The organism is Saccharopolyspora terrae, from assembly GCF_004348435.1.
Taxonomy (GTDB): Bacteria; Actinomycetota; Actinomycetes; order Mycobacteriales; family Pseudonocardiaceae; genus Saccharopolyspora; species Saccharopolyspora endophytica.
Genome location: NZ_SMKS01000005.1, coordinates 113,691 through 168,554, shown reverse-complemented (window position 1 = coordinate 168,554; position 54,864 = coordinate 113,691). Strand labels below are relative to the sequence as shown.

The 54,864-nt window shown below is 70.9% G+C and carries 62 protein-coding genes (1 of these 62 cut by a window edge); 33 read left to right on the top strand and 29 right to left on the bottom strand.

Going from position 1 to position 54,864, the window contains the following annotated elements; all coding sequences use genetic code 11:
- Nucleotides 1–1,125 carry the 5' portion of an amino acid permease gene (locus E1181_RS05825; protein WP_132672898.1) on the bottom strand. Its footprint begins 246 nt before the window's first position, so 1,125 of the gene's 1,371 nt are visible here — the first part of the coding sequence; its start codon is at nt 1,123–1,125; the stop codon falls past the left edge of the window.
- Between the two features lie 311 nt (nt 1,126–1,436).
- On the opposite strand from E1181_RS05825, the gene E1181_RS05820 reads away from it, so the two are divergent.
- Together E1181_RS05820 and argS are read left to right on the top strand one after the other, a co-directional pair.
- The gene (locus tag E1181_RS05820; protein WP_132672853.1) at nt 1,437–2,144 is read left to right on the top strand and encodes a polyamine aminopropyltransferase; all 708 of its coding nucleotides are present in this window, start codon (nt 1,437–1,439) and stop codon (nt 2,142–2,144) included.
- 191 nt (nt 2,145–2,335) lie between these two features.
- Nucleotides 2,336–4,111, top strand: coding sequence for an arginine--tRNA ligase (argS, locus tag E1181_RS05815; RefSeq protein WP_328590849.1), 1,776 nt, complete (start codon nt 2,336–2,338; stop codon nt 4,109–4,111).
- Nucleotides 4,112–4,307: 196 nt separating this feature from the next.
- Here the strand turns inward: argS and E1181_RS05810 are convergent, their stop codons facing one another.
- The 8 genes from E1181_RS05810 to E1181_RS05775 form a co-directional block, all read right to left on the bottom strand.
- The gene (locus E1181_RS05810) at nt 4,308–4,772 is read right to left on the bottom strand and encodes an SRPBCC family protein (RefSeq protein ID WP_132672852.1); all 465 of its coding nucleotides are present in this window, start codon (nt 4,770–4,772) and stop codon (nt 4,308–4,310) included.
- A 66-nt stretch (nt 4,773–4,838) separates the two neighbouring features.
- Nucleotides 4,839–5,420: a class F sortase gene (locus tag E1181_RS05805; RefSeq protein ID WP_132672851.1), complete on the bottom strand. Its 582-nt coding sequence runs from the start codon at nt 5,418–5,420 to the stop codon at nt 4,839–4,841.
- The gene (locus tag E1181_RS05800) at nt 5,417–5,992 is read right to left on the bottom strand and encodes a hypothetical protein (protein WP_132672850.1); all 576 of its coding nucleotides are present in this window, start codon (nt 5,990–5,992) and stop codon (nt 5,417–5,419) included. The genes E1181_RS05805 and E1181_RS05800 overlap by 4 nt, the downstream gene beginning before the upstream one ends.
- Nucleotides 5,993–6,107: 115 nt before the next feature.
- The gene (locus tag E1181_RS05795) at nt 6,108–6,842 is read right to left on the bottom strand and encodes an SDR family NAD(P)-dependent oxidoreductase (protein WP_132672849.1); all 735 of its coding nucleotides are present in this window, start codon (nt 6,840–6,842) and stop codon (nt 6,108–6,110) included.
- Nucleotides 6,839–7,348, bottom strand: coding sequence for an aromatic-ring-hydroxylating dioxygenase subunit beta (locus E1181_RS05790; protein WP_132672848.1), 510 nt, complete (start codon nt 7,346–7,348; stop codon nt 6,839–6,841). Before E1181_RS05790 ends, E1181_RS05795 begins: the two co-directional genes overlap by 4 nt.
- Nucleotides 7,341–8,639, bottom strand: a complete 1,299-nt coding sequence (locus tag E1181_RS05785) for an aromatic ring-hydroxylating oxygenase subunit alpha (RefSeq protein WP_132672847.1) — start codon at nt 8,637–8,639, stop codon at nt 7,341–7,343. The genes E1181_RS05790 and E1181_RS05785 overlap by 8 nt, the downstream gene beginning before the upstream one ends.
- A gap of 9 nt (nt 8,640–8,648) precedes the next feature.
- Nucleotides 8,649–9,014 carry a hypothetical protein gene (locus tag E1181_RS05780; protein WP_132672846.1) on the bottom strand — a complete coding sequence of 122 codons (366 nt, stop codon included), beginning with the start codon at nt 9,012–9,014 and terminating at the stop codon, nt 8,649–8,651.
- A gap of 24 nt (nt 9,015–9,038) precedes the next feature.
- On the bottom strand, nt 9,039–10,172 hold the full coding sequence (locus tag E1181_RS05775; RefSeq protein WP_132672845.1) for an acyl-CoA dehydrogenase family protein: 1,134 nt from the start codon (nt 10,170–10,172) through the stop codon (nt 9,039–9,041).
- Nucleotides 10,173–10,483: 311 nt separating this feature from the next.
- Between E1181_RS05775 and E1181_RS05770 the strand changes: the two genes are divergently transcribed.
- From E1181_RS05770 to E1181_RS05755, 4 genes are read left to right on the top strand one after another with little or no spacing between them, the layout of a single operon-like run.
- The gene (locus E1181_RS05770; protein WP_132672844.1) at nt 10,484–12,061 is read left to right on the top strand and encodes a PAS domain-containing sensor histidine kinase; all 1,578 of its coding nucleotides are present in this window, start codon (nt 10,484–10,486) and stop codon (nt 12,059–12,061) included.
- A gap of 31 nt (nt 12,062–12,092) precedes the next feature.
- The gene (locus E1181_RS05765; RefSeq protein WP_132672843.1) at nt 12,093–12,596 is read left to right on the top strand and encodes a flavin reductase; all 504 of its coding nucleotides are present in this window, start codon (nt 12,093–12,095) and stop codon (nt 12,594–12,596) included.
- The gene (locus E1181_RS05760) at nt 12,589–12,852 is read left to right on the top strand and encodes a hypothetical protein (protein ID WP_235876427.1); all 264 of its coding nucleotides are present in this window, start codon (nt 12,589–12,591) and stop codon (nt 12,850–12,852) included. Before E1181_RS05765 ends, E1181_RS05760 begins: the two co-directional genes overlap by 8 nt.
- Nucleotides 12,849–14,078 carry an amidase gene (locus tag E1181_RS05755; RefSeq protein WP_207922027.1) on the top strand — a complete coding sequence of 410 codons (1,230 nt, stop codon included), beginning with the start codon at nt 12,849–12,851 and terminating at the stop codon, nt 14,076–14,078. Before E1181_RS05760 ends, E1181_RS05755 begins: the two co-directional genes overlap by 4 nt.
- On the opposite strand, the gene E1181_RS05750 is transcribed toward E1181_RS05755, so the two are convergent.
- The 5 genes from E1181_RS05750 to E1181_RS05730 form a co-directional block, all read right to left on the bottom strand.
- Entirely contained in the window at nt 14,075–14,596 is a 522-nt protein-coding gene (locus E1181_RS05750) for a response regulator transcription factor (protein WP_268952433.1), read from the bottom strand. The two genes, E1181_RS05755 and E1181_RS05750, sit on opposite strands and share 4 nt — an antisense overlap.
- Before the next feature lie 366 nt (nt 14,597–14,962).
- Entirely contained in the window at nt 14,963–15,517 is a 555-nt protein-coding gene (locus E1181_RS05745; RefSeq protein WP_132672841.1) for a nuclear transport factor 2 family protein, read from the bottom strand.
- Entirely contained in the window at nt 15,514–16,695 is a 1,182-nt protein-coding gene (locus E1181_RS05740; protein WP_235876424.1) for an MFS transporter, read from the bottom strand. The genes E1181_RS05745 and E1181_RS05740 overlap by 4 nt, the downstream gene beginning before the upstream one ends.
- 1,237 nt (nt 16,696–17,932) lie before the next feature.
- Complete coding sequence (locus E1181_RS31725) at nt 17,933–18,106, bottom strand: hypothetical protein (RefSeq protein WP_207922026.1); 174 nt, start codon at nt 18,104–18,106, stop codon at nt 17,933–17,935.
- A gap of 217 nt (nt 18,107–18,323) precedes the next feature.
- A complete protein-coding gene (locus tag E1181_RS05730) occupies nt 18,324–19,166 on the bottom strand; it encodes a sulfite exporter TauE/SafE family protein (protein ID WP_207922025.1) in 843 nt (280 codons plus the stop codon).
- 209 nt (nt 19,167–19,375) lie between these two features.
- Here E1181_RS05730 and E1181_RS05725 point away from each other — a divergent pair, with 209 nt between their 5' ends.
- Genes E1181_RS05725 through E1181_RS05710 form a run of 4 tightly spaced genes read left to right on the top strand, consistent with a single transcriptional unit; the run spans nt 19,376 to nt 22,448 of the window.
- On the top strand, nt 19,376–20,173 hold the full coding sequence (locus tag E1181_RS05725) for a helix-turn-helix domain-containing protein (protein WP_132672839.1): 798 nt from the start codon (nt 19,376–19,378) through the stop codon (nt 20,171–20,173).
- A gap of 37 nt (nt 20,174–20,210) precedes the next feature.
- The gene (locus tag E1181_RS05720) at nt 20,211–21,326 is read left to right on the top strand and encodes a WD40/YVTN/BNR-like repeat-containing protein (protein WP_132672838.1); all 1,116 of its coding nucleotides are present in this window, start codon (nt 20,211–20,213) and stop codon (nt 21,324–21,326) included.
- Nucleotides 21,323–21,622: a MoaD/ThiS family protein gene (locus E1181_RS05715; protein WP_132672837.1), complete on the top strand. Its 300-nt coding sequence runs from the start codon at nt 21,323–21,325 to the stop codon at nt 21,620–21,622. Before E1181_RS05720 ends, E1181_RS05715 begins: the two co-directional genes overlap by 4 nt.
- Before the next feature lie 16 nt (nt 21,623–21,638).
- Nucleotides 21,639–22,448, top strand: a complete 810-nt coding sequence (locus tag E1181_RS05710; protein ID WP_132672836.1) for an MBL fold metallo-hydrolase — start codon at nt 21,639–21,641, stop codon at nt 22,446–22,448.
- A gap of 32 nt (nt 22,449–22,480) precedes the next feature.
- Here the strand turns inward: E1181_RS05710 and E1181_RS05705 are convergent, their stop codons facing one another.
- Nucleotides 22,481–23,635: an epoxide hydrolase family protein gene (locus E1181_RS05705; RefSeq protein ID WP_132672835.1), complete on the bottom strand. Its 1,155-nt coding sequence runs from the start codon at nt 23,633–23,635 to the stop codon at nt 22,481–22,483.
- Between the two features lie 130 nt (nt 23,636–23,765).
- On the opposite strand from E1181_RS05705, the gene E1181_RS05700 reads away from it, so the two are divergent.
- Complete coding sequence (locus tag E1181_RS05700) at nt 23,766–24,353, top strand: CGNR zinc finger domain-containing protein (RefSeq protein WP_132672834.1); 588 nt, start codon at nt 23,766–23,768, stop codon at nt 24,351–24,353.
- Nucleotides 24,354–24,467: 114 nt separating this feature from the next.
- Nucleotides 24,468–25,661 (top strand): MFS transporter, encoded by a 1,194-nt coding sequence (locus E1181_RS05695; RefSeq protein ID WP_235876423.1) that lies wholly within the window; start codon nt 24,468–24,470, stop codon nt 25,659–25,661.
- Nucleotides 25,662–25,904: 243 nt separating this feature from the next.
- Here E1181_RS05695 and gndA read toward each other — a convergent pair whose 3' ends face one another.
- From gndA to E1181_RS05680, 3 genes are read right to left on the bottom strand one after another with little or no spacing between them, the layout of a single operon-like run.
- The gene (gene gndA, locus E1181_RS05690; protein WP_132672833.1) at nt 25,905–27,344 is read right to left on the bottom strand and encodes an NADP-dependent phosphogluconate dehydrogenase; all 1,440 of its coding nucleotides are present in this window, start codon (nt 27,342–27,344) and stop codon (nt 25,905–25,907) included.
- 39 nt (nt 27,345–27,383) lie between these two features.
- The gene (locus tag E1181_RS05685; protein ID WP_132672832.1) at nt 27,384–28,388 is read right to left on the bottom strand and encodes an iron-containing redox enzyme family protein; all 1,005 of its coding nucleotides are present in this window, start codon (nt 28,386–28,388) and stop codon (nt 27,384–27,386) included.
- A complete protein-coding gene (locus tag E1181_RS05680; protein WP_132672831.1) occupies nt 28,385–29,527 on the bottom strand; it encodes a carboxylate-amine ligase in 1,143 nt (380 codons plus the stop codon). Before E1181_RS05680 ends, E1181_RS05685 begins: the two co-directional genes overlap by 4 nt.
- Nucleotides 29,528–29,647: 120 nt before the next feature.
- Between E1181_RS05680 and E1181_RS05675 the strand changes: the two genes are divergently transcribed.
- The 5 genes from E1181_RS05675 (at nt 29,648) to E1181_RS31720 (ending at nt 31,475) form a co-directional block, all read left to right on the top strand.
- Entirely contained in the window at nt 29,648–30,301 is a 654-nt protein-coding gene (locus E1181_RS05675) for a HemK2/MTQ2 family protein methyltransferase (protein WP_132672830.1), read from the top strand.
- Nucleotides 30,282–30,491, top strand: a complete 210-nt coding sequence (locus E1181_RS05670) for a CDGSH iron-sulfur domain-containing protein (RefSeq protein ID WP_132672829.1) — start codon at nt 30,282–30,284, stop codon at nt 30,489–30,491. The genes E1181_RS05675 and E1181_RS05670 overlap by 20 nt, the downstream gene beginning before the upstream one ends.
- Nucleotides 30,492–30,573: 82 nt before the next feature.
- A complete protein-coding gene (locus E1181_RS05665; RefSeq protein ID WP_132672828.1) occupies nt 30,574–30,753 on the top strand; it encodes a CsbD family protein in 180 nt (59 codons plus the stop codon).
- Nucleotides 30,754–30,862: 109 nt separating this feature from the next.
- Complete coding sequence (locus tag E1181_RS05660) at nt 30,863–31,189, top strand: hypothetical protein (RefSeq protein WP_132672827.1); 327 nt, start codon at nt 30,863–30,865, stop codon at nt 31,187–31,189.
- 64 nt (nt 31,190–31,253) lie between these two features.
- Nucleotides 31,254–31,475, top strand: a complete 222-nt coding sequence (locus E1181_RS31720) for a hypothetical protein (RefSeq protein ID WP_207922024.1) — start codon at nt 31,254–31,256, stop codon at nt 31,473–31,475.
- A gap of 105 nt (nt 31,476–31,580) precedes the next feature.
- Here E1181_RS31720 and E1181_RS05650 read toward each other — a convergent pair whose 3' ends face one another.
- Complete coding sequence (locus E1181_RS05650; protein WP_132672826.1) at nt 31,581–32,021, bottom strand: Lrp/AsnC family transcriptional regulator; 441 nt, start codon at nt 32,019–32,021, stop codon at nt 31,581–31,583.
- 81 nt (nt 32,022–32,102) lie between these two features.
- On the opposite strand from E1181_RS05650, the gene E1181_RS05645 reads away from it, so the two are divergent.
- Together E1181_RS05645 and E1181_RS05640 are read left to right on the top strand one after the other, a co-directional pair.
- Entirely contained in the window at nt 32,103–32,822 is a 720-nt protein-coding gene (locus tag E1181_RS05645) for an AzlC family ABC transporter permease (protein WP_132672825.1), read from the top strand.
- On the top strand, nt 32,815–33,144 hold the full coding sequence (locus tag E1181_RS05640) for a branched-chain amino acid transporter permease (RefSeq protein ID WP_132672824.1): 330 nt from the start codon (nt 32,815–32,817) through the stop codon (nt 33,142–33,144). The genes E1181_RS05645 and E1181_RS05640 overlap by 8 nt, the downstream gene beginning before the upstream one ends.
- On the opposite strand, the gene E1181_RS05635 is transcribed toward E1181_RS05640, so the two are convergent.
- Nucleotides 33,132–33,824, bottom strand: a complete 693-nt coding sequence (locus E1181_RS05635; RefSeq protein WP_132672823.1) for a GntR family transcriptional regulator — start codon at nt 33,822–33,824, stop codon at nt 33,132–33,134. The two genes, E1181_RS05640 and E1181_RS05635, sit on opposite strands and share 13 nt — an antisense overlap.
- A 129-nt stretch (nt 33,825–33,953) precedes the next feature.
- Between E1181_RS05635 and E1181_RS05630 the strand changes: the two genes are divergently transcribed.
- The 6 genes from E1181_RS05630 to E1181_RS05605 all read left to right on the top strand — a co-directional run bounded on the left by E1181_RS05630 (nt 33,954) and on the right by E1181_RS05605 (nt 38,694).
- Nucleotides 33,954–35,174: an NRAMP family divalent metal transporter gene (locus E1181_RS05630; protein ID WP_132672822.1), complete on the top strand. Its 1,221-nt coding sequence runs from the start codon at nt 33,954–33,956 to the stop codon at nt 35,172–35,174.
- A gap of 8 nt (nt 35,175–35,182) precedes the next feature.
- A complete protein-coding gene (locus E1181_RS05625) occupies nt 35,183–35,944 on the top strand; it encodes a LamB/YcsF family protein (protein WP_132672821.1) in 762 nt (253 codons plus the stop codon).
- On the top strand, nt 35,944–36,555 hold the full coding sequence (pxpB, locus tag E1181_RS05620; protein ID WP_132672820.1) for a 5-oxoprolinase subunit PxpB: 612 nt from the start codon (nt 35,944–35,946) through the stop codon (nt 36,553–36,555). The genes E1181_RS05625 and pxpB overlap by 1 nt, the downstream gene beginning before the upstream one ends.
- On the top strand, nt 36,552–37,403 hold the full coding sequence (locus E1181_RS05615; protein ID WP_132672819.1) for a 5-oxoprolinase subunit C family protein: 852 nt from the start codon (nt 36,552–36,554) through the stop codon (nt 37,401–37,403). The genes pxpB and E1181_RS05615 overlap by 4 nt, the downstream gene beginning before the upstream one ends.
- Nucleotides 37,404–37,413: 10 nt before the next feature.
- The gene (locus E1181_RS05610) at nt 37,414–38,190 is read left to right on the top strand and encodes a putative hydro-lyase (protein WP_132672818.1); all 777 of its coding nucleotides are present in this window, start codon (nt 37,414–37,416) and stop codon (nt 38,188–38,190) included.
- 81 nt (nt 38,191–38,271) lie between these two features.
- Entirely contained in the window at nt 38,272–38,694 is a 423-nt protein-coding gene (locus E1181_RS05605; RefSeq protein ID WP_132672817.1) for an acyl-CoA thioesterase, read from the top strand.
- A gap of 5 nt (nt 38,695–38,699) precedes the next feature.
- Here E1181_RS05605 and E1181_RS31295 read toward each other — a convergent pair whose 3' ends face one another.
- Complete coding sequence (locus E1181_RS31295; RefSeq protein ID WP_165944521.1) at nt 38,700–38,873, bottom strand: hypothetical protein; 174 nt, start codon at nt 38,871–38,873, stop codon at nt 38,700–38,702.
- A gap of 96 nt (nt 38,874–38,969) precedes the next feature.
- Nucleotides 38,970–40,394, bottom strand: a complete 1,425-nt coding sequence (locus tag E1181_RS05600) for a cytochrome P450 (protein WP_132672816.1) — start codon at nt 40,392–40,394, stop codon at nt 38,970–38,972.
- Between the two features lie 122 nt (nt 40,395–40,516).
- Between E1181_RS05600 and E1181_RS05595 the strand changes: the two genes are divergently transcribed.
- Both E1181_RS05595 and E1181_RS05590 read left to right on the top strand, forming a co-directional pair.
- Nucleotides 40,517–41,704: a sensor histidine kinase gene (locus tag E1181_RS05595; RefSeq protein WP_132672815.1), complete on the top strand. Its 1,188-nt coding sequence runs from the start codon at nt 40,517–40,519 to the stop codon at nt 41,702–41,704.
- Entirely contained in the window at nt 41,701–42,345 is a 645-nt protein-coding gene (locus E1181_RS05590; RefSeq protein ID WP_132672814.1) for a response regulator, read from the top strand. The genes E1181_RS05595 and E1181_RS05590 overlap by 4 nt, the downstream gene beginning before the upstream one ends.
- 209 nt (nt 42,346–42,554) lie before the next feature.
- Here E1181_RS05590 and bioD read toward each other — a convergent pair whose 3' ends face one another.
- Genes bioD through bioB form a run of 4 tightly spaced genes read right to left on the bottom strand, consistent with a single transcriptional unit; the run spans nt 42,555 to nt 46,652 of the window.
- Nucleotides 42,555–43,211 carry a dethiobiotin synthase gene (gene bioD / locus E1181_RS05585; RefSeq protein WP_132672813.1) on the bottom strand — a complete coding sequence of 219 codons (657 nt, stop codon included), beginning with the start codon at nt 43,209–43,211 and terminating at the stop codon, nt 42,555–42,557.
- Nucleotides 43,208–44,338, bottom strand: a complete 1,131-nt coding sequence (locus E1181_RS05580) for an 8-amino-7-oxononanoate synthase (RefSeq protein WP_132672812.1) — start codon at nt 44,336–44,338, stop codon at nt 43,208–43,210. Before E1181_RS05580 ends, bioD begins: the two co-directional genes overlap by 4 nt.
- Entirely contained in the window at nt 44,335–45,594 is a 1,260-nt protein-coding gene (locus E1181_RS05575; protein WP_132672811.1) for an adenosylmethionine--8-amino-7-oxononanoate transaminase, read from the bottom strand. The genes E1181_RS05580 and E1181_RS05575 overlap by 4 nt, the downstream gene beginning before the upstream one ends.
- Nucleotides 45,594–46,652: a biotin synthase BioB gene (bioB, locus tag E1181_RS05570; protein WP_132672810.1), complete on the bottom strand. Its 1,059-nt coding sequence runs from the start codon at nt 46,650–46,652 to the stop codon at nt 45,594–45,596. Before bioB ends, E1181_RS05575 begins: the two co-directional genes overlap by 1 nt.
- Before the next feature lie 92 nt (nt 46,653–46,744).
- Between bioB and E1181_RS05565 the strand changes: the two genes are divergently transcribed.
- A complete protein-coding gene (locus tag E1181_RS05565; RefSeq protein ID WP_132672809.1) occupies nt 46,745–47,302 on the top strand; it encodes a TetR family transcriptional regulator in 558 nt (185 codons plus the stop codon).
- Between the two features lie 27 nt (nt 47,303–47,329).
- Nucleotides 47,330–47,986, top strand: coding sequence for a maleylpyruvate isomerase N-terminal domain-containing protein (locus E1181_RS05560; RefSeq protein ID WP_132672808.1), 657 nt, complete (start codon nt 47,330–47,332; stop codon nt 47,984–47,986).
- Here the strand turns inward: E1181_RS05560 and E1181_RS05555 are convergent.
- Together E1181_RS05555 and E1181_RS05550 are read right to left on the bottom strand one after the other, a co-directional pair.
- Nucleotides 47,983–48,594, bottom strand: coding sequence for a dihydrofolate reductase family protein (locus tag E1181_RS05555; RefSeq protein ID WP_132672807.1), 612 nt, complete (start codon nt 48,592–48,594; stop codon nt 47,983–47,985). The two genes, E1181_RS05560 and E1181_RS05555, sit on opposite strands and share 4 nt — an antisense overlap.
- Before the next feature lie 66 nt (nt 48,595–48,660).
- Entirely contained in the window at nt 48,661–49,536 is an 876-nt protein-coding gene (locus E1181_RS05550) for a MurR/RpiR family transcriptional regulator (RefSeq protein WP_132672806.1), read from the bottom strand.
- A gap of 142 nt (nt 49,537–49,678) precedes the next feature.
- Between E1181_RS05550 and E1181_RS05545 the strand changes: the two genes are divergently transcribed.
- From E1181_RS05545 to E1181_RS05530, 4 genes are read left to right on the top strand one after another with little or no spacing between them, the layout of a single operon-like run.
- Nucleotides 49,679–51,058: an MFS transporter gene (locus E1181_RS05545; RefSeq protein ID WP_132672805.1), complete on the top strand. Its 1,380-nt coding sequence runs from the start codon at nt 49,679–49,681 to the stop codon at nt 51,056–51,058.
- On the top strand, nt 51,055–51,513 hold the full coding sequence (locus E1181_RS05540; protein ID WP_235876422.1) for a GAF domain-containing protein: 459 nt from the start codon (nt 51,055–51,057) through the stop codon (nt 51,511–51,513). The genes E1181_RS05545 and E1181_RS05540 overlap by 4 nt, the downstream gene beginning before the upstream one ends.
- Nucleotides 51,507–52,718 (top strand): metal-dependent hydrolase family protein, encoded by a 1,212-nt coding sequence (locus tag E1181_RS05535; protein WP_132672892.1) that lies wholly within the window; start codon nt 51,507–51,509, stop codon nt 52,716–52,718. The genes E1181_RS05540 and E1181_RS05535 overlap by 7 nt, the downstream gene beginning before the upstream one ends.
- Before the next feature lie 46 nt (nt 52,719–52,764).
- Complete coding sequence (locus E1181_RS05530) at nt 52,765–53,535, top strand: aminoglycoside 3'-phosphotransferase (protein WP_235876421.1); 771 nt, start codon at nt 52,765–52,767, stop codon at nt 53,533–53,535.
- A 6-nt stretch (nt 53,536–53,541) separates the two neighbouring features.
- Here E1181_RS05530 and E1181_RS05525 read toward each other — a convergent pair whose 3' ends face one another.
- Nucleotides 53,542–54,828, bottom strand: coding sequence for an SLC13 family permease (locus E1181_RS05525; protein ID WP_132672803.1), 1,287 nt, complete (start codon nt 54,826–54,828; stop codon nt 53,542–53,544).
- Nucleotides 54,829–54,864 lie beyond the last annotated feature (36 nt).

The window sequence follows — 54,864 nt, the reverse complement described above, 5'->3', positions numbered from 1 at the left end:
GATGCTGGTGGCGTCGGCGAGCGCACCGAGCGGCACCACCGCCGAGAGCACCGCGATGAAGCCCGACACCAGCAGGGTGTTCGCCCGCGGAACTCCGGTCCGCTCGTCGACCCGGGAGAACAGGGGAGGGACCAGCCCGTCCCGCGACATCGAGAACAGGATCCGGGTCTGCCCGTACAGGACCGTGAGCACCACGCTGGCCACCGCCACGATCGCACCCGCCGACAGCAGGATCGACCCCGTCGTTCCGCCGAGCACCTTGCTCAGCGCCGCCTCGGTGCCCTCGAACAGCGTCCAGTGCATCGCGCCGACCGCGGCCAGCGCGACCAGGCAGTACAGCACCGTGACCAGCACCAGCGACAGCATGATCGCCCGCGGCAGGTCGCGCTGCGGATGGCGGGCCTCCGATCCGGCGGTGGAGGCGGCGTCGAAGCCGATGTAGGAGAAGAACAGCTTCCCGGCCGCCGCGCTCACCCCTCCCATGCCCAGCGGCAGCAGCGGCGAGTAGTTGCCGTCCTGCACGGCGGTGAACGCCAGCGCGCAGAACAGCACCAGCGTTGCCGTCTTGATCAGCACCATCGCGGTGTTGATCCGCGCGCTCTCCCGCGCGCCGCCCAGCAGCGCCACCATCGCCAGGACCACGACGACGGCGGCGGGCACGTTGAGGATTCCGCCGTCGCCCGGTGGGGAGCTCAGCGATTCGGGCAGCGACACGCCCGCCACCAGTTGCAGGAGCTCGTTGACGTACTGCCCCCAGCCGACCGCGACGGCGGCCACCGACACGCCGTACTCCAGCATCAGGCACCAGCCGCACACCCAGGCGGCCAGCTCGCCCATGGTCGCGTAGGCGTAGGAGTAGGACGATCCGGCGACCGGGATCATGCCCGCGAGCTCGGCGTAGGACAGCGCCGAGAGCAGCGCGGTGACACCGGCGATGACGAACGCCAGCGCCACCCCCGGTCCGGCCAGCGGCACCGCTTCGCCGAGCACCACGAAGATCCCGGTGCCCAGCGTGGCACCGACGCTGAGCATGGTCAGCTGCCACAGCCCCAGCGAACGCCGCAGCGAGCCGCCCTGACCCTGCCCGCTGTCGGCGACGAGGTCCGCGATGGGTTTGCGCCGCATGAGCTGCGCCCCAACGCCGTTCCTCGGTCCGCGCGACGGCGCGAGAGCGTCCTCCACCACGAATTCCTCCACTGTGGACGCCACGATGCGCCCGCCTCGATGTGAACTGCCACACCACGCTGGCGGGCAACGTTAGCGAGGCAACCGTGTACAGAGAAGCCGCAATCGTTGCGGAGAGAGCCGCCTGGCGTTCGAACGTTGCGGCATCCGGAAATACCGGTGAAAACGGCGGCTCGGGTCCCGGCGGGACGGGTTGCGGGGCGTTGGGCCAGGTGGCGGGTAGGGTCGTCGTTTTCGGGAGAGGTGGCGCTGTGGGAGTGCGGTTCGAGGAGCTCGATTGGCGGGAGACGCCGATCGGTGCCATCAGCCTGCGGAGGCGCCGGGACCCGGTGCTCGACGTGGACGTCTTCGAGGTCAAGCTCGACGACGAGTACCTGATGTCGAGCCTGTTCACCGTCGCCGAGGTCGAGCTCGCGCGGCTGGGCCTGGCCAAGTCGTCCGGTTCGGAGCTCGACGTCGTGGTCGGCGGACTCGGACTGGGCTACACCGCGCGGGCCGCGCTGGAGGACCGGCGCGTGCGGTCGCTGCTGGTCGTGGAAGGGCTCGGCGAGGTCATCGAGTGGCACGAGCGCGGACTGCTCCCGCTCGCGCCCGAGCTGACCGGCGATCCGCGAAACCGGTTCGTGCACGGGGACTTCTTCGCGCTCGCCGAATCACCCGAGGGCTTCGACGGCGGTCGGCGGTTCGACGCGATCCTGCTCGACATCGACCACTCCCCGCAGAATGTGCTCGACAGCGGGCACGCCGGTTTCTACGCCCCCGACGGCCTGCGCAAGATGGCCGCGCACCTGCGCCCGGGCGGCGTCTTCGCGCTGTGGTCCGACGATCCGCCGGAGGACGGCTTCACCCGCGACCTCGCCGAGGTCTTCGACGACGTCACCGCCCACGTGGTCAGCTTCGACAACCACTACACCGGAGGCACGTCGGCCAACACCGTCTACGTCGGGGTGTCCACTTAGACTCATCGCTTCGTGCGGCGGTGCGAGTGGTGGAACTCGAGCGGATTCGCGGACTCCGTGCGCCATCAGCACCGAGGGCGTCCGCGGATTCGTCAGGTGGGTTGCCGGAGGCCCTGAACTGCCGGCGTACGAGGTCCGGCACACTATGAGCAGGGCTGACGAACGTCCTCAAGTGCGCGAACGGTTGCGACGTGGGAGAGCAAGTGCGCTCATTGGCATCTGAGGTGGAGCAGGCGGTGTCTGAGGCCATGGCCGCAGCGTTGCCGACAGAACTCGCCGATCAGGACCCCTTGGTGCGCCGATCGGGCCATGCCGACTTTCAGTCGAACATCGCGCTTTCCATCGCCAGAAGAGCAGGCCGGAAGCCGCATGATCTCGCTGGGCAGTTGCGGTCAAAGCTGGCCGAAGTGCCCTGGATGAAGAGCGTGGAGCTGTCGGGTCCTGGCTTTCTCAACATCACCTTGGCCGATGCGGCGATCGTGAATCAGCTCGTGCAGCGCTCTGAGCAAGCGAAGCTGGGCGTCGAAGAAGGTCAACGCGACCAGGTCGTCACGGTCGATTACTCGGCGCCCAACATCGCCAAGGAGATGCACGTCGGGCACCTCCGGTCGACCCTGATCGGGGATGCTCTCGTTCGTGTCCTCGGCTTTCTCGGGGCAGAGGTCATCCGGCAGAACCATGTCGGGGACTGGGGCACGCAGTTCGGAATGCTGATCCAGTACATCTTCGAGCACCCCGAGGAGAGCTGGCGCAACAGCGAGGTCGACCAGGACGGTCATGAAGACGCGACGTCGGCGCTGGATGCGCTCTACCGAGCCGCGCGGGCGGAGTTCGATGCTGACGAGGCGTTCAAGGAGCGCGCGCAGCGTCGGGTGGTAGCGCTGCAGAGCGGTGATGAGGAGACCGTCACTGCGTGGCACGACATCGTCGAGGAGTCGGCGGCTGCGTTCCAGAAGATCTACGACCGACTCGGAGTGCTCCTCAACGAGAACGATCTGGCGGGAGAATCCCGGTACAACCCGCTGCTCGATGATGTCGTTGAGGAGTTGCAGAGGAAGAGCATCGTCGAGGAGAGCGATGGTGCTCTGGTGGTCTTCTTCGACGACATCCTCGGGCCGAGCGGCGACCGGGTTCCGCTGCTGGTCCGCAAGCGAGACGGTGGCTACGGCTACGGCGCGACGGACTTGGCGACGATCCGGTACCGCCTGCAGGACTTGAAGGCGACCCGAGCGTTGTACGTCGTGGATGCCCGCCAGGCGCAGCACTTCGACATGATCTTCCGAGTCGCGCGGCGAGCCGGTTGGCTGACCGGCCAGGACGTGGAGCACGTGCAGTTCGGCACGGTGCTGGGCAGCGACGGCAAGCCGTTCAAGACCCGTTCAGGTGGCACGGTCAAGCTCTCCGACCTCCTCGACGATGCCCTGCGCAGGGCATGGGAGATCGTCACGGAGAAAGAGCCTGACATCAGCGCTGCGGATCTCGAAGACATCGCCGAGACGGCGAGCGTGGGTGCGGTGAAGTACGCGGAGCTGTCGACCGTGCGGACCAAGGACTACGCCTTCGATGTCGACCGCATGGTCTCGTTCAACGGAGCGACCGGCGTCTACCTCCAGTACATGCACACCCGCATCAAGTCGATCCAGCGCAAGGCCGCCGACACCGGTGCTGGTGAAGCCAGGTTCGACGCGGGCCTTGCCTTGGAACCGCAGGAGCGGGCGCTGTCACTGCTGATCGATGAGTTCGCCGACACCCTCGAGGTCGTCGCGAAGACGCTCGAACCACACCGACTCGCGGGGTACCTGTACGGGCTGGCCCGGGCGTTCTCCGAGTTCTACGAAGCATGCCCGGTCCTGAAGGCCGACAGCGACGAGGTTCGCGCAAGTCGGCTCGCGTTGTGCGAACTGACCGCGCGAACGCTCGCGCAGGGGCTCGACCTGCTGGGGATCACAGCACCAGAGCGGATGTGAACGACGCTCCGCTACCTGTCGTCTCGCAGATCAGGAGAAACTCGCCCAGCGCAGTTTTCGTGATCTTCACCGAGCGCTGTGCCTGATCCGGGCTCAACTCCCGCACGAACACCCCAAGTTGGCGTGCCGCACCACCTCCAGCAGCGAACCCGCGCAGCCACCATCAGCCGACACGCTCACAACCTTGGCGAGGCGCCTAGGACTCGGCCGCCGCCTTGATGCGGCGGAGCGTCTCCAGCATTCCGGCTTCGAGCTCGTCGGCGTGCTCGGATTCGCCGCCGAGCGCGAGGGTGGCGAACGCGGTGCTGATCTTCGGCAGCGTCCGGGTGAGGACCCGGTGCTGGACCAGCCGGGTTCCGGAGTCGGTCGGTTCGAGCTCGAAGGTCCAGCGGGCGCCGCTGGTCGTGGTGTCCCACGCCAGCCGCCGCTGCGGTTCGAAGACCGTCACGACGTTGCGGGTCGGCCACACCGCAGCCTTGCGCCGGTTCAGGCCGAGGTACCACTGCCCGCGGCGGAACCCGCCGGGCTTGAGCGGCAGCATCGCCACGAGCTCCGGGCTGGCGTCCGCGTGGGTGCTGGTCCGCGTCAGCAGCTGCCAGACGTGCTCCGGGCGTGCGTCGATGAGCACTTCCGCCCGCATGTCCCGATCCGCTGCACCCACGTCGCTCCTCCCTCGCGCCCGGTGGAACGCTAAGCGACGCCGGGCGCGGGGGACAAGAGCCTGCGGTCACGCACTCGCGGTCAGCGTGGCGAAGGCGATGACGTTGTCGCGGTAGCTGTCGCGCTCCGCGTCGAACGATCCGCCGCAGGTGATCAACCGCAGCTCCGCGGCATCGCTGTTGCCGTAGACCTCCTGGGCCGGGAACTCGGTCTTGGGCACCTGCGCGACGCGGGTGATGGTGAACGTCGCGGTGCGGCCGTCTCGGCGGGTCACGATCACCTCGTCTTCGGGCTGGATCTCGTGGAGCCGGGCGAAGATCCCGTCGTGGCCGCCGCCGTCGACGTGCCCGAGGATCACCGCCGGGCCGAGCTGCCCCGGTGTCGGCCCGAATCGGAACCACCCCGCCTGCATCGGCGTCTCCACCGGCGGCACCTCGACGGTGTCGTCGGCGTTCAGCCCCAACGGGATCAGCGTCGAGGTGGCGTCGATGGCGGGGATGCGCAGTTCCACCGGGTCGGAGGCGGGAAGCGCGATGCCCGCCCGCGTGATCGGTGCCGGAGGTGCGGTGGGGCCCTCCACGGCGGCCCCACCGCAGCCGGCGAGCGACCCGATCAGCGCTGCGAGCAGCACCGCGCGGAGTCGGCTCACCGGCTCACCGCAGCGTGGAACCAGGCCGGATCGACGCTCTCCGGGCCACCACCGGTCTCGGGAGCGCCCTTCGGGATCCGGGTCACCTGCCGCGGCTCCGCGCCGCTGCTCCCGGACGGCGCGGTCGCCTCGTCGCTGTCGTCCTCGGCGTCGGGCGGAAAGACGGTGAACGTCCACTTCAGGTGCTGTCCTCGACCGCACCACGCGGTGACCGGGTAGCGGCCGGGCACGGTCTTGGGGTGGATGGTCGCGGGTGCCACGTAGGTGTTGATGCCCGAAGGCGTCTCCACCTGCTCGTAGGCGCCGATGTCGAGCACGGGCGAATGGGCCTCGCGCGGCTCGAACGGGCACCCGACCACGACCCCGATGTCGTCACCGGGCTGCGGCCGGCCGTCACCGGTGATGTGGATGAACGGCGACGGCGGCGGGTAGCCCGGCTCGGAGGGCTCCGTCGTGGTCGGTTCCGTCGTCGTCGGTTCGGTCGCGGACGTTTCGGCCAGCGCCACCGGCGCAGCCGCCAGGGCCGCGGTCAGGCCCAGCAGCGCGAGCGTGCTGAAAGTGGGCGTGCGCATGATGTTTCTCCTTCACCAAGCCCCGATCAGGCGGATCGCCTCGGGGTGATGTGGGAGAAACGCCGGTGGCCGGGAAAGGTTGGCCGCGTTACCCAACCGAGATGTCCGGCCCCGCTCACCGCATGAACAGGCCTCCGTTGACGTCCCAGCACGCACCGGTGACCGAGTGGGCTCCCGGCGAGGCGAGCAGGGCGACCACGTCGGCGACGAACGCCGGGTCGCCGAGGCGTCCCACCGGGATGGTGCGCTGGAACGCCTCCAGGTTCTGCTCGCCGACGATGTCGCGGACCATCGGGGAGTCCTGCGGGCCGGGGGAGACGGCGTTGACCGTCACGCCCCGGGCGGCGAGCTCGCGGGCGAAGACCTTCGTGGCCGACATGACCGCGCCCTTCGACGACGCGTAGTGGCCGCCCGTGGCCGTGCCGCCGTTCTGCCCGGCCAGCGAGGCCATGTTCACGATCCGCCCGTAGCCCTGCTCGGCCATGTGGGCGCCGAAGATCTGGCAGGCGTTGAAGGTCCCGGTGAAGTTGACGGCCATCACCGATTCCAGCTCCACCGGGGTGATCTCGAACAGCGGTGTCGCCCGGGTGCGGGCCGCGTTGTTCACCAGCACCCGCACCGGCCCGAAGTCGGCGAGCACCGAGTCCAGGAGGCCGGTGAGCGCGGCGCGGTCGGCCACGTCGGCGGAGTACCCGCGCGCGGTCTCGCCGCTGGGGTCCAGCGCGGTGGCCAGCTCCACCGCCGCGGTGCCGTCGACGTCGGCGACCGCCACGGCCTGCCCCTCCGCGTGCAGGCGCCGGGCGATGGCCCGGCCCAACCCGTTGGCGCCTCCGGTGACCACGGCGGTCATAGCAGGAATCCTGCCGCCGGCACCGCGTCCTCGCTGTTGACCAGCCGGATCACCTTGCGCGCGATGGTGTCCTCGGCAGGCTCGGTGCCCAGCCGGACGGTGTAGTCGACGTCGGCGGCCCACAGGTCGTGGGTGCCGCGCTTGTAGGCGACCAGCACCTGCGCGGCGCGCAACGACACCTGGGAGTCGGAGACCTCGGTGGTCACGAAGCGGGAGACCGTGCGCACCGTGATCGCCGAGTCGACGGCGGCGATCGCGTAGCCCTCGGTCATCCGGTTCACCCGCAGCCGCCGCATCCGGCGGTCGTCGTAGACCATGTTGAGGACGTCGTCGAACTCCTCGGCGTCGCGGTCGATCGGGATGACGTAGACGCCGTCGTCGGCGTAGAGCTCCTGCCAGGTGACGTAGTCCTTGCGGTCGAGCAGGTCCGCCTCCCGCCACACCAGCTCGATCGCGCGCGACACGCGCACGTCGCCGAGCGCCGTCGGGGTCCGCAGATCAGTCATCGCCCATCACCTGCTTCCACTTCTCGTAGGCGGCGCGCATGCCGGTCTCGTCGGTGACGTGTGAGGTCGGCCAGCCCTCCGGCGAGGGCTTCTCGCGCCCCAGCCCGCGGTTGACCATGATCGGCATCTCCGGGGCGCCGGCGGTGCCGCGCTGCACGCGGTCCCAGCCCTCGGCGTCGTCGGGCGTGCCGAAGCCGAACGGGCCCTGGAAGTGCTCGTGAGCGCGCAGCCGCTCCCGGTTGACCGGGCCGGTGATCTCCGGCGGCCCGTCCGGGCCGATCGCGATGTGCTCGATCTCGGTCTCGCCCACGCTGATCGGGCGCAGCACCCGGAAGAACGAGATCGACATCGACACGTTCGGGAACAGGTTGAGGTTGAACCCGGTTCCGTGCATCGCCCGTACGAGCCGCCGGATCTCGGCCTGCTCGACGCCCGCCGACTCCAGCTGGGAGATGAGGCCGGCGAAGCGGTCCTGGAGCTTCTCGGTGCCGTCGTCGGCGTCGAGGTCGGAGTGCTCGGGCACCATCTGCATGACCGAGTGCCCGTTGCCGAGGTCGTGCGTGATGGCCGCGGGATCGGTCATGAAGCTCATCATGGTGGCCGTCTCGGCGTCCACCGAGGCCATCCAGGACCGGTGCACGATCGGGAAGTGGTAGCCGTCGGTGGTGTTCTCCAGCTGGATCTTCCAGTTGCCGCTGAACCGGAACCGGTGCGTGCCCAGCACTTTCACCGGATATCCGCCGCCCTGCTTCATGAACCGGTCGATCCACGTCCGCGCATCGCCCAGGAACTCGGCGAGCGGTTCGGCGTCGTCGGCGAAGGTCGCGAAGACCATCCCGCCGTAGGACTCGGTGCGCAGCCGCTTGAGGCCCATGCCGCTGCGGTCCATCACCCCGTTGTAGCCGTCGGGGTAGGGCAGTCCGCGCAGCGAGCCGTCCAGGCCGTACGACCACGCGTGGTACGGGCAGGTGAAACCGTTGGCGCGACCGGTCTTGCGCTCGCACACGCTCGCGCCCCGGTGGCGGCAGCGGTTGAGCATCGTGCGGAGGACGCCGTGCCGGTCCCGGGTGACGATGACCGGCTGCCTGCCGACGTGGGTCGACTTGAAGGTGCCCGGCTCGGGCAGTTCGCTGTCGTGGGCGACCCACACCCAGGTCCGCTCGAAGATCCGGGTCATCTCCAGCTCGAAGATCTCCGGGTCGGTGTAGATCCGGCCCGCGACCCGGTCGGGTGCGACGAGGTCGGCGGGCGCGAGGTCGTGGACGTTGCTCGCGGTGATCTCGGAGTGCATCGGGTCACCTCAGTACTCGCGCGGCGTGAGCGCCCGGCCGATCCGGGCCTCGATCTTGGCGTACTTCCACAGCTTCCAGTCCGACCGTCCGACCTGGACTGTCCGGAAGAGGTTGCAGGCGGCCTTGACGGTCTCCTGGGTGTCGACGTCGGCCAGCAGGTAGCAGGTCCACGGCCACGAATCGGACGGCCCGACCAGGTGGCTGTCGTCGTCGATGTCGCCGATGAAGTCGACCCCGGGCAGCGCCTTGATGCCGTCCATCATCTCGACGAAGGCCGTCCACACGTCGCCGGCGGTGACCCCGTCGCGCGGGAGGTCGAAGAAGTTCTGGTTGATGCCGATGCAGAACAGCACGCGCAGTGGCGGATTGGCCATGGCAACTCCTGTGTCGTGGCGGGATCAGCGGAATCCGGGGACGGTCGGCGGCCTGCCCAGCAGCACGGCGCCCGCGGCGTCGTACATCGAGGGCATCAGGAACGCATGCAGCGCGGGCACCTGCGAGTCCTGGCGCATGCGCTGCAGCGGGTGGGAGTTGTCGATGGTGGAGGTCCCGGAGAAACCGCACACCTCGTGCACGACCTGCGCCGCCGTCGCGGCCAGGTGGGTCGCCGAGAGCCGGACCAGCGCGTTGTGCTCGTCGCTGACCTCGCCGCCGGAGGCCACCGCGTCCCAGACCTCCTCGGCGACCTCGTAGTAGAACGCCCTCGCCGAGCGCATCGAGGCCACGGCCTGGGCGTACCCGGTGCGGTAGTAGGCGCGGTCGGCCAGCGGGGGAGCTCCGGTGACACCGGTGCGGGAACCGGCCCGGGAGGCGAAGTCCAGCGCGGCCCGCGCCACCCCGAGCCCCACCGCGGCGTGCACCTGCGCCTGGTAGCCGATGGTGGGGTAGCGGTAGAGCGGTTCGTCCACGCACGCCCCGCCACCTCGGATGAACGTCCACTCGCGCGGCACCTCGACGTCGTCGACGACCACGTCGAAGGAGCCCGACGCGCGCATCCCCGAGACGTCCCAGTCCTGCACGATCTCGACCTGCTCGGGCCGCAGCATCGCCGCCCGCGGCCGGTTGTCGCCGTCGGCGTCCCCGGGGATGCCGACGCTGAGGACATCGGCGGCCATGCAGCCGCTGGCGAACCGCCACCGCCCCTTGACCAGGTAACCGCGCTCGGTCGGGGTGACCGGGTTGACCGGGAACATCGCGCCCCCGTACACCACGTCGGGCCCGTCGGCGTAGAGCTCGGCCTGGGTGTCCAGCGGCAGGCACGCCAGATACGTCCCGGCCGAGCCGAAACCGGCCACCCACCCGGTCGACCCGTCCACCGACGCGATGCGCTCGACAGCGCGCAGGAACTCCGGCGGCGGCATCGGCTCACCGCCGAACCTCGCCGGGGTGGACGCGCGGAACAGGCCGAGCTCCTTGAGACGCGCGACGAAGTCGGGAGGCACGTAGGACTGCGCGTGGAACTCCTCGCGGCGCTCGGTGAGCTCGGCCAGCACGGCCTCCCACGCCGCGTCGCCGGCGAATCCCTGGGGCATGGCACGCTCCTGTCGTCCGGTTGCGATCCGACGCTAAGCAGCGGCCACGAAGTGCGACATCGGGATTGCCCAGGTACCGGGTAGGGGAATCCTTCAGTTCTTACATCGAAGTCCACCTGCGTGGCGGTGCGGGTGGGGGAACCTGAGCGGCTCCGTGGACTCCGCGCGCCACTCCTGAAGTATGTCCAATACACGGCGTCGCGGCGTGCTCGCCACGAAGCCGCTCAGAACCCCCGGCGGTGCGAGCGTCGAGAGTGGTCACCAGAAGGAGAAAGTGGCTCCGCCACTTCGACAGAACCTAGTCTGGCCCAATGGTGGTCGACTCGCAGGCGCCCGAACTGGTGGATTCCGACTTCGTCGCGATGATGCGCGCCTCCCATCTGTGCGTGCTGATCCACGACGCGGCGACCAAGAACATCCTGTGGGCCAACCCGGCGGCCTGCGAGTTGCTGGAGTGGAGCGTCACCGAGCTGCGCCCGCTCAAGGCCAACCACATGAGCAGCTCGGCCCAGCAGTACGACCGGGTGATCGGCCGGGCGTGGCTGCACGAGGCGGTCGAGAAGGGCATGAGCCGCATCGAGTGGCACTACCGGTCCCGGTCGGGCCGGATCATCCCCACCGAAGCGATCGCAGTGCGCGTCGAACTGGCCCAGGGGCCTGCGGTGATGGTGCAGTTCCGGGACGTCGAGCGGGAGCAGCGCGTAGAGCGCGAGCTGCGCCAGACCACCTCCTACGTCGACGCCCTGGCACGGCACACCTCGACGGTCGCGTTCATGCTCGACTCGGCCGGCGCGATCCGCTTCGCCACCGACACCGCGCTGGCGCATCTCGGCCTGTCGGGTGACGCGGATCCACCCGTCGGGCTGCTGCTGGAGTCCCACGCCCGGCTGCGCCGCGACGGCACCGAGGTCAGCTGGCAGCAGGCCGCCGCGGCGGCCGACCCCGTCGAGCCGGTGCGGCTGGAGATCCCGGGAGCCGAACCGGTGACGCTGGAAGGCAGCCTGGAGCGGCTGCGCGACGTCGACGCGTTCCTGATGATCCTGCACGACGTCTCCACCCGGGTCCGCGGCGAGGAGCGGCGCGAGCTGGAGCTGCGCCACGAGAACTACCTGGCCCGCTACAACGCGATGGGCGACATGGCGATGGCCATCGCCCACGAGCTAGGCCAGCCGCTGGCCGCAGCCGCGAACTTCATCGCCGGGGTGCACGCCCGCGCGCAGGTGCTGGAGACCTCCGGGCAGGTCCCGGAGGGCACGACCGGGCAGCTCGCCTACGGGCTGGACAGCGCGAACCGGCAGATCGACCGGGTCTCGGCGATCGTCAGCGCGCTGCGGTCGTTCGTCGGCCACCTCGAACACGTCGAGCAGGTCGCCGACCTCAACGCGGTGATCGACGAATGCCTGTACTTCGTGCGGCTGCGCGCCGCGGCCGTCGGCGTGGAGGTCGAGGTGCGGTTGAGCGAGCAGCCGGTGCTGGTGCGCTGCGAGCGGGTGCTGACCGGGCAGGTGGTGCTCAACCTGTGCTTCAACGCCATCGACGAGATCGTCGAGGGCGACGCCGAGCAGCGGCGGATCGAGTTGGTCACCGAAACCCGGGACGAAGGCGGCACCGTCACCGTCGCCGACCGGGGTCGGGGCGTGCGCAAGGACGTGTTCGCCGAGTCGTTCACCAGCAAGGAGCACGGCAGCGGCATCGGGCTCGCGCTCAGCTACCGCATCATCAACCGCCAGCACGGCTCCATCTGGTGCCGGCCGCGAGACGGCGGCGGTTCGGTGTTCGGGTTCTCCCTGCCCTCGGCGCGGGAGTCCCCCGCCGGTGCGGGTTCTAGGGGAAAGCTTCAGGACGCGCCGAGGAATCCTCGATATCCGAAAGACCGCCGGCGGACGTAGTTTCGAGGGGAATCAGCGGGGAGGAGGCACCGTGGCGGATCTGACGCCCGCCCAGCGGGAGTTCCGCGCGGCGATGGCGAACCTCTCGGCCGGGGTCAACATCGTCACCACCGACGGCCCGCGCGGACGCGCAGGCATCACGGTCAGCGCGGCCTGCTCGGTCACCGACGAACCGCCGACGATGCTGGTGTGCGTGCACCGGGCGAGCCGCGCCCACGACGTGCTGGCGGGCAACGAGCGGGTCTGCGTCAACGTCCTCGGCTCCGGCCAGCAGGACCTGGCGCTGCGGTTCGCGGGCGCGACCGGGCTGCCGATGCACGAGCGGTTCGCCGGGGTCGTCTGCGACTTCGCGGAGGTGCCCGTGCTGCGCGACGCCGCCGCCTCGGTCATCGGGCACCTCGGCCAGGTGCGCGCGCAGGGGTCGCACTCGGTGATGTTCGTCGAGGTCGAGCGGGTGATCACGCGCTCCGGCAGCGGCGCTCTGGTGTACTTCCAGCGGGAGTTCCACAGCCTCGCGGGAGCACATCGTGGATGACCGAAACATGACGCTGACCTGCTACAACGACACCCACGGCTACGGCTGGCGGCACGTCGACCTGTTCGTGCACGACGCCTCCGGCCGGGAGGTCGAGTGGGTGCACTGGCTGGTCCACGCCGACGGCCCGGAGGCCGCCGACGCCGCCACCGCCGAGGTCGAGCCGCTGCTGCGCCGCACCTCGCCGTGGCGGCACGGCGTCAGCGCCTCCGGCATGGACTACTGGGTCGCCGACGCCGAGTGGGGGCGACCGTGACGACGTGGAACCCGTGGTCGCTGCGCGAGCTGATCACCGACCTGGCGGCCGGGCGCACCACCCCCGCCGAGGCGCTGGAGCGCAGCCGCAGCAGGATCGCCGACACCGACCCCGTCCTGCGGGCGTGGGTCGAGCACCTGCCCGAACCCGCTCTCGCGGAAGGCCCGCTGCGCGGAGTTCCGCTGGCGGTCAAGGACATCATCGACCTCGCAGGTGCGCCCACCCGCTGCGGTTCAGCGCTCCGCGCCGACGCGCCAGCCGCGACCGCCGACGCCGCGATCGTGCGGGCGTGGCGGGCAGCTGGGGCAACGCCGATCGGCAAGACCGTGACCACCGAGTTCGCGTTCTTCTCCCCGGGGCCCACTCGCAACCCTGCCGCGCCGGAGCACACCCCGGGCGGGTCGTCCAGCGGATCGGCCGCAGCCGTGGCGTCCGGGCAGGTCCCGCTCGCGCTCGGTTCGCAGACCGCAGGTTCGGTCACCCGGCCCGCCGCGTTCTGCGGCATCGCCTCGCTGGTGCTCGGCCACGGCAGGTTCCCGACCGACGGCGTCGTGGGCCTGGCACCGAGCCTGGACTCGCACGGCGTGTTCACCGCCTCGGCAGACGACCTCGCCCTGGCCTGGTCGGCGCTCACCGGCACCCCGGAACCGCCCCCGAACCGCGCACCTCGCCTGCTGCGCTGGAACGCCTCCGCGCTGGGCGTCGACGACGCGATGAGCGCGGCGCTGGAGAAGACCTGCGCGAACCTCACCGACCGGGGCGCGGTGGTCACCGCCTTCCCGGAGGATCAGCTCATCGCTGAACTCACCGAAGCCCATCCCGTGGTCATGGCCTACGAAGCGGCGCGGGAACGCGCGGAGGAACTCGCCGCGGCCGACCGGCTCAGCGACCACCTCGCCACCCTGCTGCGCACAGGAGCGGCCATCACCGACGCCGAGCACGACGAGGCCCGGCGAGTCGTCGTCGAGGCCGACCGACGCCTGGCGCGGCTCACCGAGTCCTGCGACGCCGTCATCGGCCCCGCAGCTCAGGGACCGGCTCCGCGCGGGCTCGACGCGACCGGAAATCCGGTGATGAGCCGCGCCTGGCAGGCGCTCGGCCTCCCGACGGCCGTGGTCACCGGTCTGCGCGACGAGCGCGGATTGCCCCTGGGAATCCAGCTCATCGGCCACCACGACGGCGAAACCGCCTTGCTGGCAACGGCTCGGGGAGTCGAAGGGGCCTAGACCTCCACCCCGTGCTGGAGCAGGTCCCGGACGAGGGTGCCCAGGCTCTCGGATTCGGTCTTGGCCTTGATGCGGGCCCGGTGCACGTCAACGGTTTTCACGCTCGTGCCCAGGTCGCGGGCGATGAGCTGGCTGGACCGCCCGTCCACGACCAGCCGCAGCACCTCCCGCTCGCGCGGCGTCAGCGACGCGACCCGCTCGCGCACGCGCAGCCGCTCGGCGTGGGCGGTGAAGCACTGCTCGGCCTCGCGCAGCTGGTCCTGGACGACGTCGAGCATGCGCTGCGGCTCGTAGGGCTTCTCCAGGAAGTCCACCGCACCCAGGCGCATCGCCCGCACCGACATCGGGATGTCGCCGTGCGCGGAGCAGAAGATCACCGGCGCCGGGTACTCCCGTTCGGACAGCTCCTCCTGCAGCTGGAAGCCGCTCAGACCCGGCATCCGGACGTCCACGACCACCACTCCGGGCTCGCCGGGGTCGAACTCGGCGAGGAACCCGGCGGCGTCCGGGTAGGTCAGGGCCTAAACGCCGACGGTCTGCAGCAGGAACACCAGCGACCGCCGGTGCGCCTCGTCGTCATCGACGATGTGCACCACCGGCGCGGAAAGCGTCGTCATCGTCCCTCCAGGCGAACCAGGGGAAGGTCCCAGACTAGGCAGCAACGCCCGGGCCGGATAGGTCCGTTGGCGTTAGGTGTAGACGCGGCGGAGCCGCTGTTCCAGGTGTGGGACTCAGCTCGCACCGCCGCGGGTTCTGACACGTCTTCTGGCGAGGACAGCCGTTGCGCCGTGTATTGGACATACATCAGCAACGGATCCCGCAGCCAGAAGACGTGTCAGGTTCCGCCACCCGCACCGCCGAGCAAACCAATCCACGAACAGCCCTCAGTCCCGCAGCAGCACCGAGGTGTTCGGGTGGTCGGAGGCGAAGCGGTCGGGCAGGGGTGCGATGAACACGTTCTCCGTGCGCGTGCGGGTGATCTTCCAGCCTTCGGGTTCGCGGCGGAAGGCGTTGTTGAGCCGGCTGGAGCGCAGGAGGCCGCTGCCGTCGGCGAACAGCCAGGGCTGCACGTGGATCCACAGCCCGGTCGCCTGATCACCGGTCACCTGGATCTGCTCGGAGGTCAGGTAGTGCGCGTTGAGCAGCAGCGCCGGGTCCCGTTCCCGGCTCCAGAACCGCTCGAAGTGCGCCCGGATCGCCGCGTGCCCCTCGGCGCGGCCGAACTGGCCGTCGTAGTGCTCGCCGACGCCCTCCCAGACCGCGTCGGAGGCGTAGAGCTCCATGATCGCGTCGATGCGCTCGGCGTCGTCGCGCACCGCGAACTCCGGGCACGGCGAGTCGCACAGGAACATGTAGCGGGCCTGGATGCGGCGGATGTCCGCCTCGGCCTCCAGGACCTCGATCCGCCTGGTCAGCGCGGCGATGGTCGACTCGGTCATCGGGCTCCTCTCGTGCGCGCGGGCGCGGTCTCGGGCAGGCGGAGCAGGCACAGCAAGGACACCAGCAGACCCGCGGCGATGTACCAGCCGACCGAACTCGAGCTGCCGGTCGCGGCGATCAGCCGGTTGGCGATCATCGGAGCGAACCCGCCGCCGAGCACGCTGCCGATCTGGAACGCCAGGCCCACGCCGGACTGCCGCTGCTCGACGGTGAACAGCTCCGAGTAGTACGTCAGCAGCGGGCCCCACAGGAATCCACCGATGGTGAACCCGATGATGACCGCCAGCCCCACCGCGAGCGGCGTGCCGATGTCGGCGATCCGGAACATCACCAGCGCGTACACCAGCGCACCCACCGCGCCGGAGATCATCACCGGTTTGCGGCCCACCCGGTCCGACAACCAGCAGGCCAGCACGATCGTGATCGCGTGGCACAGCAGACCGACCATGCTGCCGACCACGATCGGCTGACGGGGCAGCGCGAGTCCCTGCGGTTCGGCGGCCGTGGCGTAGGACAGCATGAACGTCGCGAGGATGAACATGTTGGCGTTGAGGCCCAGGTTCACCCCGGCGGCGAGCAGCAGCCGCCTCCAGTCGTCCCGGAACACCGCCAGCAACGGCACCTCGCGCCCGCGAGCGAGGGCGACGAACTCCGGCGTCTCGTCGATGCCGCGCCGCGCCCACACGCCGAGCGCCAGCACGAATCCGCCGATCAGGAACGGCACGCGCCAGCCCCAGTCGATCACGGCCTGCATCGGCATCAGCAGCACCAGCGCGAACGCCAGGTTGGCCAGCAGCTGCCCGAGCGGCGAGCCCATCGTCGCGAACGACCCGTACAGCCCTCGCCGGTGCGGCGGCGCGTGCTCGACGGCCAGCACCGCGGCCCCGCCGATCTCCCCGCCGCGCGCCAGGCCGTGCAGCATGCGCAGTCCGATCAGCAGCAGCGGCGCGGTGATGCCGATCGCCAGGTAGGACGGCAGCACGCCCATCAGCAGCGTCGAGGACCCCATCACCACGAACGTCAGCTGCAGCGAGAACCGGCGCCCGTAGCGGTCGCCGATCCACCCGAACAGCAGCGCCCCCAGCGGGGTGAGCAGGAACCCGACGGCGAAGGTCGCCAGTCCCAGGAACGAGCCGAACCACTCGTCGCCGCTGATGAAGAAGATCTGCCCGAACACCAGGGCTGCGGCCGTGCCGTAGATGGCGAAGTCGTAGAACTCCAGCGTGGAACCGACCCCGCTGGCCAGGCCGATCCGTCTGACACCGGCGCGCGAGGCGCCGTTCTCACTGAGCACGGGCATGGCGAGTCCTGTCGGTCGAGGAGACGGACGCGTCCGCGTTGTCGCTCAACGCTAGGGACGGCCCCGAGACGCCGCCATTGGAGATTTCCCGACCGGGGACTAGGGGATTCCCTTACCGCAGCGCCGCCGCGCGGATCCAGAAGCAGTGGCAGCGAGCCGGATTCCCGCAGCGGCTGCGGAAGGCTGGGCGCCTCCAGGACGTTGGTGCCCGCGCGGAGCTCGCGGCTCATCGTCGCCAGGTCGATGTCGAAGAAGTCGAGCGTCGAACCGGGGATGTTGTTGCTGGACACCGAGAGGAGCGTGATGCCGAAGAACTCCGGCTTCGCGCCGCGGTCCATCCAGCGCGCGAAACCCGTGAGCTCGGTTCCGGCGACGGAACCCCCGGTCAGCCCGGTCTCCTCGCGCAGCTCGCGCTCCATGCCGGTGACCAGCACCTCAGCCAGGTCGCGGCGGGGCGAGCCGTCGGCGGTGAGCAGGTCGCGCGGTTCCAGCGAACCGCTGCCCGAGGGGTCGCCGTCGCCGACGATCAGCAGCAGCCCGTCGGTGGTGAACGCCAGCGTCGACACCCCCACGACGTCGGCGAGCTCACCGGCGTCGAGGCCCCGCAACCGGCCCGCGGTGTCGGTCAGCAACCTCCGCCGCGGATCGAACTCCGCGCCGGTCTCCCGGTCGGTGATCCGCATCCCGCACAGCTCGTTGGAGACCTGGAAGTCGAAGTAGCGCGTCCGGTGCAGCCGCACCTCGGCGTCACCGCTGCCGGGCAGCGGGTCGGAGCGCAGACCCACCACGGGACCGTTGAACAGCGGCCGGGCCGAGGAGTGCAGGGTCGGCAGGTGGGGCGCGGTGGTGCGCATCTCGGGTGCCGGCCGGTACGCCTGCTCGGCGATCCGCACCGCGAAGCGGCGTTCCTGCACGGCGCGGTCGATCTCGTCGCTGAGCAGCGCCGTCCCGACACCGGGCAGGTGGCTGTAGACGGCGGCGGGGTAGGAGGCCGGAACACCGATCTCGACGTGCGGGAACGGCTCCTCGGCGCGGGTGAACTCATGACCCGACCAGCGGCGGTGCAGCCCGCGCAGATCACCGGTCAGCATGATCACGCCCAGCACCAGCGCGATCAGCGCCAGCACGACCCCACCGCGACCGGCAGCACCACGACCGCACCGAGCAGCACGCCCAGCGCCACGACCAGCAGCGGCCACTCGCGCACCGCCAGGTACCACGCGTAATCGGACCAAGACCGGACCCGCCGCACCAGCTTCCGCACGTCCACACCCGAACTCAAGATCAAACCGGCTCACCCTAGCCCAACCGAATCTCAACCCGATCTCGAATCCAGCTCACCAGACCCGCACTTCCGGTGCTGCTCCCGAGCTCGCGCGAACTCCTCAGCAGCGGATTGCGCGTTCGGGGACCTCGAGAGCGTTGAGGATGCGCTCCACATCGGGAATCCCCATCCTTCTGTCAACCCAGTGGTTCGAGCATCGGTGTCGGCGGTGGGGTGGGCGCTACTGATGTCGCCAGACCTTGACCGAGGAGAGCAGCAGCAAGGCGACGAGCAGTGGGATCAGTACCGCGGCGGGCGCTGCGCCGAGCAGCAGTCCGCCGAGCACGGTGCCGGTGATCGATCCGGCCGACATCGCGGCGACGAATCTCGCATTGCCGCGGAGCACGTGAAAGCTTTTGTCGCGACTGTATCGGGTGAAGGCGACCAGCATCGTCGGCAGCGAGACGGCCAGGGAGATGCTCCCGGCGGTCTTGATGTCGATGGCGAACAGCAGCACGATCGTCGGGATCAGCAGCTCCCCGCCGGCCACGCCCATCAGCGCGGCGACGACGCCGATCGCCAGCCCGGCGATGACTCCCGCGACTGCGCGAGTCACCGGTGGCAGATCCAGTGGGCCGGCACTCCCGAAATGGCTCCATGCCAGGGCCGCCGCGATCAGGACCAGCAGTGCCGCCAGCACGCGGTGCAGCGTGGCTGAGCGCATCTTCGTCGCCCACGTGGCACCCACCCACGCTCCGATCAGGGTTCCGCCGAGCAGGTTCACGATCACGGACCACTCGGCGGCGACATCCGCGTAGGGCACCGACAGCAAACGGGCCGGCAACGCGGTGAGGACCACGATCAGGCTCATCGCCTTGTTGAGGATCACCGCCTGCAGCGCGATGAACCCGAAGACGCCGATCAACAGCGGTAACCGGAACTCCGCGCCACCCAGCCCGATCATCCCGCCGAGCACGCCGATACCCGCGCCAGTCGTGAACGACCAGGTCAACGACTTGCGAACGCCAGCACCTCCGGTGCCTGCCCGGGTTCGCGCCCGGCTGTCGCCGCCTTCGTCAGCCACAGTCACGGAGCGAACACTACGTTCCTCCTGCTAGCGCTGCGGCTGGCCGGGACGGCTGGCACGTGCGGTTGTCGCGCTGCTCTCCGCGTTCTCGCATCACCCAATCGGTCTCAAGATCACCGCGGCCCGGTTTCGGATCCGGATTGTCGGGTCTGGGCGGTACCGTCGCGCTCGTAGCCGGGGAAGGGGCCGATCGGGGGTAGGCGGAGATGCCGGACGTCGCAGTCGAGGCCGCGCGGTTCATCGCGGGTCATGCCGGGGAGCCGATCACCCTGGCCGACGTCGCCGACCACGTCGGCTACAGCCCGTTCCACCTCGCCCGCGCGTTCGAGCGCGCCCACGGCCAGCCGCCCGGGAGGTTCCTGGCCGCGCACCGCTTCCAGCGGGCCAAGCGGCTGCTGCTGGAGACCGACGAACGCGTCATCGACATCTGCTGCGCTGTCGGCTTCAGCTCGGTCGGAACGTTCACCCGCCGCTTCAGAGCCGAGATCGGCCTGTCCCCGGTGAACTTCCGCAGGCTGCCCGACCTGCTCAGCGACGCACCGCCGCGCCCGGTGCTGGTGCCCGGTGACGACGACTCGGGCGGTGTGGTCACCGGCGAGGTCCACCTCGACCTCTCGGCGCGCATCGCGCTCGGGGGCGCCGCCGCCATCTACGTGGGCCTGTTTGCGCAGCGCAGCCCGCGCGGCGTTCCGATCGTCGGGGCGCTGCTGGACGAGCAGGGGCGCTTCGCGCTCACCGGGATCCCGCGGGGGACCTACTGGGTGCTGGCGACCGCCTTCTCCGCCCGGGCCGACCACGCCCAGCAGCTGGTCCCCGGCTGGAACGTCGTCGGTGGCTCACCCGCACCGCTGGTCATCGGCCCCGCCCGACCTCCGGAGCACCGCGAGATCACCTTGCGGGTCGTGCCTCCGTGGTCGGCCCCGGTGCTGGTGGCGCTGCCGCCGCTGGCCGCTCCGATTGCGCAAGATCGGAGAAGACAACCCCTCGCAGCGGGCCTACCTTGAGCTTGACACCAGCCTTGACCAGCGCAGGGAGCCACTCATGAGTCGTGTCCGAGTTCTCGTCGGCACCCGCAAGGGAGCGTTCATCCTCACCGCCGACGGCAAGCGCGAGTCGTGGGAAGTCGACGGTCCGCACTTCGGCGGCTGGGAGCTCTACCACCTCAAAGCCTCCAGGGTCGATCCCGACCGCTTGTTCGCCTCGCAGTCCATGGGCTGGTTCGGGCAGCAGATCCAGCGCTCCGACGACGGCGGTCGGAGCTGGGAACCGGTCGACAACCACTTCTCCTACGACGGAACGCCCGGCACGCACCTCTGGTACGACGGGACGCCGAGGCCGTGGGAGTTCACCCGCGTCTGGCACCTGGAGCCCTCGGCCACCGACCCGGACACCCTCTACGCGGGCGTCGAGGATGCGGCGCTGTTCCGCACCACCGACGCCGGCCGCAGCTGGCACGAGCTGCCCGCGCTGCGCGAGCACGAATCGGCGCCGAACTGGCAGCCGGGAGCCGGCGGCATGTGCCTGCACACGATCATCCAGGCGCCGAACAACCCCGACCGGTTCTACATCGCGATCTCGGCGGCGGGCGCGTTCCGCACCGACGACGGCGGCAAGTCCTGGCGGCCGATCAACAAGGGCCTGCAGTCCGGCCAGATCCCGGACCCGGACGCCGACGTCGGCCACTGCGTGCACCGCCTCGCCCTGCACCGCGACCGGCCCGACGTGCTGTTCATGCAGAAGCACTGGGACGTGATGCGCAGCGACGACGCGGGCGAGTCCTGGTACGAGATCAGCGGCGACCTGCCCAGCGACTTCGGGTTCCCGATCGACGTGCACGCCCACGAGCCCGACACCGTCTACGTGGTGCCGATCCTCAGCGACGAGCAGCACTTCCCGCCGGAGGGCAAGCTGCGCGTGTACCGCAGCCGCGTCGGTGGAAACGAGTGGGAACCGCTGACCAACGGCCTCCCGCAGGAGAACTGCTACGTCAACGTCCTGCGCGACGCCATGGCCGTCGACGAGCTGGACGACTGCGGGATCTACTTCGGCACCACCGGCGGCGACGTCTACGTCTCGCCCGACTCCGGCGACACCTGGCGACCCATCGTCAACAACCTGCCCTCGGTCCTGTCGGTGGAGGTGCAGACGCTGCCATGATCCGCATCCTGCTTCCCGCGCACCTGCGCACGCTGGCGAAGATCCCCGAGCACGAGGTGGTCGTCGAGGTCGACGGCGTCCCGACGCAGCGGCTCGTGCTCGACGCCCTGGAGGCCCGTTACCCGGCGCTGCGCGGCACGGTCCGCGATCACGACACCAAGAAGCGGCGGGCGTTCATCAGGTTCTTCGCCTGCGAGCAGGACCTGTCCAACGAGCCGCTCGACGACCCGCTGCCCGAGGAGGTCGCGGTCGGCAAGGAGCCCTACATGATCATCGGAGCGATGGCCGGCGGCTGATCGCTAGGGTGGTGGAATGCTGGTTCATCACCTGGATTGCGGTCCGATGAGGCCCTTCGGCGGCCGGTTGATCGACGGCGAGGGCTCGGTGCTGCGCCGGGCCCGGATGGTGTGCCACTGCCTGCTGATCGAGACCGAGAGCGGATTGGTGCTGGTCGACAGCGGTTTCGGCAGTGCGGACTCCGACCCGGCGCGGACCTCGCTGCCGAAGGCGTTCCGGTTGATGATGAACCCGCAGCTGGATCCGGCGAGCACCGCTGTCGCGCAGGTGAGGCGGCTCGGGTTCGACTCGGCCGACGTGCGGCACGTCGTGCTCACCCACCTCGACCTCGACCACGCGGGCGGCCTGCGGGACTTCCCGCAGGCCAAGGTGCACGTCCACGGCCCCGAACTGCGCGCTGCCACCGGAAGTTCGGACATGCGCTACCGCAAGGCGCAGTGGGCGCACGGTCCCGACTGGGCCGTGCACGAGGACCGGTCCGGGCAGGACTGGTTCGGGTTCGAGGCGGTGCGCGAACTCGACGGGCTGCCCGAGGAGATCCTGCTCGTCCCGCTCGGCGGCCACACCACCGGCCACATCGGCGTCGCCGTGAACGCGGGCGCGCGGTGGTTGCTGCACGCCGGTGACGCGTACTTCTGGCAGGGGGAGATGTCGGAGCCACCGCACTGCCCGCCCGCGCTGCGCGCGTTCCAGCGCGCGATGGCGGTGGACAACCGCGCGCGGCTGAACAACCAGAACCGGCTCCGCGACCTCGCGGGCGAGATCGACGTCATCTCCGCGCACGACCCCATCGGCTTCGACAGCCACGCGCGCGGTGTGAGCTGACGCTCCTCGACGGAACCGGCGCCCGGCCGCGGTCACCGATCAGCGGCCAGCACTGCGGCGAGCCCTCCTCGCAGGTCCTCGACGAAGAGCTCGGGAACTTCCAGCGACGGGAAGTGCCCGCCGGCCTCGGGTGACCTCCAGCGGACGATCCGACGGTACCGCTGCTGCGCCCACGGGCGCGGGCACTTCTCGACGTCGCGCGGGTACGTGGTGATCGCTGACGGGACGTCGACCCGGAGCTCGGGGTCGAGGGAGTTGTGGCTCTCGTAGTAGATGCGGGCCGCCGATGCGCCGGTCCGCGTCAGCCAGTACAGGGTGACGTCGTCGAGAACCCGCTCCACGGGGATGGTTTCGAACGGGCTGTCCTCGGTGTCCGACCACTCGGCGAACTTGTCGAGGATCCAGGCGAGAAGCCCGACCGGCGAGTCGACGAGCGAGTAGCCGATGGTCTGCGGCCGGGTCGCCTGCTGCTTCGCGTAGGCCGCGCGGTGGAGCCAGAAGTGGCGGGTTTCCTCGGCCCACCTGCGCTCGGTCGCCGAAAGCCCGTCCGTCGTCAACCCGGGCGGTCCCTCCGCGAAGGTCGTGTGGATGCCCAGGACGTGCGCCGGGAACCTGCCGCCGAGAACCGTGGTGATGTTGCCGCCCCAGTCGCCGCCGTGGGCTGCGAACTCGTCGTAACCGAGCCTCCCCATCAGTTCGACCCACGCGGCGGCGATCTTCTCGGTTCCCCACCCGGTGGTGGTCGGTTTGTCGCTGTAACCGAAGCCTGGCAGCGACGGGACGACGACGTGGAACGCCGGCGCATCACCCTCTTTCGGATCTGCCAGCTCGTCCACCACGTCGACGAACTCGGCGATGCTGCCCGGCCAGCCGTGCGTCACGATCAGAGGGGTGGCGTCCGCGCGAGCGGATCGGCGGTGCAGGAAGTGGATTCCCAGGCCCTCGATGGTGGTGCGGAACTGGCCGATGCGGTTCAGGCGCTCCTCGAACGACCGCCACTCGTACCCGGTGCGCCAGTGGTGCACGACGTCGACGAGATCGGCGAGCGGAACGCCCTGCTCCCAGCGGCGAGAGGTCGTCTCCTCCTCCGGTAACCGAGCAGCTGCCAATCGCGCGCGCAGATCGTCGAGATCGGCATCGGTCGCGCGGGCTTCGAACGCCTGCACGTCGCTGGTGGGACGGGGCATGAGGACCTCCTGGCCATCGCAGAACCGGCCGCGACCTGTGGTGAACCGGCTAAGGTGGTTCTAGCAGTCCGCGCGTCGGCGTGCAACCGACCACCGCGGCCCACCGGGCCACCGGGGCTAAGGTGGTTCCATGCGTGCTGGTTTCCCCGACTTCCGCCTCGGTACCGAGCTGGCGACCAGCTTCACGGCGACCCTGACGGAGCGGTGCGGCGACGCCGTGGAGCGCATCCCCACGCCGCAGCGACTCGTCGACTGGCTGGCGGTGAGCGGCCTGGCCGTGGACTCCTGCACCACCGACCAGCTCGAACTCGCGCGGGAACTGAGGGAGTCGATCCACGCCGCCGCGACCGCGGCCGCGCTCCACGACGCTCTTCCCGCGTCAGCCGTCCACGTCATCAACGACCGCAGCGTTCGAGGTCGGGCGGCGGCCGTCCTGACGCCCGAGGGACGTCGTCAGTGGCGGCTGGGCTCGGCTTCCAGCGTGGAAGACGCCCTGAGCGTGATCGCCGCCGACGCGATCAGCATCATCGCAGGTGAACGAGACGGGAAGTGGGCGTTGTGCGCCTCGCCGACCTGCCGGGCCGCCTTTTTCGACACCAGCCAGAGCCGCACCCGCAAGTGGTGCGACATGAACACGTGCGGGAACCGCCAGAAGAAGGCGCGCTTCAACGCCAACCAGCGAAAGAACGCGACCGGCGCGCGGACGGGTACCAGCTGAGCGGCTCCCGGGGCTACGGCGCCGTCGCGCGGGCGGCCTGATCCCGGAATTGGTTTGACCGCTCAACGGCGGCACCCGCAGACTGGTGCGCGATCTGGATCGATGCTGGGGGTTGTGGTGGCGGTCGAAACGCGCGCCGATACCGGTGTGCTGCGTGCTCGCAACGCTGTTGCTGTGGTGTTCGCGCTCAACGGGTTCGCGATGGCCAGCTGGATGTCGCGGATCCCGGAAGCGCGCGACGCGCTGTCGGTTTCGCCGGGCGAACTGGGCAGGCTGCTGCTGGCGATCTCCGTCGGATCGATCCTCGCGCTGCCGCTGGCGGGAGCCCTGGTGCACCGCTTCGGCGCCCGAGCGGCCATCACCGGCGCTGCCGTGCTCGACGCCGCCGGAGTGGCGCTGGCCGGCGCCGGTGCCGGGGTGTTCGGCGACGTCTGGGTGACCGCTGCCGGCCTGTTCGCGCTCGGACTGGGCACGGGCGTGTGGGACGTGGCGATGAACATCGACGGCGCAGCGGTGGAGCGCCGGATCGGCCGCACCATCATGCCGCGCTTCCACGCGGGTTTCAGCTTCGGCACCGTCATCGGAGCCGGGGTGGGGGCGGCCTGCGCCGGGCTGGGCGTGCCGATCGTGGTGCACCTGGTCGGTGCGGCGGTCCTGGTCGCGGTGATCCCGGCGTTGGCGGCACCGTCCCTGCTGCCCGCGCACGACGACGAGGAGAAGGAGTCGCCCGGCGGCGGGATCGTCCGCGCCTGGGCCGAACCGCGAACCCTGCTGGTGGGGTTGATGGTTCTGGCGATGGCGCTGACCGAGGGCACTGCCAACGACTGGCTGGGAGTGGCCCTGGTCGACGGTTACGGCATCCCGCCGTGGCTCGGCGCGGTCGGTTTCGCGGTGTTCCTCAGCGCCATGACCGCGGGCCGCGTCGTCGGCACGGTCCTGCTCGACCGCTTCGGCCGCACGAAGGTCCTCTGGGCCACCATGACCACCGCCGGGATCGGCGTGCTGCTGGTGGTCTTCGGGACCTGGCTACCGCTGGTGTTCCTGGGCGCCGCGATCTGGGGAATCGGTGCGTCCCTGGGCTTTCCGGTGGGGATGAGCGCGGCCGCCGACGCCCCGGCCCGCGCGGCGGCCCGCGTCAGCGTCGTCTCCACCATCGGCTACACGGCGTTCCTCGCGGGCCCACCGCTGCTGGGCTACCTCGCCGACCACGTCGGCACCCTGCACGCGCTGCTGCTGGTCGCGGCCCTGCTGGTCCCGTCAGCCCTGGCGGTTCCGGCCGCGAAGCCACCCGAGCACGAAGCCGACTGAGAAATGCTCGGCCAAGGGCCTTGAAGAGGGCGGCGTCAGCTGCTGTTTCAGGTGTGGGACTCACTCGCACCGCCGTGCCGTCCCCTTCGGGGGATTTCTCTGCGGTTCTCTGGGGAGGACAGCCGTAGCGCCGTGTATCGGGCATACACAAGTCTCGGATCCCGGAACCAGAGAGCCGCTGCGCTTTCCCGTTCGGGGGTTGCCGCCACCCGCACCGCCACGCAAAACGAGTCCTCGCAGCCATCAGACCTCGACCTCGGAGCGGTCGTCGGCCCACAGGGTGTGGAAGGTGCCTTCCCGGTCGGTGCGGCGGTAGGTGTGGGCGCCGAAGAAGTCCCGCTGGCCCTGGGTGAGCGCCGCCGGGAGGCGTTCGGCGCGCAGCGCGTCGTAGTAGGCGAGGGCGGCGGCGAAACCCGGTGCGGGAACGCCTTGTTCGGTGGCGGCGACGAGGACCGCGCGCCAGTCGTCCTGGGCTTCGGCGATCTCCGCCGCGAACTCGTGGTCGGCGAGCAGGCTCGGCAGGTCGGGCCGGTTGTCGTGGGCCGCGCGGATGCGGTCCAGGAACGCCGCGCGGATGATGCACCCACCGCGCCAGATCGCGGCGATGGCACCGAGGTCCAGCCGCCAGTCGTACTGCGCGCTGCCCGCGGCGATCTCGTGGAACCCCTGCGTGTAGGACACGATCTTCGACGCGTACAGCGCCTGCTCGACCTGGTCGGCGAACCTCGCCGCCTCGGCGTCCCCAAGCGCGCGCGGGGTGGGCCCCGCCAGGCCGCGCGACGCCTCGCGCAGCGCGGTGTGCCCGGACAGCGAGCGGGCGAACACCGCTTCGGCGATGCCCGAGACGGGCACGCCCAGTTCCAGCGCCAGTTGCACCGTCCAGCGCCCGGTTCCCTTCTGCTCGGCCTGGTCGGCGACCACGTCGACGAAGGGTCGTCCCGTCGCGGCGTCCACGTGGGACAGGACTTCGGCGGTGATCTCGATCAGGTAGGAGTCCAGCCTGCCGGTGTTCCACGCGCGGAAGATCCCGGCGATCTCCTTCGGCGGATATCCGGCGACGTCGCGCAGCAGCTGGTACGCCTCGCCGATGAGCTGCATGTCGGCGTACTCGATGCCGTTGTGCACCATCTTCACGAAGTGCCCGGCCCCGTCGGTCCCGACGTGCGTCACGCACGGTGCTCCGTCGTCGGCCTTGGCGGCGATCTTCTCCAGCATCGGGCCGAGCGAGGCGTAGGACTCCGCTGAGCCACCGGGCATGATGCTCGGACCGCGCAGCGCGCCTTCCTCCCCGCCGGAGATGCCGGTGCCCACGAAGTGGATGCCCTGCTCGCGCAGCTCCTGCTCGCGGCGGCGGGTGTCGGCGAAGTGCGCGTTGCCGCCGTCGATGATCACGTCCCCCGTGTCCAGCAGCGGTGCGAACTCGCGGATCACCGCGTCGGTGGGGTCACCGGCCTTGACCATGATGACCAGTCGTCGCGGCCGTTCGAGCGCTGCCACGAAGTCCTCGGCGGATTCGGCGGGGACGAACGTGCCCTCGTGGCCGAACTCGTCGACGAGCTCGCGGGTTCTGGCGGGAGTGCGGTTGTGCAGCGCGACGGCGTAGCCGTTGCGCGCGAAGTTGCGCGCCAGGTTGCGGCCCATGACCGCCAGTCCGCTGATGCCGATCTGCGCTGTTGTGCTCATTCGCGTGACTCCCGTGGTGACGTCGGTTCTCGGCGGGGCTCAGCTGCTCGCGGCGGGTTCCGGGACGTCGAGCGGCCGCAGCAGCGAGGTCTCGTCGCGGCCCCAAGCGCCCAGCAGGTGGTCGGCGAGCCTGCCCTCCAGCAGTTCGGTGGCCCGGACGCCGAAGACGACGTCCTCGGCCAACCGCGGTTCCCGATCGAGCAGGTCGCCGATCACGTCCCTGCGCATGACCTGCTCGTGCACCGCGTCGGCCTCGACGTGCTCGGTGAAGAAGTGGACGCACTCGTGCGCCGCCCCGAGCCTGTCCAGAGCCTTGGCGAGGCGCTGCGCGCTGGGCGCCGTGGTGATCTCGGCGGCCGCGAAGTGCCCGACCAGCGCACCGCGCAATCCCTGGTGCAGGCCCAGCAGCGACATCAGGTTGACGATGGCGATCTGCGGCGCCGGCACCACGTCCAGGTAGTGCAGGTAGTCGGCGGACAGCCCGGCGCCGGTCAGCAGGTCGGCGAAGAGCTGGGCGTGGACCCGCTCACCGCGCCCGCCGCCGAACTCGTCGAACTCCACCGCCACCAGCGACGCCTTCGCCTGGCCCTGCAGGCGCGGGATGACCCACGCGTGCGGGTCGGCCTCCTTGAGGTGGTAGATCGAGCGGTGCGCGAAGTACTCCCGCACCTGCCACCACTGCCCGCGGTCGCGCAGGTGGTGCGAGACGCCGTTGCCGGGCACGGGTTCCACCAGCAGCTCGTCGAGCACGCCCGCGACGTCGTCGGAGGCGTCGGTGCCGGCGCGCAGCGCGTCCAGGAAGACGCGTTCGAGCTCGCCGCGCAGGGCCAGCAGGCCCGGGGCCCACTCCCATTCCGACGAGACGCCGTCGAACCCGCGGTAGTGCAGCTCGTAGCAGGTGTGCAGGGCGATCGCGAGGTCCTGGCCCCAGGGATCGCAGTCGTGCGCCAGCTCCGGGGGTGGCGCGGGGGCCGGGGGTTCCCGGCGGAGCGTGGCGGTGACCGCGGCGGACAGCGGGCCGCGCGGTTCCGGCAGACTGGTCATCGCACCCCTCCCTCGACTCGGATCGCCGCGAGCAGCGCCCGATCACCTCGGGCCGCCGCAGCGCGTTGTCTGCGGGCGCCGGTGCCGCAGTGCAGCAGTCCGGCGACGAGCTTGCGGACCGTCGCCAGCTCGCGGGTCTCCTCCAGTTCGGTTGCGGCCCAGCGGATCATGCGGTGCACGAGTTCGGCGGACCGCGCGCGGCGCCGCGCCACCAGGTCGATGCCGGGCCCGTCGAGCCCGTGGCGGGCTGCGGTCCACACGGCCGCCTGTTCGAGACGCGGATCGATCTCCGGTGCCTCGCGGCCGGCGTCCAGCTCGCGTTGCGCGGTCCGCACCAGAGCCCTGGTCACGACCGCTTGCAGCAGCGCCTCGCCCACGGTGGTGGCCGCGTCCGCGACGCGCAGCTCGACCGTCGGCAGGTGCGGTGACGGCCGCGCCAGCCAGAACGACATGGCCTCGTCGACGAGGACTCCGCACTCGACCAGCCGCGCGACGTGCTCGTCGTGCTCGGACGCCGAGCGGAACCGCGGCGGGATTCCCGAGCCGGGGAACCGGGTCTGCTGCACCAGGCGCCAACTCGCGTAGCCGGTGTCGGTGCCGAGGTGGAACGGCGAGTTCGCCGACATGGCCAGCAGCGACGGCAGCCACGGGTGAAGGTGGTTGATCACGGCCACGGCCTGCTCCCGGTCGGGCACGCCGACGTGCACGTGGCAACCGCAGGCCTGGTAGTCGGTGACGACCGCGCGGTAGGTCTCGGCGATCCGGTTGAAGCGCGCGCCGGGTGAGATCGCGCCCGGTTCGCCCGGCAACGGCGGTGTCCCGGAGGAGATCAGCGCCAGTCCTTCCGCCTGCGCCGCGCGGCTCATCCGCTCGCGCGCGGAGCGCAGCTGCCCGCGCAGCTGCGCCGAGGAGGTGCACACGCCGGTGGCGGCCTCGGCCTGGCTGGTCAGCAGCTCGGGGTGGAAGCCGTGCTGCGGATCGAGGTCGGCCGCTGCGGCCAGCACCGCCGGACCCCGTCCGGACGGGGCGCCGCTCTCCGGGCCCACCACGAGGAACTCCTCTTCGACGCCGAAGGTGCGCGAGGGTTCGGGAGCCTGTTCGACCGCCGGCTCGGCGTTCTCGACGGCGGGAGTGTTCACCGGCGAGCTCCTCCCCGTGGCTGCGATCCGGCCTGCATGGCGTTGCTTTCCCCGGTGAGGGCCTGGTCAAACCTCTGAGCTCGTGGTTTGCGACTCGGCGGGGGAGGAAACCTGTTGGCCATGAGATTGCTGAGAACCTCGGCTGTTTACCGGCCGCAGGGCGACACCTGGCTGCTGGCGCGGGCTTTGGGCGACGCCGGGATCGAGCCGGGCAGCCGGGTGCTCGACGTCGGCACCGGGACCGGCGCTCTGGCGCTGGCCGCGGCGCGCACCGGCGCTGGGGAGGTGACGGCCGTGGACGTCTCGAGCGCGGCCGTCGCGGTGGCGCGTGCGAACGCCTGGCTGCGCGGCTTGCCGGTGCGCGCGGAGCGGGGCGATGCGCTGGCGCGCGACTACCCCGACCCGTTCGACGTGGTGCTGGCCAACCCGCCCTACGTCCCCGCGCAGGGCCCCGAGCCACCGCGCGGCGCGGCGCGTGCGTGGGACGCCGGGTACGACGGCCGCGCGGTCATCGACCGGCTGTGCGTTCGCGCGCCCGAGCTCCTGGTCGGTGGCGGGACGCTGCTGCTGGTGCAGTCCGACCTGGCCGACGTGGAGGCGACGCTGGTGCGGCTGCGTGCCGGGGGATTGAAAGCCGCTGTGGTGGACCGCCAAGCGCAGGCGTTCGGCCCGGTCCTCGACGAGCGCGCGGCCGTGCTGGAGGACCGCGGGCTGATCCGGCGCGGGCAGCGCAGCGAGGAACTGGTGGTGATCCGTGCGGACCGGCCGCGGTGACCCCGACCTCCGGCGGGTCACCGTCGTCCCCGGAGGACCGATCCTCGTCGAAGGTCCCGTGCGGCTGGTGCTCGGGGACGGGACCACAGTGGACTCCGACCGGTTCGTGGTCGCCGTCTGCGCGTGCCGTCGCAGTCAGAACTACCCCTTCTGCGACACCAGCCACCGCCGCAAGGTGCGCGACGCGTGACCGCCGGGCCGGATCGCTCGACGTTTCGTCGACGGGGCTCCCGGGTAAGCCGTGGTCTCCCGAGGATGAGGAGGATGTTCAGATGTCTGCGATGGACAAGGCCCGCCACAAGGTGGAGGAGGCCGTGGGCAAGGCCAAGGAGAAGCTCGGCAGTGCCACGGGCGATCGCAGAACCGAGGTCGAGGGCAAGACCGAGCAGACCAAGGGCAACCTCAAGCAGGCCGGTGAGAACGCGAAGGACGCCTTCGGCAAGGACGGGTGACTCCCAGCGCCGGTCCGGAAGCCCGCGCGACTCAACCGGTTTCCCCTCGGCGGGGGCTGATGGCGAGCCCCCGCCGAGCCACGTCCGAAATTCCCGAGGAGGCTCGGCGATGCAGGAGCAGGACTTCCCGCTTCCGGACTACGACCAGCTGTCGACGGGGTCGTTGCAGCACATGATCCGTTCGCTCGGTCAGGACGAGCTGACGCGCGTGCTGGAGTACGAGCAGGAGCACAACGACCGCCCGCAGGTGGTCGAGATGATGCGGCAGCGGCTCTACGAGCTCCGCCGCGGTGCCCAACCCGGATCGGGTGAGCACCGCGCGGAACCTGCGGAGGCGCAGGACTCCGCGAAGGGCTCGCCGGTGACGCCGGCCGGGGCCCCGGAAGCGATGCATCCGCTGCGGCACGGAAACCACAACCGGCCCGGCACCACGTAGAAAGTCGTGCGCAAGGCGGGGTTGGGGCCATCAGCGGCGCAGTCCCGCGTCCATGGGGGCGGGCATGACGCTGCGGTTGGTGTTCAACCGGGACGACCTGGCGCGGGTGCGGCTGGCCGAGGCGCCGGACCCGATGTGGGAGCTGGTGCTGAGCCTGCACCTGGCCCGGGAGCGGCGGCTGCCGCCCCAGTACCTGTCGTGGCACAGGCAGGCGAGGCTGCGCGCCGCGACGGGCGACCGGGCTCCGCGCTGGTTGCGCGCGCTGGACGACGGCGACCGCGACTAGCTGCACTCGGTCGTGGCCGCGGTCCGGCAGCCTCACCGGCCTCGGCGCGGCCCTGATCACCGCCGACCAGACCCGCTACCGCGACTGGCCCCGCGCTCGTCGCGGTCAGTCGCTCGTCTTGAGCTTCTTCATGATCATGTGGGAGTCGACCCTGGCCACCGCGCGCAGCGCCATGAGCTTGGTCGTGAGGAAGGTTTCGAAGGTCGCCGAGTCCTCCACGGCCACGCGGATGAGGTAGTCGGGGCGGCCGAAGAGGCGGTGCACCTCGACCACCTCGTCGTAGGCGGTGATGGCGCCTTCCAGCTCCTCGACGGTCTGCAGGTCGTTGATGCTGATCTCGACCGAGACCATGACCTCGAAGCCGCGACCGGTGGCGGCCGGGTCGATGCGGGCGCGGTAGCCGGTGATGATCCCCTCGGACTCCAGGCGCTTGACCCTGCGCAGGCACGGAGCGGGCGTGAGGCCGACCCGCTGGGCGAGCTCGACGTTGGTCAACCTGCCGTCCTGGCTCAGATGAGACAATATTGCGCGGTCTAGGGCATCCATCGACATCATGTTGCTCTCAGGGTCGGAAACTGGGAACGCACGGCAACCACATTACTCCGTCCGCCACCTAAAATTGCAGGCATGCCTGCCGTTCTGGTCGCTGAGACCGCTTCCTCCCCGCGCGCCGACGTGCGGGGTGCTCTGCGCGATTCGAGCTCCGTGGGGCTCGCGATGATCCCGCTGGGCATCGCGTTCGGACTGCTCGTGGTGCACGCCGGTCTGGACTGGTGGTGGGCGACGGCGTTCGCCGCCCTGATCTACGCGGGCTCGCTGGAGTTCCTGCTGATCGGCCTCGTCGTGGCCGCCGCGCCGCTGGCGAACGTCGCGGTGACGGCGCTGCTGGTCAACTTCCGGCACGTGTTCTACGCGCTGTCCTTCCCGCTGCACCGGGTGCGCAGCCGAGTCGGCAAGGTGTACAGCACTTTCGCGCTCACCGACGAGGCCTACGCGCTGTCGACCGGACCCGCGGCGCAGGAGTGGAGCGGCAGGCGGATCGTGTGGTTGCAGGTGCTGCTGCACTTCTACTGGGTCGCGGGCGCGACGCTGGGCGCGCTGTTCGGGGCGCTGGTGCCGTTCCGGCTCGACGGTCTCGACTTCGCGCTCACCGCGCTGTTCGTCGTGCTGGCCATCGACGCCTACCGGGCGCGTCGCAGCGTTCCCGTCCCGGCGCTGGCGATGGTCTGCGCGTTGGTGAGCGCGCTGCTGTTCCCCGAGCAGATGCTGCTGGTCTCCCTCGGGCTGTTCACCGCCTGCCTGCTGGCGAGCCGAATCCTCTTGCGGAAGAAGGACGTCGATGCCTGACCCGATCCACATCGCCGGCGGGGTGGCCGTGTCCGTCGCCGTCACCTGGGCGTTGCGGGCCTTGCCGTTCGCCGCTCTCGCGCCGCTGCGCAGCAGCGCGACCGTGCACTTCCTCGGCGCGCGGATGCCGGTCGGCGTCATGGTGATCCTCGCCGTCTACACGCTGCACGACACCCAGGCAACCGCGTACGCGCCGACCGCGCTGTCGCTGGCGGCGACGATCGGGTTGCACCTGTGGAAGCGCAACCCGGTGCTGAGCATCCTCGGCGGGACCGCCGTCCACGTGCTGCTGACCAGCGTGGTCTTCGCTCAGTCCTGGTAGGTGCGGTAGGCGGCGACGAGCTGGGTCTCGGCGGCGTCGAAGTACGCGTCGAGCTTCTCCGCCGCCGCCTCCCGGTGCCCGGCCGTGAGCAGGTCGGCGATCTCGCGGTTGAACCCGAGGTAGGGCTTGTGGAACTCCTCGGGGCGCGACATGACGTGGAACGCCAGGCGCAGCTCGGCCAGCAGCTGGCGCATCGTGTCGTTGACCCGGGGGCTGCCCGCCAGCGCCGCCAGCGCCTCGTGGAAGCGCATGTTCGCCGTGCCCACGTCCCACCAGCGCTCCTCGGCCGCCGCGCGCTCGCCGTCGCTGACCGCGCGGTCGACCGCTGAGACCAGGTCGGGGTTCTCGCCGCGGCGCACCGCGCTGGTCTCCAGCAGGCGGCGGATCCGGTAGAGGTCGATGACGTCCTCGGCGGAGAGCACCCGGACGAACACGCCGCGGTGGAACTCGTGCACCAGCAGCCGTTCGTGCACCAGCAGCCGGAAGGCTTCGCGCAGAGTGTTGCGGGAGACCGCGAGGGCCTTGCCCGCGCTCTCCTCGGACAGGCGGGTGCCGGGGGACAGGGCGCCGTCGATGATCCGCTGCCGCAGCACGTCGGCGACCCGCTCGGCGGTGCTGGTGCGGTCGAGCAGCGCTCGGTCGGCCGCCAGCAGGTCAGCCCACGGATCGGTTGCGGTCAAGCCGGCTCCCTGTGCAGTAGGTGCAGGTGATCAACAGTTTAACGGGAAAGTTCCAAACGGGGTATTGCGGTATTGTTCAACAATTCTCTATGTTGTTCCGAACCACAGCCACCGCGGGATCGGAGTGCCATGACCGAGACGAGCACACCCCGGCAGAACGGATCGAAGGGGAAGCGCAGCACGCTGCTCGGTGCGGTGTTCCTGATGGCCACCAGCGCCATCGGGCCCGGCTTCATCACCCAGACGACCCAGTTCACGATCCAGCTCGGGGCCGCCTTCGCCTTCGCGATCCTGGTGTCGATCCTGGTCGACATCGCCGTCCAGCTGAACGTCTGGCGGGTCATCGGCGTCTCCGGCATGCGCGCCCAGGACCTGGGCAACAAGGTGCTGCCCGGCCTCGGCTACGTGATGGCCGCGCTGGTGGTCTTCGGCGGGCTCGTGTTCAACATCGGCAACATCGCCGGAACCTCGCTGGGCCTGGACGCGCTGTTCGGGCTCGACGCCAAGATCGGTGGCACGCTGTCCGCGGTGATCGCGATCGGCATCTTCCTCAGCAAGCGCGCGGGTGTGGCGATGGACCGGATCGTCGTGGTGCTGGGGATCGTGATGATCGCGCTGACCGCCTTCGTCGCGTTCTCCTCCGCACCTCCCGTCGGCCAGGCTCTGGTGCAGGCCGTGTGGCCGAGCGAGGTCGACTTCCTGGCCATCACCACGCTCATCGGCGGCACCGTCGGCGGCTACATCACCTACGCCGGGGCGCACCGGCTGGTCGACGCCGGCGTGACCGGACCGGACCAGATCACCGACGTCAGCCGCAGCTCCGTGGTGTCGCTGCTGGTCACCGGCGTGATGCGGCTGGTGCTGTTCCTCGCGGTGTTCGGCGTGGTCGCCGGCGGCGTCGCCCTCAGCTCGGCCAACCCCACCGCCGAGGCGTTCCAGCACGCGGCCGGTGAGATCGGGGTGCGGCTGTTCGGCATGATCCTCTGGGCCGCCAGCATCACCTCGGTCGTCGGCGCCGCCTACACCTCGGTGTCCTTCCTGGTCACCTTCTCCCGCTCGCTGGAGAAGGCCCGCAACTGGCTGGTCGTGGCGTTCGTGGCGATCTCCGCGCTGGTGTTCGTGCTGCTGGACCAGGCGCCCACCACACTGCTGGTGCTGGCCGGTGCGCTCAACGGGCTGATCCTGCCGGTGGGCTTCGGCGTGCTGATGTTCGTGGCCGCCCGGCGCGGCGATCTGCTCGGCGGCTACCGCTACCCGCGCTGGCTGCTGGTGGTCGGCGCGGTCGCCTGGCTGCTGACGGTCTACCTGGGCGTCAACTCGGTCGGCGGCATCGCGGCGCTGTGGAAGTGAGGACGACGATGGATCTCAACGCGGACCTGGCCGAAGGTTTCGGCCGCTGGGAACTCGGCGACGACGAAGCGCTGCTGGGCGTGGTCACCAGCGCCAACGTGGCCTGCGGCTTCCACGCCGGGGACTCGGTGGTGATCCGCGCGGCGGTGACCCGGGCCGCCGAGCGGGGCGTGGCGGTCGGCGCGCAGGTCGGCTACCGGGACCTGGCCGGCTTCGGCCGCCGGTTCATCGACGTGCCGCCGCGCGAGCTGACCGACGACGTGATCTACCAGATCGGCGCGCTGGCGGGGTTCGCCCGCGTGGCGGGCACCGAGGTCGGCTACGTCAAGCCGCACGGCGCGCTCTACAACGCGATCGTGCACCACGCCGAGCAGGCGGCCGCCGTGGTCGAAGCCGTCCGCGCCTACGACCCGGGACTGGCCGTGCTCGGCCTCCCCGGTTCGGAGTGGCTCTCCCAGGCTGAGCGGGCCGGTTTGCGGACCTTCCGCGAAGCCTTCGCCGACCGCGCCTACACGCCCGAGGGCACCCTCGTGTCGCGGCGCGAACCCGGCGCGGTGCTGCACGACCCCGAGGAGATCGCCCAGCGCTGCCTGAAACTCGCCGCGGGCGAACCGATCCGGGCCGTCGACGGCAGCGAGATCCAGGTGCGCGCCGACTCGATCTGCGTGCACGGCGACAGCCCGGGAGCGGTCGCCATCGCCCAGGCCGTGCGCGACCGGCTCAGCGATGCCGGCGTGGTGCTGCGGCCGTTCGTGGCGGGAGGGAGCTGATGCGCTTCCTGCCCTGCGCCGACTCGGGACTGCTGATCGAACTGGCCGATCTGCAGGAGGTGCACGCGCTGTACGCGGCGCTCGCAGACGCGCCGCCCGAAGGCGTCATCGACCTCGTCCCCGCGGCGAGAACGCTCCTGCTGCAACTGGATCCGCAGCGGTCCGACGTCAAGGCGATCGAGGCCGCGGTGCGCGCCGTCGAACCGCGCGGCGGCCTGCGCGAGGAGGGCGAGCAGCTGGAGGTGCCGGTCGTCTACGACGGCGCCGACCTCGCCGAGGTCGCCCGGCTGACCGGGCTCACCGAGCGCGAGGTCGTCGACAAGCACACCGGAGCCGAGTGGAAGGTCGCCTTCGGCGGATTCGCACCGGGTTTCGGCTACCTCAGCGGCGGCCCGCAAGACCTGGTGGTGCCTCGCCGGTCCGAGTCGCGCACCGCCGTTCCCGCCGGAGCCGTGGGGCTGGCGGGCGCGTTCAGCGGCATCTACCCGCGGGAATCGCCCGGCGGATGGCAGCTCATCGGGCACACCGACCTGCAGATTTTCAGCATCGACCGCGATCCGCCCGCGCTGCTGCGCCCGGGTGTGCGAGTGCGGTTCCGGGAGATCGGATGACACTGGAAGTCCTGGCCACCGGCCCGCTCGCCACCGTTCAAGACCTCGGCAGACCGGGCCTGGCGGGGATCGGCGTGGGCACCTCCGGTGCCGCCGACGCCTCCTCGCTGCGGCTGGCGAACCGGCTGGTGGGCAACGACGAGAACACCGCCGCCATCGAGGTCACCTTCGGCGGGCTCGTCGTGCGCCCCACCCGCGACGTGACCGTGGCGCTCACCGGAGCACCGTGCCCCCTCTCGGTCGACGGTCGAGGCGCGGCTGCGAACGCGGTGCTGCGCGTGCCCGCCGGAGCGGAGCTGCGGCTCGGCGTCCCGGCGATCGGGTTGCGCAGCTACCTCGCGGTGCGCGGCGGCATCGACGTCGCACCGGTGCTCGGCTCGCGCTCCACCGACGTGCTCTCCGGCCTCGGCCCCGACCAGCTGCGGCCCGGTGCCGCGCTGCCGATCGGTGCGCCGCCCTCGCGGTTCCCGGTCGTGGACATCGCGCCCGTCGCCGGTCCCGCCGAGGAGGTCGTGCTGCGGGTCCAACCGGGCCCGCGCGCCGACTGGTTCACCGACGAGGCGCTGGAATCGCTGGTCAGCGCGCCCTACGAGGTCACCCCCGAGAGCAACCGGGTCGGCATGCGCCTCGACGGGCCGGTGCTGGAGCGCAGCCGGACCGAGGAACTGCCCAGCGAGGGCATGGTCACCGGCGCGCTCCAGGTGCCGCCGCTGGGAACCCCGACGCTGTTCCTGGCCGACCACCCCGTCACCGGCGGGTACCCGGTGATCGGCGTGGTGCTGGCCGCCGACGTGGCCAAGGCCGCGCAGGCGCGACCCGGCCAGCACGTCCACTTCCGCTGCATCTGAGGAGGCCACGATGGCGAAGGACATGTCACCCGAGCAGGCTCGGGAAGCGTTCCGCGGTGGGCTGCGCGTGCCGACCTCGGGTTTCAGCGCCGGGTGGACGCAGGCGAACCTGATCTCGCTGCCGCGCGAGCACGCCTACGACTTCCTGCTGTTCGCCCAGCGCAACCCCAAGTCCTGCCCGGTGCTGGACGTGACCGAGCCGGGCGAGACCAGCGCGTCGATCTTCCGGGGCGATCTGCGCACCGACCTGCCCGCCTACACCGTCTACCGGGACGGCGAGCTGGTGGAGGAGCGCGCCGAGGTCGTCGACCTGTGGCGGGAGGACCTGGTCAGCTTCCTCGTGGGGTGCAGCTTCACCTTCGAGGCCGCGCTGCTGGAGGCCGGTGTCCCGGTCCGGCACATCGAGGTGGGCAGCAACGTGCCGATGTACCGGACCTCCCGGCAGTGCCGACCGGCCGGAGGGCTGTCGGGTCCGCTCGTGGTGTCGATGCGGCCCGTCCCCGCTGAACTGGTCGCCGCAGCCGTGCGGGTGACCTCCCGCTACCCGGCGGTGCACGGAGCCCCGGTGCACGTCGGTTCTCCCGGAGCCCTGGGGATCACCGACCTCGGCGCACCCGACTTCGGCGAGGCCGTGGAGGTCCGGCCCGGTGAGGTCCCGGTCTTCTGGGCCTGCGGGGTCACGCCGCAGGCCGCGGTGATGCAGTCCAAGCCGCCGTTCGCCATCGGTCACGCCCCCGGCCACATGGCCATCACCGACGCCCGCGACAGCGACTACCAGGTCCCGTAGCCCGGAGACGGGCGACGTGGGTCCTGCGATCCTCGTCATGATTGCGACACCGACGCGGTGACCTCTGCTTACCGTGGGCCCGTGACTTTTCGCATTCCGCTCCAGGTCCGCAGCTACGAGCTCGATGCGCTCGGCCACGTCAACCACGCCGTGTACCACCAGTACGGCGAGGTGGCTCGGGTCGCCGGGTTCCAGGCGGCCGGGTGCGACTGGGACGGGCTGGTAGCCCAGAAGCTGTCGCCGGTGCTGCTGAGCACGACGGTGAACTTCCGGCGCGAGCTGCGCGCCAACGAGCACATCGAGGCGTCCTGCGAGGCGAAGTTCGGCTCCGGGAAGTCCTTCCACCTCGACACGGTGATCACCAAGGCCGACGGCACGATCTCCGCCGACATCACCTGCGTGCTGGGCCTGATGGACCTCGAAGCCCGCAAGCTCGTCGCCGACCCCAGGAGCGCGCTCGAAGCGGTCGGCTTCGACGCCGAGGCGCTGGCTCCGGGGGCCTGAGCGGTTCAGCGCTCGGCGTTCACCGACGTGCGCCGACCGGGCAGTTCGAAGGCCAGGATCCGGCGGGCGGCCGCCGCGGCATCGCGGTCGAGCCGCCGCCAGTCCTCGTAGGGTTCGGCCTGCGCCCGCAGCGGGGCGAGGTTCTTCAGCAGGATTCGGGTGTTCGTCTCAGCGCTCATCGTTCGGCTTCCCGTCAGCGGGGTGTCTCCCCACTGGGGTTGATCGCCGAGCGGTGGTCCGGGATTAGCCGGAAGTAGCGCAGACCACGTCGGAGATCACGGCATCACCGAGCCGATCTCCACCGCGCCGCCCTGCCCGGGGATCATCGTGACGTTGCGGTGCACCGGGCGCTCCGGCGCCGCATCGATCGCGCTCAGGTCGGTGCGGCGGGCGATCTCCCCGGTGAGGATGCGCATCTCCTCCATCGCCAGAGTCGCGCCGAGGCAGCGGCGGTCACCACCGCCGAACGGGACCCACGTGGTGGAGCCGGGTTTCACGCCGACGAACCGGTCCGGGTCGAACCGGAACGGGTCGGCGTAGAGGTCTTCGCGGTGGTGCAGCGAAAGAACTCCGATCAGCACCCGCGACCGCTCCGGCACGACCCAGTCGCCGAACCGCCAGTGGGACATGACCCGCCTGCCCAGCATCGGGATCACCGGGCGCACCCGCATCGCCTCGTGGATCGTCGCGTCGACGTAGCCGCCGTCGTCCTCGGCGCGGGCCGCGTCGCGGAGCCTGCCGTAGGACTCGGGGTGCCGCACCAGCCGCTCGAACGCCCAGCCGATGGAGTTCGCGGTCGTCTCGTGCCCCGCCAGCACCAGCGTCAGCAGCTCGTTGCGCAGCTCCCCGTCGGTGAGCCCGGCGCCCTCGTCGTCGCGGGCGTCGAGCAGCAGCGACAGGATGTCGTGCCGCTCGCCGGGCACGTGCGCGGCGCGGCGCTCGGCGATCACCGCCAGCATCGCGCGGTCGAGGTGCGCCAGCCCCCACTTCTGCACCCCCATCGGCTCCGAACTGCGCATCGACACCAGCTCGCTGATCCGCGCCAGCGAGCTCACCGACAGCGCCAGCATCTGCCGCAGCCGCCTGCGCAGCAGCTGCTCGGACTCGCTGGAGCGGTAGTCGATGCCGAAGACCCCGGACATGATCACGTCGAGGGTCACCTGCTGAGCGGAGTCGGCGAGCCGGATCCGGGAGCCGGGTTGCCAGCTGTCGATCTCGCGGGTGGTGGCGTCGAGGATCTGCTCGCGGTAGCGGGCGATGGCCTTGCCGTGGAACGGAGGCATCAGCAGCTTGCGCTGCCTGCGGTGCCGCTCGCCGGTCGCGGTCAGCACCGACTCGCCGACGATGGGCCGCAGCTGCGACTGCCCGGCGGTCGACGGTGCCAGGGCCGGGCCGGCGGTGAACAGCGACTTCACGTGGTCGGGGTGCGAGGTGATCGTCAGCGGCCGCTTCTCCAGCAGCGTGTTGACGCGGAAGACGTCCCCGTGGAGCCGGGTTCCCTCGAACAGCACGCGCCCTTCGTCGCGGCCCAACCGCAGGGTCTGCAGCAGCGGCCCCGCACCGTGCAGCGGTGGCGGCGTGCCCAGCTCGTCGACCGGTCCGGCCGGGGACGGCACGAGCTCCCCGGACCCGGACGGTGTCGCGGACTCCCACCAGCGGCGCCGGTGCTCGCTGGAGGACGTGGCGGTCGAGGTCGTCATGACCACAACGCTATCGGCAGGTGACCGCGCCCACATCGTGCTGCGGGCCCGGTTCCACCTCCTACCTGAGGAGGAGTCCGCGACGATTCCGGTGGGCCGGGCGGCGTTCTAGGCTGGCCCGGATGAGGGGTCTGATCCGCTACGTGCACGGCCGAGCCGCGGCGCTGCCGTTCGGCTACCCGCCCGCGGTGGTGCTGCCCGGCCACGCTTGCCTGGTGGTGGTGTCGGCGGTCGCGGTGGTGCAGCGGCTGGCGGCCGAGGTCGCGGACTGGACGCTCGTCGGCGGTCTGCTCACGATCCTGCCGGTGGTGTACCTGCTGGTCGGAACACCGAACCCGGACTCGGGACGGCCCGTCGGCGTGGCCGGGTGTGCGATGCTGGGCACCTCGATCCTGCTGGTGCACCCGGTGCCCAACGACCTCGCGCCGCTGATCCTGGTCGTGATGCTCGCCGAGTGCGCGGCCGTCACCTCGGTTCGGGCGAGCCTGACGGTCGCCGCCCTGGCCGCGCTGGTCCCGACCGCGGCGGCAGCCGTCGGGCACCTCGGCTACGGCCTGCCGTTCTCCCTGGTCACGGTCGCGCTCGGCTGGGCCACCGGCTTCATCATCAGGACCCAGCTGCGGTCGTTCGAGCGGGAACGCCAGGTGCAGGCCGAGCGTGCGGTGCAGGCCGCCGACGACGAGCGCCGCCGCATCGCGCGCGAGGTGCACGACGTCGTCGCCCACTCGCTGAGCATCACGCTGCTGCACCTCACCGGTGCCAGGCGGGCGTTGCAGGAGGACCGCGACGTCGACGACGCCGTCGAGGCGCTCACCGACGCCGAACGACTCGGCAGGCAGGCGATCGCCGACATCCGCCGCACGGTCGGGCTCCTGGACGCCGAACCCTCGAAGGTCCGCCCGGAACCGGGCATCGACGACATCGTCGATCTCGTCTCCGACGTCGTCAGAGCCGGTGTCCCGGTGACCTACGAGGTGGACGGCGACGCTCGATCCGTCTCCGCCGCAACGGGTCTCGCGCTCTACCGGATCGCGCGCGAGTCGTTGGCCAACGTCGTCAAGCACTCCCCGGGAACCACCGCGCTGGTGCGGCTGGCCATCGACGACGGCGTGGTGCTGACCGTCGGCAACGCGCTGCCGAGCGCGGCAGGAGCGGTAGAGCCCGGGAACGGCATCGCGGGCATGCGCCAGCGCGCCGAACTGCTGGGCGGACGCCTGCGAGCCGGTCCCGCCGGCGATGAATGGGTGGTGCGCGCGGAGTTCTCACCAGAACCGCACGACCTGCTGCCGACACCGGGGGAGGCCCGATGATCAAGGTTCTGCTCGTCGACGACCAGGAGCTGGTGCGCTCGGGGCTGCGCCGGATCCTGCGCCGCAAGGACGGTTTCGCCGTCGTCGGGGAGTGCGCGGACGGGTCGGAGGTGGCCTCGGCGGTCGCCGCCGACCGGCCCGACGTGGTCGTGATGGACCTGAGGATGAAGCACGTCGACGGCATCGAGGCGACCCGCAGGCTGCAGGCGGCCGACGACGCCCCACCGGTGCTGGTGCTGACCACCTTCGACGACGACCAGCTGCTCTCCGGAGCCCTGCGCGCGGGCGCGAGCGGCTTCCTGCTCAAGGACTCCCCGGCCGAGGACGTCATCCGCGCGGTCCGGTCGCTGGCCGCGGGGGAGGCGTGCTTGGACCCGGCCGTCACCGGACGCGTGCTCACCGCGTACCGCTCGTCGTCCCCGGCACCGGAGGTCGCCGTCGACGAGCTCACCTCCCGCGAGCACGACGTCCTGGTGCTCATCGGACGCGGCCTGTCCAACTCCGAGATCGCCGCGGAACTGGGCATTTCCGAGGTGACGGTGAAGAGCCACGTCGGCCGCATCTTCGTCAAGCTCGACCTGCGGGACCGCGCAGCCGCGATCGTCTACGCCTTCGACCACCGCATCGTCAGGCCGAGGTAGTGCTGCGCGGCAAGCGCCCTGGGCATCGCAGCTGTCCGGCTCACGGCCCGCGGTGTGCTGAAGTGGCCGCACCCGGGGCTGTGCCGGGCATCGGGAGGAACCCGGCACCACCCCCAGACTCCCCGGATGCGGCTGACGACACCATGGCGGCAGCCGGCGGCAGCGGACAAGGGGTTTTCGATGGGAGGAAAACCCGCTGCGCACACCCGTCAGCGCGTTCGGAACCAGGACGCCGCGCGGCTGCGGAACTCGTGCGGTCGAAGCGCGCCCGCCCCTTCGGGCAGCGCGGCGAGGACCGGCACGCCGGTGGTGCGGGGGAGCTCGGTGAGGTTGCAGCGCTCGGCCAGGCCAGGTTCTCCCGGCACGGCGCCGAGCACCAGGCCGGCCGGTTCCAGGCCGCGCGAGCGCAGCGCTTCGACGGTGAGCTCGGTGTGGTTGAGCGTGCCCAGGCCGACCCGGGTGACGACGTGGACCTGGACCTCGTGGTCGCGGGCGAGGTCGGCGGCGAGGTCGGGCAGGGTGCCTCCGGTGGTGTCGAGGCGGACCAGCGCACCGCCCGCGCCCTCCACGATCACCGTGCGGTGCGTTCCGGCGAGCTCGCGGAGGCGGGCCGCGTGGTCGCCGATCGTCGGGATGCCGACCTCGCGCAGGCGGGCGGCGGTGTCCGGGGCGAGCGGGTCCGGGAGGTGGGTGAACTGCGCGACCTCGCAGCCCGCCAGGCGGCGGACCACCTCCACGTCGGGCTCGTCGTCGCCGGTCTGCGTCGGCTTGGCCACCACCACCTCAGGTCCGAAGTGGACGGCCAGTGCCGCTGTGGCGACGGTCTTCCCGACCCCGGTGTCGGTTCCGGTGACGAAGACGATCACGGTGCTCCTCCGTGTTGCTCGACGACCCGCGTCAGCGCCTGGACCGCGTGCTCCCAGTCGTCATCGCCGATCCCGGCCTGGGTGGTGATCCGCAGCCTCGACACGCCGTCGGGCACCGACGGCGGCCGGAAGCAGCCGACCCGCACCCCCGCGTCGAGCGCGGCGGCCTGCGCCGCGAGCGCCACCTGCGGAGACGGCATCGGCACCGACAGCACCGCACCCGCCGACCGGCTCACCGCGAGGCGGTCGGCGAGCTCGGAGGCTCGCCGGTGGATGCGCTGGGGGAGTTCGGGCCGCTCGCGCAGCAGGCGCAGCGCGGCCAGCGCCCCCGCCACGGGTGCGGGAGCCAGGGCGGTGTCGAAGATGAACGGCCGCGCGCGGTTGACGAGGTGGTCGATCAACGCCTCCGACCCCAGCACCGCGCCGCCCATCGCGCCGAGGGACTTCGACAACGTCGCCGTCATGACCACCTGCGGTGCCTCGCCCAGTCCGGCCACCAGGCCCCGGCCACCATCGCCCACGACACCCAGCCCGTGGGCCTCGTCGACCAGCAGCAACGCGCCCCGCTCCGCGCAGATCTCGGCCAGTTCGGGCAGCGGTGCCGCATCGCCGAGCACCGAGTAGATCGACTCGGTCAGCACCAGCGCCCGCCGCCCACCGGCCTGGTCCAGCGCCGCCCGCACCGCGTCGACCCCGTTGTGCGGCACCACCTGGATCGTCGCGCGGGACAACCGGGCCGCGTCGATCAGCGACGCGTGCACGTGCGCGTCCGAGACGATGAGCGCGTCGCGGTCGGCCAGCGCGGTCACCGCGGACAGGTTCGCGTGGTAGCCGCTGGACATCACCAGCGCGGACCGCCGGCCCGTGAACCCGGCGAGCTCGGCCTCCAGCTCGCCGTGCGCCGTCGTGGTGCCGGTGACCAACCTGGACGCGCCCGAGCCCGCGCCCCACGCCAGCGCCCCGTCGGCGGTGGCCCGGCGCACCTCGGGATGCGTGCTCAGGCCCAGGTAATCGTTGCTCGCGAGGTCGATGACGTCCTCGTCCACCGAGCGGGCCCGCAGCGCGCGCTGCAGGCCCGCCCGCTCGCGAGACTCCCGCTGCTCGGCCAGCCACCCGTCCCAGCTCATCCGGCCTTCACCGCCGCGGCGATGCCGGCGCACAGCGTCGCCACGTCCTCGTCGGTGCACACGTACGGCGGCATCGTGTAGATCAGATCCCGGAACGGGCGCAGCCACGCGCCTTGGGAGAGCGCGGCCTCGGTCGCCGCGGCCACGTCGACGGGGTGATCGAGCCGCACCACCCCGACGGCGCCGAGCACCCGCACCTCGGCCGCGTCGATGTCGTGCAGCGCCTGCAGACCGCGGTTGATCCGCCGCACGTCGTGCACCCACCGGCCGGTGGCGAGCAGGTCGAGGCTGGCGGAGGCGACCGCGCAGGCCAGGGGATTGCCCATGAACGTCGGACCGTGCATGAGCACGCCCGAATCGCTGCCGGAGATGCCGCGGGCCACCTCGCTGGTGCACAGCGTGGCCGCCAGCGTCAGGTACCCGCCGGTCAGAGCCTTGCCCAGGCACAGCACGTCCGGGCTGACGCCGCCCGCCTCGGACGCGAAAAGCGCTCCGGTGCGCCCGAAACCGGTGGCGATCTCGTCGAAGACCAGCACCAGCCCGTGCTCGTCGGCGACCTCGCGGAACACCCGCAGGCATTCGGCGGGGTAGGGGTGCATCCCGCCCGCGCCCTGCAGCAGGGGTTCCACGATCAGCCCGGCCAGGGTGCCCGCGTGCTCGGCTGCGAGCGCGCGGAAGCCCGACGCCCACTCGGCGACGTCACCGCCGATCCCCGGCGGTCGTTCGCCGAAGACCTGATCCGGCAGCACCGTCGACCACATCGAGTGCATGCCGCCGTCGGGATCGCACACGCTCATGCAGTCGAACGTGTCGCCGTGATATCCGCCGCGCACGGTGAGGAACCGCGTGCGCTCGGGCCGCCCGACGCCGCGCTGGTGCTGCAGCGCCATCTTCATCGCGACCTCGACGCTCACCGATCCGGAGTCGGCGAGGAAGACCCGGTCGAGCCCGTCGGGGGTGAGCTCGACCAGGCGCCTGGCCAGCTCGACGGCCGGCTCGTGGGTGAGGCCGCCGAACATCACGTGCGAGAACCGCTCCGCCTGCTCCCGCAGCGCCTCGTCGAGCACCGGGTGCCGGTAGCCGTGGATCGCCGACCACCACGACGCCATCCCGTCGACCACCTCGCCGACGCCGTCGATGGCGATCCTGCTGCCCGAAGCACCGGTCACCAGCCGCGTCGGCGCGGGGTCGAGCATCGAGGTGTAGGGGTGCCACAGGTGCTCGCGGTCGAAGGCGAGCAGGTCCGCGGCGCCCATCACGCGTTGGGCAGGACGTCGGTGCCCGCGCCCCGGCGGCGGATCGCCGGGTCGACGGGCCGCTGCGCGATCTCCTCGTCGGAGCCCAGCACGATGAAGCCGTTGTCGCGGATCATCGCGATGTCGGCATCGGCCTCCTGACCCTCGGAGGTGAGGTAATCGCCGAGGAAGATCGAGTTGGCGACGTGCAGCGCGAGCGGCTGAAGCGAGCGCAGGTGCATCTCGCGGCCACCGGCGATCCGGACCTCCCGGTCCGGGCAGACGAACCGCGCCATCGCCAGGATCTTCACGCAGCGGGTGGGGGAGAGCTCCCAGGTGTTCTCGAACGGGGTGCCGTCGAAGGGCATCAGGAAGTTCACCGGGATCGAGTCGGATTCGAGCTCCTTGAGCGCGAACAGCGCCTCGACCAGCTGCTCATCGGTTTCGCCCAATCCGGCGATCAGGCCCGAGCACGGCGACAGGCCCGCGGCCTTCGCCTTGCCCACGGTGTCGACGCGGTCGGCGTAGGTGTGGGTCTGGACGATCGTGTCGTGGTGGCTCTCGGCCGTGTTGATGTTGTGGTTGTAGGCGTCCACCCCGGCGTCCTTGAGCCGTTCGGCCTGGCCGTCGGACAGCAGTCCCAGGCAGGCGCACACCTCGACGTCCGGGTGTTCGGACTTGAGCGCACCGACCATCTCGGTGACCTTGTCGATGTCGCGGTTCGACGGGCCGCGACCGGAGGAGACCATGCACACCCGGCTGGCCCCGCCCTGGAGACCGGCTCCCGCCTGCCGCAGCGTTTCGTCCTTGGACAGCCACGAGTACTTCAGGATCGGCGCGTTCGAGCCGAGGGCCTGCGAGCAGTAGTTGCAGTTCTCCGGGCACAGACCGGACTTCAGGTTGACCAGGTAGTTGACCTTCACGGTGTTGCCGAAGTGCGCCCGCCGCAGCCTGCCCGCCGCTGCCACGACGGACATCAGGTCGGCGTCGTCGGTGCGCAGGACGGCGAGCGCGTCGTCGGCGGTGGCCGGGGTTCCGGCCAGGACCGCGTCGGCGAGCTGATCGAAGGTGGTGCCCATGGGGTCCTCTCCCGAAATCGACCTGAACAGTGTTCACCTGAACGGCGTTCAGGCTAGACTGGGGGCACCGACCGGTCAACTGGAGGTTTCGAGTGCGCTACCACCGCAGCGATGTCGTGGCTCGGGCCATCGAGGTCCTCGACGAGTACGGGCTGGAATCGCTCACCATGCGCCGGCTCGCCTCCGAGCTCGGCGTGCAGCCCAGCGCGCTCTACCACCACGTCCCCAACAAGCAGTCGCTGCTGGCGGCCGTCGCCGACGAGATCCTCCAGCGCGGCAGCAGGCCCCGCCGCGCCGAGCGCTGGGACCGGCGGGCGATCGAGATCTGCGCCGAGCTCCGCGACGCGATGCTCGCCTACCGCGATGGCGCCGAGGTCGTCGTCACCGCTCACACCTTCGGGCTCGGCGCCCGCGAGCCCGCGACCGCGCTGCGCTCGGCGCTCGGTGACGGCGGACTGCCCGGCGACCTGGTGGACGTGGGCACCCGCGCGATCCTGCACCTGGTCTTCGGCCACACGGTCGAGGAGCAGACCGCGATGCAGGCGGCCAGCGCCGGAGCCATCGACCGGAACCCCGATGGCGCAGCCGATTTCGAGCAGGGCCTGCAACTGCTGCTCGACGGGCTCCGCGCCCGGGTTTCGGCGGGCTGAGCCGGCTCAGGTCGCTACGGTGGCGGGATGGAGCTGTTCACCGCCTCGTGGGCGTCGTTGCGCTCGGCCGTGGCAGACCTCGCCGACGACGACCTGCTGCAGCCGTCCGGGTGCCGCGGCTGGCTGGTGCGAGACCTGGTGTGCCACCTGATCATCGACGCCCAAGACGTCCTGATCACGCTCGCGACGCCGGCGGAGGCCGAGCCGACACGCGACGCGATCACCTACTGGGACATCGCGAGCGAGCCGCCGACCGGCGAGGATCCGCTGGACGCGCTCACGGTCCGGCTGGCCGCCGCCTACGAGGAGCCGTGGCTGCTGAAGTTCCACCTCGACGACCTCGGCTCGGCGGCGGGACGCGCCGCGCAGCTCGCCGACCCGCTGGCCAGGGTCGGCACGAAGGACCAGGTCCTCACCGTCGCCGACTACCTCGACGCCTACGTCGTGGAGTGGACCCTGCATCACCTGGACCTGGTCGCCCGCCTTCCGCACGTGCCCGGACCGGCGCCGGAATCCGCGGCGGCGTCGAGGGAGGCGCTGGAGCAGATCACCGGAACACCGTTCCCCGACTCGCTCTCCGACGTCGACGCGCTGCTGGTGGGCACCGGCAGGCGCACCCCGACCGCGACCGAGCAGGCCGAGCTCGACCAGCTCGGCCTCTCCGTTCCCTACGTGCTCGGTTAGTCGCCGACCGTCCCGTACTGCGGGCGGCCCGCTGTGCGGTAGGTCTGGATCGCCACGCCGTTCGGCGTGGTGCGGTTCGCGGCGAGTTCGAGCTCGGTGTCGAGGCCCTGCTCGGCGAACAGCCGCATCCCCTGTCCGACGATCACCGGGAAGGTGATCAGGTTGAGCTCGTCGACCAGGTCGTTCGCCAGCAGGAACCGCACCAGGGTGGCGCTGCCGTGGACCTGCAGCTCCTCACCGGGCCGGCCCTTGAGCTCGCGCACCGCCGCCGCGACGTCGCCGCTGAGCACCGTCGTGTTGGCCCAGCTCGGGTCGGTCAGGGTCGTGGAGGCGACGTACTTGGGCAGAGCGTTGAGCGGGGTCGCGATCGGGTCGTCGGGGTCGTCGACCTTCGGCCAGTAGGCCGCGAAGATGTCGTAGGTCCGCCGCCCGAGCAAAAAGGCGTCGACCCGCCCGAACATGGCGTCCATGAACTGCCCGACCTCGTCGTCGAACAGCGGCGCGAGCCAGCCGCCGCGCTCGAACCCGCCGCTGCGGTCCTCGTCCGGGCCGCCGGGGCCCTGCATCACGCCGTCGACCGAGAGGAACGTGCTCACCGTCAGCTTCATCGTCCTGGTCCTTTCCCGTGGTCGTCACCAGGGTGGACCGGTCGCGGACGGGAAACTCATCGGTGTTCAGTCGCGGCGGGGCCTGCGGTGCAGGAGCCTGAACCGCGACCACTCCGTCTCGGCCGCCTCGATGGAGCGCCGGGTGCGCTCCGGATCCACTGTGGAGAGCTGGGCGGCGATCGCCTGCGCGACCGCGAGTCCGGGTGCCAGCGACGGGAAGAAGGCGACGCCCTCGGCGGGGATCAGCACGATCTGCTCGGATGCCGCGGCCAGGGCGGGGCTGGCCGCGTCGGTGAGAGCGAAGACCCGCGCACCTCGGTCGTGTGCCTCCTCGGCCGCGGTCACCGTGCTCTGGTAGAGCCGCCAGAAGCTGATCGCGATGAGCACGTCGCCCGGTTCGATCCGGGAGACCGCGTTGGCCAGCTCGGCGTCGTCGTGCACGACCGTCGCCTCGTAGCCGGCCAGCTGCACGTTGTGGCCGAGCGCGGAACCTACCGAGAAGTAGCTCCCGTTGGCCACGATCACGGTCCGCCGGGACTGCGCGATCCCCTCGGCGATGGTGCGCAGCAGCTGCTCGTCCAGGCGGCGGTTGAGCACCGCCAGCGAGTCGAGGTCGCGGCGCAGCGAGGCCCCGGCGAGCTCGCCCTCGGTCTGCTGCGCGGCGGCCACTTCCGGAGCGCTGAGCGAGGACAGGTAGCGGGCCCGCAGCTCCTGCTGCAGGTCGGACCAGCCGCTGAACCCCAGGGTCTGGGCGGTCCTGCTGACCGTGGCGACGTTGACGCCGGCCAGTTCGGCCGCCTCCGCGGCCGAGCTGTAGGACACCCGCCTGGGCTGCGTGAGCAGCACCTGCAGGACCGAGGCGCCCTTGCTGCGCAAGCCGCGTTCGGGAACGCGCGCGCGCAACCAGCTCTCGAACCCGTCGGGCTCCGCTTCGGTGGTCAATCGGGCTCCCCTCGTCGACGCACAGCTTAACGAGCTCAAAACGCAACAGGTATTGCAGTTTGCAATTACTGCACTATATGTTGCTGGACACTTCGCTCGGTGCTGCGACTCACCTGGACGCACCCCTCACCTGGAGGCAACCGTGTCCCTGCTGGCCAGACTCGACCGGCTCCCGCTGAGCCGGCCGCACTACCTCCTGCTGCTGTTAGGCGGACTCGGCTACACCTTCGACGGCATGGACTCGGCCGTGGTGGCGTTCCTGCTGCCGAGCGTCCAGGACGAGTGGGGGCTGACCAACGCCCAGCTCGGCCTGATCGGTTCGGCCACGCCCTTCGGCTTCCTGTTCGGCGCCACCTGCGCCGGGCTGCTCGGCGACCGCATCGGCCGCCGCAAGGTCATGATGTGGGCGCTGGCCGTCTACGCGCTGTTCTCCGTCATCGGAGCTCTGTCGCCCAACTACGAGATCTTCGTCGGCGCCCGCGTGCTCGCCGGATTCGGAGCCGGGGCCGAGAGCGCGATCATCGCGCCGTTCCTGTCCGAGTTCGTGCCCGCCGCTCGGCGGGGGTGGTTCGTCGGCGCGCTCGCCGGGTTCTTCTCCTTCGGCTTCGTCGCCGCGGCGCTGCTCGGCCGGTTCGTCGTGCAGCCGGTCCCCGAGGGCTGGCGCTGGGCCCAGATCATCACCGCGCTGCCGATCGTGATGCTGCTGTGGTGGCGCCGATCGCTACCGGAATCACCGCGATACCTGCTGGCCAACGGGAGGACGGCCGAGGCCGAGAAGGTCGTGGTCGACCTGGAGGAGAAGGTCCGGGCGGCCACCCGCGCCCCGCTGCCGCCGATCCCCGAAGCCGTGGTCGAGAAGCCGGCAGAGGCGCGCAAGATCGGGCTCGTCTCCGCGCTGAAGTACCTGTGGAGCGGCTCGATGGCCCGGCGCACCGCGATCACCTGGCTGATCTGGTTCGTGATCACCTTCTCCTACTACGGCTTCTTCACCTGGATTCCGACCTTGCTGGTGCAGCAGGGGATCACGGTCACCAAGAGCTTCGAGTTCTCGATCATCATCTACCTCGCGCAGGTGCCCGGGTACTTCTCCGCGGCATGGCTCGGCGAGCACCTGGACCGCAAGAACACCATCGCCCTCTACCTCGCCGGGGCCGCGGCCAGCGCGTTCTGGATGAGCCAGATGACCGACCCGGTGCTGATCACGACCTCGGCGGCGGTGCTGTCGTTCTTCCTCAACGGCACCTACGCGGCGGTCTACTCCTACACGCCGGAGGTCTTCCCGACCTGGATCCGGGCCTCGGGAACCGGTCTGTCCAGCGCGTTCGGCCGCGTCGGCAGCATCATCGCGCCCTCGGTGATCGGCATCTCCGCCGCATCCCTGGGATTCGCCGGAGTCTTCGGCCTCACCACCGCGGTGCTGGCGGTCGGCGTCGTGTGCACCCTGCTGTTCGGGCTGTCCACCGCGGGCCGGTCGCTGGAAGACCTCACCGAAACCGACGCGACGAAGGCGGTATCGCGATGACGCTGTCCGAAGTGGAGGAACGCGTCCGCGAGGACGTCGGGGTCCGGCTGTTCACCGTGCTCGCGTGGCTGCCCGGCCGCCGCGTGCTGCACCGCGCGCACAGCAGCCACCCCGAGCAGTACCCGGTGGGTGGCGAGAAGTCCGTCGAGGTCGCCGCGGGATGGCTGGACCGGTGCATCACCGCGCAGCTGCCCTACTTCGGTCCCGACGAGGCCGCGGTGCGCGAGGTCTTCGCCGACCACCGGCTCATCGCCGAACTCGGCTGCGGATCGGTGATCAACGTCCCGGTCGTGGGCGAGTCCGGCACGTTGGGCGTGCTCAACCTGCTCGACGCCCCCGGCGCCTACGAGCGGTCCCAGGTGGCGCGGGCCGGAGAACTGGCGGTGCTGGCCGCACCCGCGCTGAGCGAGCTCGTGCAGCGCATCGACGAACCCGAGGAGGGACCGACATCGTGACCACCCTGCTGCTGCGCTCCGGCAAGCTGCTCGACGTCGACACCGGCGAGTACGCCGAAGGCGACCTGCTGTGCGCCGACGGCCGCATCGTCGAAACCGGCCGCGGTCTGCGGGCGCCGGACGGGGCCCGGACGGTGGAGCTGGCCGGCGCGACGGTGCTGCCCGGGCTCATCGACGGCCACGTGCACGTCACCGCCGCCACCGCCGACCTCGGCGCGCTGACCACCTGGTCCCCGTCCTACGCCACCGCGCACTCCGCGCGGATCATGGGCGGGATGCTCGACCGCGGCTTCACGACCGTGCGCGACGCCTCCGGTGCGGACTTCGGGCTCGCCGACGCGCAGGCCGAGGGGCTCGTTCGCGGGCCGCGGCTCGCCTTCTGCGGAAAGGCGTTGAGCCAGACCGGAGGTCACGGCGACAGCCGCCCGCGCGGCACCCGCGTGCACGACGGACACCAGTGCTGCGCGGGACTGGGCCGCATCGCCGACGGCGTGGACGCGGTGCGCGCCGCCGCCCGCGACGAACTGCGCAAGGGCGCCCACCACATCAAGGTGATGGCCGGGGGAGGGGTCGCCTCGCCGACCGACCGCATCGACTCCACCCAGTACTCGATGGACGAACTGCACGCGATCGTGCAGGAAGCCGAGGCGGCCAACCGCTACGTCGCCGCCCACGCCTACACGGCGCGCTCGGTGAGCCGTTCGCTGCGCGTCGGCATTCGCTCGATCGAGCACGGCAACCTCATCGACGAGTCCAACGTGGACGAATTCCTCGAGCACGACGCGTTCCTGGTGCCCACGCTGGTCACCTACTGGGCGCTCAAGACCGAGGGCCGGGAGTTCGGCCTGCCCGAGGACAGCTGGCGCAAGGTCGACGAGGTGCTCGGTGCCGGACTGGCCGCGTTGGAGACCGCGCACCGAGGCGGTGTGAAGATCGCCTACGGCACCGACCTGCTCGGTGGCATGCACCGCCACCAGAACGAGGAGTTCCGGATCCGCAGCGAGGTCCAGCCACCGTTGGACGTGATCCGCTCGGCGACCAGCACCGCCGCCGACCTGCTCGGCATGAGCGGCGAGATCGGCACCCTCCGCGAAGGGGCGGTGGCCGACCTGGTCGTCCTCGACGGCGACCCGCTAGAGGACATCGCCGTGCTCGCCGAGCCCAAGCACATCACGCACGTCGTGCAGGGCGGTCAACTCGTCTGAGAGCGGGAAGAATGGTGCTGTGATCGCTTCAGCACCCCGTGAGCCGGTGGAGACGCCACCCGTGGTCCGCGCCATCGCGGGAGGCCGCCCGGTTCGGGCGGTGTGGCGAAACGAGCTGGGAGGACTGACCTTCCGGATCGGATCGGAACCCCGCGCGCAGTTCGTGAAGTGGTCGCCCGACGGCCTGCCGCTGGTTCCCGAGGTGGAGCGGTTGCGCTGGGCCGGCCGCTACGCCGCGGTGCCACGCGTGCTCGACCACGGCTCCGACAGCACCGGGGACTGGATGGTCACCGCGGGGCTGCCCGGTGTCTCAGCCGTCGACGACCGCTGGATCTCCCAGCCCGAGACCGCGGTGCGCGCCCTCGGTTCCGGACTGCGCGCACTGCACGAGGCACTACCGGTCGAGGACTGCCCGTTCGACTGGTCAGCCGAATCGCGGCTGGCCGGCGCTCGGCAACGCGCCACCGCAGGCCTGATCGACCCGGGGGACCGGCCACCCGAGCTCGGCCGCATCGGCGGAATCGACGAGGCGCTGGGCCTCCTCGCCGAACCTCCTCCGGTCGACTGCCTGGTGGTCTGCCACGGAGACGCCTGCGCCCCCAACACCCTCATCGGAGACGATGGTCGGTGCACCGGCCACGTCGACCTCGGCAGCCTCGGTGTGGCCGACCGCTGGGCCGATCTCGCCGTCGCCACGTGGGCCACCCTCTGGAACTACGGCCCGGGTTGGGAGGAGGTGCTCCTGGACGCCTACGGCGTCGCTCCCGACCCGGACCGCACGGCCCACTACCGGCTCCTGTGGTGGTTGGCGGACTGACCTCGCTCAGCCGAAACCCGGCAGGACCAGCAGGATCCAGAGGGCCAGCGGGGTGGCTGCCACGATGACGCCCCCGTAGATGAGGAGCTTCCGGAAGAAGGCGTCCTTGTCCACGTCCTTGGCGTTGGCCAGCACGATCGCGCCGTTGGTGGAGAACGGGCTCACGTCGACGACCGTGGCCGCCACCGCGAAGGCCGTGATCATGCCGATCGGTCCGACGCTGCCGGTTTGCAGGAACGGCACCGCCAGCGGGATGAGGGCGCCCATGATGCCGACCGACGAGGCGAACGCCGACACGAGCGCGCCGATGTAGCACAGCAGGAGCGCCGCGAGCAGCGGAACGCCGATGCCGGCCACCGAGTGACCCACGTAGTCGATCGTGCCCATCTTCTCCAGCACGCCGACGTAGGTGAGGACACCGCAGATCAGCAGCACGGTCGGCCACGCGACCTCGCTCGGCGCGGCCTTGCCCGTCTTCGGCGACAGGACGCTGAGCACCACGGCGATGCTCATCGCCATCAGGCCGACGTCGAGCCCGAAGCCGAGTGTGGTGACCACCAGGACCACCAGGCCGGTCAACGTCAGCACGCGGTCGCGGTTGAGCCGCAGCTCCTCGACCGGCTCGCCGTCGGGGACCTCCGCACCGCCGCCCGAACCCGTCGCGATGAGCCGCCGGGCCTCGGCGCCCCTGCGCAGCCGCAGGCCTCCGAAGACCACGAACACGATCCCGGCGATCACGGCGTTGGCGGCGAAGCTGCCCAGGAACAGCACCAGGGGACTGCCCGGCAAGCCGCTGTTGGCCACGACCTCGTTGACGATGCTGCCGTAGATGCTGATCGGGGAGAAGCCGCCCGCCTGCGTGCCGTGCACGACCATCGCGCCCATCAGCAGCGGGTTGATCCGGTACTGCGCGGCCAGGTTCAGCGCGATCGGAGCCACGATGGCCACCGCGGCGGGGCTGACCGCACCGATCGCGGTGAGCAGCGCGCCGATCCCGAACATCACCCACGGGATCAGCGCGATCCGGCCACCCACCAACCGAACGGCGCGTTGCACCACCCAGTCGGTCGTGCCGTTCGCCCGGGCTATCGCGAACAGGAACGTCACGCCCACCAGGACCACGAACAGGTCCCCGGGGAAGCCGTCGAAGATGTCGTCCTCGGACAGCCCGCCGAACACCGTGGCGACCAGGAAAGCCGCTGCGAAGCACAGGACTCCCATGTTCACCGATAGCGTCGTGGCGATGACGAACGCGGCGACCAGCACCAGGATGGATATGACTTCGGGCGGCACCTTTGCCTCCTTGCCTGCGCGGCCCGCGCACCACGA

Bases quoted from the DNA above. Each gene is read 5' to 3' on its own strand.
- E1181_RS05800 (WP_132672850.1), bottom strand. From the start codon at position 5,992: ATGCGCACGCCCACTTTCAGCACGCTCGCGCTGCTGGGCCTGACCGCG.
- E1181_RS05795 (WP_132672849.1), bottom strand. From the start codon at position 6,842: ATGACCGCCGTGGTCACCGGAGGCGCCAACGGGTTGGGCCGGGCCATC.
- E1181_RS05790 (WP_132672848.1), bottom strand. From the start codon at position 7,348: ATGACTGATCTGCGGACCCCGACGGCGCTCGGCGACGTGCGCGTGTCG.
- E1181_RS05785 (WP_132672847.1), bottom strand. From the start codon at position 8,639: ATGCACTCCGAGATCACCGCGAGCAACGTCCACGACCTCGCGCCCGCC.
- E1181_RS05780 (WP_132672846.1), bottom strand. From the start codon at position 9,014: ATGGCCAATCCGCCACTGCGCGTGCTGTTCTGCATCGGCATCAACCAG.
- E1181_RS05775 (WP_132672845.1), bottom strand. From the start codon at position 10,172: ATGCCCCAGGGATTCGCCGGCGACGCGGCGTGGGAGGCCGTGCTGGCC.
- E1181_RS05770 (WP_132672844.1), top strand. From the start codon at position 10,484: ATGGTGGTCGACTCGCAGGCGCCCGAACTGGTGGATTCCGACTTCGTC.
- E1181_RS05745 (WP_132672841.1), bottom strand. From the start codon at position 15,517: ATGACCGAGTCGACCATCGCCGCGCTGACCAGGCGGATCGAGGTCCTG.
- E1181_RS05725 (WP_132672839.1), top strand. From the start codon at position 19,376: ATGCCGGACGTCGCAGTCGAGGCCGCGCGGTTCATCGCGGGTCATGCC.
- E1181_RS05720 (WP_132672838.1), top strand. From the start codon at position 20,211: ATGAGTCGTGTCCGAGTTCTCGTCGGCACCCGCAAGGGAGCGTTCATC.
- E1181_RS05715 (WP_132672837.1), top strand. From the start codon at position 21,323: ATGATCCGCATCCTGCTTCCCGCGCACCTGCGCACGCTGGCGAAGATC.
- E1181_RS05710 (WP_132672836.1), top strand. From the start codon at position 21,639: ATGCTGGTTCATCACCTGGATTGCGGTCCGATGAGGCCCTTCGGCGGC.
- E1181_RS05705 (WP_132672835.1), bottom strand. From the start codon at position 23,635: ATGCCCCGTCCCACCAGCGACGTGCAGGCGTTCGAAGCCCGCGCGACC.
- E1181_RS05700 (WP_132672834.1), top strand. From the start codon at position 23,766: ATGCGTGCTGGTTTCCCCGACTTCCGCCTCGGTACCGAGCTGGCGACC.
- gndA (WP_132672833.1), bottom strand. From the start codon at position 27,344: ATGAGCACAACAGCGCAGATCGGCATCAGCGGACTGGCGGTCATGGGC.
- E1181_RS05685 (WP_132672832.1), bottom strand. From the start codon at position 28,388: ATGACCAGTCTGCCGGAACCGCGCGGCCCGCTGTCCGCCGCGGTCACC.
- E1181_RS05675 (WP_132672830.1), top strand. From the start codon at position 29,648: ATGAGATTGCTGAGAACCTCGGCTGTTTACCGGCCGCAGGGCGACACC.
- E1181_RS05665 (WP_132672828.1), top strand. From the start codon at position 30,574: ATGTCTGCGATGGACAAGGCCCGCCACAAGGTGGAGGAGGCCGTGGGC.
- E1181_RS05660 (WP_132672827.1), top strand. From the start codon at position 30,863: ATGCAGGAGCAGGACTTCCCGCTTCCGGACTACGACCAGCTGTCGACG.
- E1181_RS31720 (WP_207922024.1), top strand. From the start codon at position 31,254: ATGACGCTGCGGTTGGTGTTCAACCGGGACGACCTGGCGCGGGTGCGG.
- E1181_RS05650 (WP_132672826.1), bottom strand. From the start codon at position 32,021: ATGGATGCCCTAGACCGCGCAATATTGTCTCATCTGAGCCAGGACGGC.
- E1181_RS05645 (WP_132672825.1), top strand. From the start codon at position 32,103: ATGCCTGCCGTTCTGGTCGCTGAGACCGCTTCCTCCCCGCGCGCCGAC.
- E1181_RS05640 (WP_132672824.1), top strand. From the start codon at position 32,815: ATGCCTGACCCGATCCACATCGCCGGCGGGGTGGCCGTGTCCGTCGCC.
- E1181_RS05630 (WP_132672822.1), top strand. From the start codon at position 33,954: ATGACCGAGACGAGCACACCCCGGCAGAACGGATCGAAGGGGAAGCGC.
- E1181_RS05625 (WP_132672821.1), top strand. From the start codon at position 35,183: ATGGATCTCAACGCGGACCTGGCCGAAGGTTTCGGCCGCTGGGAACTC.
- pxpB (WP_132672820.1), top strand. From the start codon at position 35,944: ATGCGCTTCCTGCCCTGCGCCGACTCGGGACTGCTGATCGAACTGGCC.
- E1181_RS05615 (WP_132672819.1), top strand. From the start codon at position 36,552: ATGACACTGGAAGTCCTGGCCACCGGCCCGCTCGCCACCGTTCAAGAC.
- E1181_RS05610 (WP_132672818.1), top strand. From the start codon at position 37,414: ATGGCGAAGGACATGTCACCCGAGCAGGCTCGGGAAGCGTTCCGCGGT.
- E1181_RS31295 (WP_165944521.1), bottom strand. From the start codon at position 38,873: ATGAGCGCTGAGACGAACACCCGAATCCTGCTGAAGAACCTCGCCCCG.
- E1181_RS05600 (WP_132672816.1), bottom strand. From the start codon at position 40,394: ATGACGACCTCGACCGCCACGTCCTCCAGCGAGCACCGGCGCCGCTGG.
- E1181_RS05595 (WP_132672815.1), top strand. From the start codon at position 40,517: ATGAGGGGTCTGATCCGCTACGTGCACGGCCGAGCCGCGGCGCTGCCG.
- E1181_RS05590 (WP_132672814.1), top strand. From the start codon at position 41,701: ATGATCAAGGTTCTGCTCGTCGACGACCAGGAGCTGGTGCGCTCGGGG.
- E1181_RS05580 (WP_132672812.1), bottom strand. From the start codon at position 44,338: ATGAGCTGGGACGGGTGGCTGGCCGAGCAGCGGGAGTCTCGCGAGCGG.
- E1181_RS05575 (WP_132672811.1), bottom strand. From the start codon at position 45,594: ATGGGCGCCGCGGACCTGCTCGCCTTCGACCGCGAGCACCTGTGGCAC.
- bioB (WP_132672810.1), bottom strand. From the start codon at position 46,652: ATGGGCACCACCTTCGATCAGCTCGCCGACGCGGTCCTGGCCGGAACC.
- E1181_RS05560 (WP_132672808.1), top strand. From the start codon at position 47,330: ATGGAGCTGTTCACCGCCTCGTGGGCGTCGTTGCGCTCGGCCGTGGCA.
- E1181_RS05555 (WP_132672807.1), bottom strand. From the start codon at position 48,594: ATGAAGCTGACGGTGAGCACGTTCCTCTCGGTCGACGGCGTGATGCAG.
- E1181_RS05540 (WP_235876422.1), top strand. From the start codon at position 51,055: ATGACGCTGTCCGAAGTGGAGGAACGCGTCCGCGAGGACGTCGGGGTC.